Annotated in this window: 52 protein-coding genes, 1 tRNA gene, 1 pseudogene and 1 riboswitch (2 of these 55 running past the window's edge); of the genes and pseudogenes, 24 read left to right on the forward strand and 30 right to left on the reverse strand. The window is 72.6% G+C overall.

What is annotated here, in order from left to right:
- The 3 genes in view from ACFXDJ_RS02140 to ACFXDJ_RS02150 are tightly spaced (at most 46 nt apart) and all read right to left on the reverse strand, a layout consistent with a single transcriptional unit that may run on beyond the window.
- Nucleotides 1-160, reverse strand: partial view of an ATP-binding protein gene (locus ACFXDJ_RS02140; protein ID WP_384649790.1) — the 5' end (the start) only. It extends 266 nt beyond the left edge of the window; the window shows 160 of its 426 coding nt (coding positions 1-160); it begins with the start codon at nucleotides 158-160; the stop codon falls past the left edge of the window.
- 46 nt (nucleotides 161-206) lie between these two features.
- On the reverse strand, nucleotides 207-1934 hold the full coding sequence (locus ACFXDJ_RS02145; protein ID WP_384649841.1) for a SulP family inorganic anion transporter: 1728 nt from the start codon (nucleotides 1932-1934) through the stop codon (nucleotides 207-209).
- Nucleotides 1935-1936: 2 nt separating this feature from the next.
- A complete protein-coding gene (locus ACFXDJ_RS02150) occupies nucleotides 1937-2278 on the reverse strand; it encodes an ArsR/SmtB family transcription factor (RefSeq protein WP_384649792.1) in 342 nt (113 codons plus the stop codon).
- A gap of 326 nt (nucleotides 2279-2604) precedes the next feature.
- On the opposite strand from ACFXDJ_RS02150, the gene ACFXDJ_RS02155 reads away from it, so the two are divergent.
- Complete coding sequence (locus ACFXDJ_RS02155) at nucleotides 2605-3666, forward strand: sodium-dependent transporter (protein WP_384649794.1); 1062 nt, start codon at nucleotides 2605-2607, stop codon at nucleotides 3664-3666.
- On the opposite strand, the gene ACFXDJ_RS02160 is transcribed toward ACFXDJ_RS02155, so the two are convergent.
- Nucleotides 3632-4918 (reverse strand): histidine kinase dimerization/phospho-acceptor domain-containing protein, encoded by a 1287-nt coding sequence (locus ACFXDJ_RS02160; RefSeq protein WP_384847516.1) that lies wholly within the window; start codon nucleotides 4916-4918, stop codon nucleotides 3632-3634. The genes ACFXDJ_RS02155 and ACFXDJ_RS02160 overlap by 35 nt on opposite strands.
- Before the next feature lie 171 nt (nucleotides 4919-5089).
- Here ACFXDJ_RS02160 and ACFXDJ_RS02165 point away from each other — a divergent pair, with 171 nt between their 5' ends.
- The 6 genes from ACFXDJ_RS02165 (at nucleotide 5090) to ACFXDJ_RS02190 (ending at nucleotide 11751) form a co-directional block, all read left to right on the forward strand.
- Nucleotides 5090-5719: a hypothetical protein gene (locus tag ACFXDJ_RS02165; RefSeq protein WP_384649798.1), complete on the forward strand. Its 630-nt coding sequence runs from the start codon at nucleotides 5090-5092 to the stop codon at nucleotides 5717-5719.
- Nucleotides 5719-6435, forward strand: a complete 717-nt coding sequence (locus ACFXDJ_RS02170) for an ABC transporter ATP-binding protein (protein ID WP_384649843.1) — start codon at nucleotides 5719-5721, stop codon at nucleotides 6433-6435. The genes ACFXDJ_RS02165 and ACFXDJ_RS02170 overlap by 1 nt, the downstream gene beginning before the upstream one ends.
- Nucleotides 6432-7148, forward strand: a complete 717-nt coding sequence (locus ACFXDJ_RS02175) for an ABC transporter ATP-binding protein (RefSeq protein ID WP_384649800.1) — start codon at nucleotides 6432-6434, stop codon at nucleotides 7146-7148. Before ACFXDJ_RS02170 ends, ACFXDJ_RS02175 begins: the two co-directional genes overlap by 4 nt.
- Nucleotides 7145-9802 carry an FtsX-like permease family protein gene (locus tag ACFXDJ_RS02180; RefSeq protein ID WP_384649802.1) on the forward strand — a complete coding sequence of 886 codons (2658 nt, stop codon included), beginning with the start codon at nucleotides 7145-7147 and terminating at the stop codon, nucleotides 9800-9802. The genes ACFXDJ_RS02175 and ACFXDJ_RS02180 overlap by 4 nt, the downstream gene beginning before the upstream one ends.
- 23 nt (nucleotides 9803-9825) lie before the next feature.
- Nucleotides 9826-10563, forward strand: a complete 738-nt coding sequence (locus tag ACFXDJ_RS02185) for a response regulator transcription factor (RefSeq protein ID WP_384649845.1) — start codon at nucleotides 9826-9828, stop codon at nucleotides 10561-10563.
- Between the two features lie 249 nt (nucleotides 10564-10812).
- Nucleotides 10813-11751, forward strand: coding sequence for an alpha/beta hydrolase (locus ACFXDJ_RS02190; protein ID WP_384649804.1), 939 nt, complete (start codon nucleotides 10813-10815; stop codon nucleotides 11749-11751).
- Between the two features lie 158 nt (nucleotides 11752-11909).
- Here the strand turns inward: ACFXDJ_RS02190 and ACFXDJ_RS02195 are convergent, their stop codons facing one another.
- Nucleotides 11910-13256, reverse strand: coding sequence for a hypothetical protein (locus ACFXDJ_RS02195; protein ID WP_384649806.1), 1347 nt, complete (start codon nucleotides 13254-13256; stop codon nucleotides 11910-11912).
- Nucleotides 13257-13789: 533 nt separating this feature from the next.
- On the reverse strand, nucleotides 13790-14398 hold the full coding sequence (locus ACFXDJ_RS02200; RefSeq protein ID WP_384649808.1) for a TetR/AcrR family transcriptional regulator: 609 nt from the start codon (nucleotides 14396-14398) through the stop codon (nucleotides 13790-13792).
- Nucleotides 14399-14544: 146 nt separating this feature from the next.
- Here ACFXDJ_RS02200 and ACFXDJ_RS02205 point away from each other — a divergent pair, with 146 nt between their 5' ends.
- Nucleotides 14545-15690 (forward strand): FAD-dependent oxidoreductase, encoded by a 1146-nt coding sequence (locus ACFXDJ_RS02205; protein WP_384649810.1) that lies wholly within the window; start codon nucleotides 14545-14547, stop codon nucleotides 15688-15690.
- Between the two features lie 7 nt (nucleotides 15691-15697).
- Here the strand turns inward: ACFXDJ_RS02205 and ACFXDJ_RS02210 are convergent, their stop codons facing one another.
- Nucleotides 15698-16657, reverse strand: coding sequence for a GlxA family transcriptional regulator (locus ACFXDJ_RS02210; protein ID WP_384649812.1), 960 nt, complete (start codon nucleotides 16655-16657; stop codon nucleotides 15698-15700).
- Nucleotides 16658-16745: 88 nt separating this feature from the next.
- Between ACFXDJ_RS02210 and ACFXDJ_RS02215 the strand changes: the two genes are divergently transcribed.
- Complete coding sequence (locus tag ACFXDJ_RS02215; protein ID WP_384649815.1) at nucleotides 16746-17792, forward strand: nuclear transport factor 2 family protein; 1047 nt, start codon at nucleotides 16746-16748, stop codon at nucleotides 17790-17792.
- Nucleotides 17793-17838: 46 nt separating this feature from the next.
- Here the strand turns inward: ACFXDJ_RS02215 and ACFXDJ_RS02220 are convergent, their stop codons facing one another.
- Nucleotides 17839-19674 carry a glycoside hydrolase family 15 protein gene (locus tag ACFXDJ_RS02220; protein WP_384649817.1) on the reverse strand — a complete coding sequence of 612 codons (1836 nt, stop codon included), beginning with the start codon at nucleotides 19672-19674 and terminating at the stop codon, nucleotides 17839-17841.
- A 199-nt stretch (nucleotides 19675-19873) separates the two neighbouring features.
- Between ACFXDJ_RS02220 and ACFXDJ_RS02225 the strand changes: the two are divergent.
- Nucleotides 19874-20254 (forward strand): annotated as a pseudogene (locus ACFXDJ_RS02225) (LysR family transcriptional regulator); the annotation flags it as partial.
- Between the two features lie 59 nt (nucleotides 20255-20313).
- Here the strand turns inward: ACFXDJ_RS02225 and ACFXDJ_RS02230 are convergent.
- Nucleotides 20314-20390, reverse strand: a tRNA-Pro gene (locus tag ACFXDJ_RS02230).
- 119 nt (nucleotides 20391-20509) lie between these two features.
- Here ACFXDJ_RS02230 and ACFXDJ_RS02235 point away from each other — a divergent pair.
- Nucleotides 20510-21010, forward strand: a complete 501-nt coding sequence (locus tag ACFXDJ_RS02235; protein WP_384847519.1) for a DUF309 domain-containing protein — start codon at nucleotides 20510-20512, stop codon at nucleotides 21008-21010.
- Between the two features lie 14 nt (nucleotides 21011-21024).
- Here the strand turns inward: ACFXDJ_RS02235 and ACFXDJ_RS02240 are convergent, their stop codons facing one another.
- From ACFXDJ_RS02240 to ACFXDJ_RS02255, 4 genes are read right to left on the reverse strand one after another with little or no spacing between them, the layout of a single operon-like run.
- A complete protein-coding gene (locus ACFXDJ_RS02240) occupies nucleotides 21025-21414 on the reverse strand; it encodes a VOC family protein (protein ID WP_384649819.1) in 390 nt (129 codons plus the stop codon).
- A 4-nt stretch (nucleotides 21415-21418) separates the two neighbouring features.
- Nucleotides 21419-22063 carry a lactate utilization protein C gene (locus tag ACFXDJ_RS02245; RefSeq protein WP_384649821.1) on the reverse strand — a complete coding sequence of 215 codons (645 nt, stop codon included), beginning with the start codon at nucleotides 22061-22063 and terminating at the stop codon, nucleotides 21419-21421.
- Nucleotides 22060-23577 (reverse strand): lactate utilization protein B, encoded by a 1518-nt coding sequence (locus ACFXDJ_RS02250; RefSeq protein WP_384649823.1) that lies wholly within the window; start codon nucleotides 23575-23577, stop codon nucleotides 22060-22062. Before ACFXDJ_RS02250 ends, ACFXDJ_RS02245 begins: the two co-directional genes overlap by 4 nt.
- The gene (locus ACFXDJ_RS02255; protein ID WP_384649825.1) at nucleotides 23574-24329 is read right to left on the reverse strand and encodes a (Fe-S)-binding protein; all 756 of its coding nucleotides are present in this window, start codon (nucleotides 24327-24329) and stop codon (nucleotides 23574-23576) included. The genes ACFXDJ_RS02250 and ACFXDJ_RS02255 overlap by 4 nt, the downstream gene beginning before the upstream one ends.
- Before the next feature lie 18 nt (nucleotides 24330-24347).
- On the opposite strand from ACFXDJ_RS02255, the gene cobF reads away from it, so the two are divergent.
- Entirely contained in the window at nucleotides 24348-25100 is a 753-nt protein-coding gene (gene cobF / locus ACFXDJ_RS02260; RefSeq protein ID WP_384649827.1) for a precorrin-6A synthase (deacetylating), read from the forward strand.
- Between the two features lie 17 nt (nucleotides 25101-25117).
- Here the strand turns inward: cobF and ACFXDJ_RS02265 are convergent, their stop codons facing one another.
- The 4 genes from ACFXDJ_RS02265 to ACFXDJ_RS02280 form a co-directional block, all read right to left on the reverse strand.
- Nucleotides 25118-26272, reverse strand: coding sequence for an aminotransferase class V-fold PLP-dependent enzyme (locus ACFXDJ_RS02265; protein ID WP_384649829.1), 1155 nt, complete (start codon nucleotides 26270-26272; stop codon nucleotides 25118-25120).
- A gap of 134 nt (nucleotides 26273-26406) precedes the next feature.
- Nucleotides 26407-27069: a hemerythrin domain-containing protein gene (locus ACFXDJ_RS02270; RefSeq protein WP_384847522.1), complete on the reverse strand. Its 663-nt coding sequence runs from the start codon at nucleotides 27067-27069 to the stop codon at nucleotides 26407-26409.
- A 103-nt stretch (nucleotides 27070-27172) separates the two neighbouring features.
- Nucleotides 27173-27826 carry an anaerobic ribonucleoside-triphosphate reductase activating protein gene (locus tag ACFXDJ_RS02275; protein ID WP_384847525.1) on the reverse strand — a complete coding sequence of 218 codons (654 nt, stop codon included), beginning with the start codon at nucleotides 27824-27826 and terminating at the stop codon, nucleotides 27173-27175.
- Nucleotides 27823-29652, reverse strand: coding sequence for a ribonucleoside triphosphate reductase (locus tag ACFXDJ_RS02280; RefSeq protein ID WP_384649849.1), 1830 nt, complete (start codon nucleotides 29650-29652; stop codon nucleotides 27823-27825). The genes ACFXDJ_RS02275 and ACFXDJ_RS02280 overlap by 4 nt, the downstream gene beginning before the upstream one ends.
- Nucleotides 29630-29771: riboswitch (cobalamin riboswitch) on the reverse strand. It overlaps the preceding gene by 23 nt.
- Nucleotides 29772-30113: 342 nt before the next feature.
- Here ACFXDJ_RS02280 and ACFXDJ_RS02285 point away from each other — a divergent pair.
- Entirely contained in the window at nucleotides 30114-30578 is a 465-nt protein-coding gene (locus ACFXDJ_RS02285) for a hypothetical protein (RefSeq protein ID WP_384649833.1), read from the forward strand.
- An 18-nt stretch (nucleotides 30579-30596) separates the two neighbouring features.
- On the opposite strand, the gene ACFXDJ_RS02290 is transcribed toward ACFXDJ_RS02285, so the two are convergent.
- The 3 genes from ACFXDJ_RS02290 to ACFXDJ_RS02300 form a co-directional block, all read right to left on the reverse strand.
- Nucleotides 30597-31130 (reverse strand): GNAT family N-acetyltransferase, encoded by a 534-nt coding sequence (locus tag ACFXDJ_RS02290; RefSeq protein WP_384649835.1) that lies wholly within the window; start codon nucleotides 31128-31130, stop codon nucleotides 30597-30599.
- Nucleotides 31131-31294: 164 nt separating this feature from the next.
- Nucleotides 31295-33514 carry an NADP-dependent isocitrate dehydrogenase gene (locus ACFXDJ_RS02295; RefSeq protein WP_384649837.1) on the reverse strand — a complete coding sequence of 740 codons (2220 nt, stop codon included), beginning with the start codon at nucleotides 33512-33514 and terminating at the stop codon, nucleotides 31295-31297.
- Between the two features lie 246 nt (nucleotides 33515-33760).
- Nucleotides 33761-34114 carry a DUF805 domain-containing protein gene (locus ACFXDJ_RS02300; protein WP_384663726.1) on the reverse strand — a complete coding sequence of 118 codons (354 nt, stop codon included), beginning with the start codon at nucleotides 34112-34114 and terminating at the stop codon, nucleotides 33761-33763.
- Between the two features lie 244 nt (nucleotides 34115-34358).
- Here ACFXDJ_RS02300 and ACFXDJ_RS02305 point away from each other — a divergent pair, with 244 nt between their 5' ends.
- Complete coding sequence (locus ACFXDJ_RS02305; protein ID WP_384663724.1) at nucleotides 34359-35381, forward strand: NAD-dependent epimerase/dehydratase family protein; 1023 nt, start codon at nucleotides 34359-34361, stop codon at nucleotides 35379-35381.
- Between the two features lie 122 nt (nucleotides 35382-35503).
- On the opposite strand, the gene ACFXDJ_RS02310 is transcribed toward ACFXDJ_RS02305, so the two are convergent.
- A complete protein-coding gene (locus ACFXDJ_RS02310; RefSeq protein ID WP_384663723.1) occupies nucleotides 35504-36613 on the reverse strand; it encodes a sensor histidine kinase in 1110 nt (369 codons plus the stop codon).
- Nucleotides 36610-37395: a response regulator gene (locus tag ACFXDJ_RS02315; RefSeq protein ID WP_384663721.1), complete on the reverse strand. Its 786-nt coding sequence runs from the start codon at nucleotides 37393-37395 to the stop codon at nucleotides 36610-36612. The genes ACFXDJ_RS02310 and ACFXDJ_RS02315 overlap by 4 nt, the downstream gene beginning before the upstream one ends.
- A 138-nt stretch (nucleotides 37396-37533) precedes the next feature.
- Here ACFXDJ_RS02315 and ACFXDJ_RS02320 point away from each other — a divergent pair, with 138 nt between their 5' ends.
- Genes ACFXDJ_RS02320 through ACFXDJ_RS02330 form a run of 3 tightly spaced genes read left to right on the forward strand, consistent with a single transcriptional unit; the run spans nucleotide 37534 to nucleotide 39658 of the window.
- A complete protein-coding gene (locus tag ACFXDJ_RS02320) occupies nucleotides 37534-38289 on the forward strand; it encodes a glycosyltransferase family 2 protein (RefSeq protein WP_384847527.1) in 756 nt (251 codons plus the stop codon).
- Nucleotides 38286-38912 carry a DUF2064 domain-containing protein gene (locus ACFXDJ_RS02325; RefSeq protein WP_384649290.1) on the forward strand — a complete coding sequence of 209 codons (627 nt, stop codon included), beginning with the start codon at nucleotides 38286-38288 and terminating at the stop codon, nucleotides 38910-38912. The genes ACFXDJ_RS02320 and ACFXDJ_RS02325 overlap by 4 nt, the downstream gene beginning before the upstream one ends.
- On the forward strand, nucleotides 38909-39658 hold the full coding sequence (locus ACFXDJ_RS02330) for a class I SAM-dependent methyltransferase (RefSeq protein ID WP_384649288.1): 750 nt from the start codon (nucleotides 38909-38911) through the stop codon (nucleotides 39656-39658). Before ACFXDJ_RS02325 ends, ACFXDJ_RS02330 begins: the two co-directional genes overlap by 4 nt.
- A gap of 32 nt (nucleotides 39659-39690) precedes the next feature.
- Here the strand turns inward: ACFXDJ_RS02330 and ACFXDJ_RS02335 are convergent, their stop codons facing one another.
- Nucleotides 39691-40629, reverse strand: a complete 939-nt coding sequence (locus ACFXDJ_RS02335) for a class I SAM-dependent methyltransferase (RefSeq protein ID WP_384649286.1) — start codon at nucleotides 40627-40629, stop codon at nucleotides 39691-39693.
- A 48-nt stretch (nucleotides 40630-40677) separates the two neighbouring features.
- Between ACFXDJ_RS02335 and ACFXDJ_RS02340 the strand changes: the two genes are divergently transcribed.
- Nucleotides 40678-41250: an XRE family transcriptional regulator gene (locus ACFXDJ_RS02340; RefSeq protein WP_384649284.1), complete on the forward strand. Its 573-nt coding sequence runs from the start codon at nucleotides 40678-40680 to the stop codon at nucleotides 41248-41250.
- Here ACFXDJ_RS02340 and ACFXDJ_RS02345 read toward each other — a convergent pair.
- A complete protein-coding gene (locus ACFXDJ_RS02345; protein ID WP_384649296.1) occupies nucleotides 41247-41645 on the reverse strand; it encodes a hypothetical protein in 399 nt (132 codons plus the stop codon). The genes ACFXDJ_RS02340 and ACFXDJ_RS02345 overlap by 4 nt on opposite strands.
- A 5-nt stretch (nucleotides 41646-41650) precedes the next feature.
- Entirely contained in the window at nucleotides 41651-42892 is a 1242-nt protein-coding gene (locus tag ACFXDJ_RS02350) for a molybdopterin-dependent oxidoreductase (RefSeq protein WP_384649282.1), read from the reverse strand.
- Between the two features lie 114 nt (nucleotides 42893-43006).
- Here ACFXDJ_RS02350 and ACFXDJ_RS02355 point away from each other — a divergent pair, with 114 nt between their 5' ends.
- Nucleotides 43007-44491 carry a glycosyltransferase family 87 protein gene (locus ACFXDJ_RS02355; protein ID WP_384649280.1) on the forward strand — a complete coding sequence of 495 codons (1485 nt, stop codon included), beginning with the start codon at nucleotides 43007-43009 and terminating at the stop codon, nucleotides 44489-44491.
- Here the strand turns inward: ACFXDJ_RS02355 and ACFXDJ_RS02360 are convergent.
- Nucleotides 44439-45281 carry a chitosanase gene (locus ACFXDJ_RS02360; protein WP_384649278.1) on the reverse strand — a complete coding sequence of 281 codons (843 nt, stop codon included), beginning with the start codon at nucleotides 45279-45281 and terminating at the stop codon, nucleotides 44439-44441. The two genes, ACFXDJ_RS02355 and ACFXDJ_RS02360, sit on opposite strands and share 53 nt — an antisense overlap.
- Nucleotides 45282-45714: 433 nt before the next feature.
- On the opposite strand from ACFXDJ_RS02360, the gene ACFXDJ_RS02365 reads away from it, so the two are divergent.
- Nucleotides 45715-46716, forward strand: coding sequence for a class I SAM-dependent methyltransferase (locus ACFXDJ_RS02365; RefSeq protein WP_384649276.1), 1002 nt, complete (start codon nucleotides 45715-45717; stop codon nucleotides 46714-46716).
- A 57-nt stretch (nucleotides 46717-46773) separates the two neighbouring features.
- On the opposite strand, the gene ACFXDJ_RS02370 is transcribed toward ACFXDJ_RS02365, so the two are convergent.
- Both ACFXDJ_RS02370 and corA read right to left on the reverse strand, forming a co-directional pair.
- The gene (locus tag ACFXDJ_RS02370; RefSeq protein WP_384649274.1) at nucleotides 46774-47388 is read right to left on the reverse strand and encodes a GNAT family N-acetyltransferase; all 615 of its coding nucleotides are present in this window, start codon (nucleotides 47386-47388) and stop codon (nucleotides 46774-46776) included.
- 140 nt (nucleotides 47389-47528) lie between these two features.
- Nucleotides 47529-48611 (reverse strand): magnesium/cobalt transporter CorA, encoded by a 1083-nt coding sequence (gene corA, locus ACFXDJ_RS02375; protein WP_384649273.1) that lies wholly within the window; start codon nucleotides 48609-48611, stop codon nucleotides 47529-47531.
- A 125-nt stretch (nucleotides 48612-48736) separates the two neighbouring features.
- On the opposite strand from corA, the gene ACFXDJ_RS02380 reads away from it, so the two are divergent.
- Nucleotides 48737-49336: a hypothetical protein gene (locus ACFXDJ_RS02380; RefSeq protein WP_384649271.1), complete on the forward strand. Its 600-nt coding sequence runs from the start codon at nucleotides 48737-48739 to the stop codon at nucleotides 49334-49336.
- Between the two features lie 33 nt (nucleotides 49337-49369).
- Here ACFXDJ_RS02380 and ACFXDJ_RS02385 read toward each other — a convergent pair whose 3' ends face one another.
- The gene (locus tag ACFXDJ_RS02385; protein WP_384649269.1) at nucleotides 49370-49762 is read right to left on the reverse strand and encodes a molybdopterin-binding protein; all 393 of its coding nucleotides are present in this window, start codon (nucleotides 49760-49762) and stop codon (nucleotides 49370-49372) included.
- 132 nt (nucleotides 49763-49894) lie between these two features.
- Between ACFXDJ_RS02385 and ACFXDJ_RS02390 the strand changes: the two genes are divergently transcribed.
- Both ACFXDJ_RS02390 and ACFXDJ_RS02395 read left to right on the forward strand, forming a co-directional pair.
- Nucleotides 49895-50311, forward strand: a complete 417-nt coding sequence (locus ACFXDJ_RS02390) for a VOC family protein (protein ID WP_384649267.1) — start codon at nucleotides 49895-49897, stop codon at nucleotides 50309-50311.
- A 189-nt stretch (nucleotides 50312-50500) separates the two neighbouring features.
- A complete protein-coding gene (locus ACFXDJ_RS02395) occupies nucleotides 50501-52906 on the forward strand; it encodes an ATP-binding cassette domain-containing protein (protein ID WP_384649265.1) in 2406 nt (801 codons plus the stop codon).
- A gap of 59 nt (nucleotides 52907-52965) precedes the next feature.
- Here ACFXDJ_RS02395 and ACFXDJ_RS02400 read toward each other — a convergent pair whose 3' ends face one another.
- On the reverse strand, nucleotides 52966-53862 hold the full coding sequence (locus tag ACFXDJ_RS02400; protein WP_384649263.1) for a LysR family transcriptional regulator ArgP: 897 nt from the start codon (nucleotides 53860-53862) through the stop codon (nucleotides 52966-52968).
- Between the two features lie 70 nt (nucleotides 53863-53932).
- On the opposite strand from ACFXDJ_RS02400, the gene ACFXDJ_RS02405 reads away from it, so the two are divergent.
- Nucleotides 53933-54519 carry the 5' portion of a LysE/ArgO family amino acid transporter gene (locus ACFXDJ_RS02405; protein ID WP_384649261.1) on the forward strand. The gene runs 67 nt beyond the window's last position, so the window shows 587 of its 654 coding nt (coding positions 1-587); the start codon lies at nucleotides 53933-53935; the stop codon falls past the right edge of the window.

A 54519-nucleotide genomic window follows, 5' to 3' on the forward strand; every position in this document is an offset into this window, starting at 1 on the left:
CCAGGATCAGCAGCGCCGGGCCCACACTCGGATGGCGAAGCCCCACCCCGCACTCCACGAGGACCAGCTCGGCGGTCTCCCGGGCGATGCGCACGGCCGAGCCCATGGCCGGTACGTCCAGCACGTGCCGGTAGGGCATCGCCTCAAGCTGGACGCTCACCGGCCCGCCCCCTGAACAGAGGGGTCGGGGCGGACAGCGGGGACGGTCATCGTGCGGCCTTCCGGGTGCGGTGCGGTCGGTGGTGCGTACGGGGCAGCAGGCCCGCCTGCTCCAGGTGCTCGCGGGCCCCGGCGATCGCCTCCGGGGTGGTGGCGTACTCGCGGCCTTGCGGGCGCAGCAGCTCCAGCGCGCCGACCGCGTCCAGGGCCTGGCGCTGGCCGGGCCGGATACCGGAGGTCATCACGGCGATGCCGCGCCGGTTCAGCTTCTCCACCGCGTCCTTCAGGACGAGGGCGCCGGTGGCGTCCAGGGTGGTCACCCTCGCCATGCGCAGGATGACCACCTTCACCTCGGCGACCTCGGAGAGTTCGAGGAGGAAGCGGTGGGCTCCGGCGAAGAAGAGAGGGCCGTCCATGCGGTAGGCCACGATGTGCTCGGCCAGCAGGGCGTGTTCCTCGTCGCTGTGCTCGCCCGGCAGGTCCGGGCGGAAGTCGACCTGCTCCATCCGGGCCTGGCTCGCCACCGCCTTCAAGGCGAGGGCGCCCGCGACGACGAGGCCGATGATCACCGCGTACACGAGGTCGAGGATCAGGGTGGCTGCCGCTGTCAGGACGAGGACGACGGCATCGGAGCGGGTCGCCTTCGCCATGGCGCGCAGCGAGCCGACCTCCACCATCCGGATCGCCGTCGCCAACAGCACCCCGGCCAGGGCGGCGAGGGGGATCTTCGAGACGAGGGGTGCGGCCGCGAACACGATCACCGCGAGTACCGCGGCATGGGTGAGCGCGGCCAGCCGGGAGGAGGCTCCGGTGCGGACGTTGACCGCCGTGCGGGCGATCGCGGCGGTGGCGGGGACTCCGCCGAAGAGCGGGGCCGCGAGGTTGGCAACGCCCTGCCCGAACAGTTCCTTGTCCGGGTCGTGCTTCTGCCCCACCGTCATCCCGTCCGCCACGGTCGCGGACAGCAGGGACTCCAGCGCGGCGAGCGCCGCGACGGCGACCGCCGGGGCCAGCAGCGAGCCGAAGGCGGAGGGGTCGAGGAAGGCGAGCGAAGGGGCGGGGAGCCCGGAGGGCAGGTCACCGATCGGGGCCGCGGCGTCGAGGCGGAAGAGCTGCGCGATCACGGTCGCGGCGATGACCGCGACGATCGAGAACGGGATCGCCGGCTTCCACCGGGCCCCGGCCAGCATCACCGCCGCGACACCCACCGACAGGCCGATCGCCGTCCAGTTCGGGAAGGCCGCGAACTCCACGAGCGCCCGCCAGGCCACGAGCAGGACCTTCTCCCCCTCCGGCTTGTCGACCCCGAGCGCGTTGGGCATCTGCTGGAGGCCGATCACGCACGCGATCCCGAGGGTGAACCCCTCCACCACCGGCGCCGGTACATGGCGCATGTACCGGCCGGCCCGCAGCAGGGCGAGACCGATCAGGAGCACACCGGCCATCAGGCCGACGGTGAGGACGCCGCCGGGCCCGTACTGGGCGACGATCGGCACCAGGACCACCGTCATGGCACCGGTCGGGCCGGACACCTGGAGGTTCGACCCGCCCAACAGAGCGGCGAGCGCGCCCGCGACCACGGCGGTGGCCAGCCCCGCCTCCGCGCCCAACCCGGAGGAAACCCCGAACCCGAGCGCGAGGGGGAGCGCGACGATCGCCACCGTGAGCCCGGCCAGGAGGTCCCGGCGCGGGCTGCGGACCATGACCGCGTAGTCGGCCCGGGAGGGCAGCACCGAGCGCACCCGGGCGAGCACCGCCGTCAGCGCGGTGTTCACGTTCACGAGGCCGGGACCTCGGAATCGCGCAGTTCCTCCAGCAGCTCGCTCTGCCCGGTCAGGACCTCGGTAAGGATCCGCCGCGCCGCGCGCATCAGCTGCGCGACGTCCCCGCCCGCCAGCTCGTAGACCACGGTCGAGCCGTCTCGTACCGAGGTGACGATCCCCGAGCGGCGCAACACCGCGAGCTGCTGCGACAGCGCGGAGGGCTCGACCTCGATCGCGGCCAGCAGCTCCCGTACCGGCATCGGCCCGTCCTGCAGCAGCTCCAGAACCCTTATCCGTACGGGGTGCCCGAGCATCCGGAAGAACTCGGCCTTCGCCTGGTACAGCGGAACCGGCATGGCCTCGCACCCTTCTCACCACCCCGGGTTCCGGGGCGAACGGCTCGGTGCCGTGCCCGTGGCTGCCTACGGACACAACGCCCACAGCATCTATGAAATTGCAGACTTCTGCAATTCGATGATTCTGCGGTTCGCAGCCGGCTACGGATGTACGGTTCCTGCGTGGGCCTCGCCGCAACCCCCGTCGGCGAGGCCCCACATCACCACGGCGACCCGGGCCCGGACGGTGATCCCCGGGGATGCCAGCCTGAACACATCCTGAGCACGTCGCCCGGTCCGGCCCGGCAGGCCCTTCGCGGGACGGAGCACGTCCTACGCTCGCCGCCATGGAGACCGCTCCCCCACCCGGACCTGCCCTTTCCAGGCCGCTCGGGTTCCTGCGCAGACGACTCGGCTGGGCCTCCTGCGCCGCCTATGCCGCAGCCGTGGCCCTGCCGGCCCCGGGCCTGTGGCTGCGCCACGGCCACACGGCGGCCCTCGGCGAACAGCTGCGCACGGGCTTCAACGTCACCCAGTTCCTGCTCGCCGCCGTCCTGTTCGCGGCCGGATTACGGGCCTGCCCCCAGGCCCTGATCCGGATGCTGTGCCGGCCCCGGGTCCTGCTGGCCGGCCTGGCCCTCCACCTGGCCGCGCCCCTGCTGATCATCCCCGTCATCGCCGTGGTCCTGCGCGGCTCCCCCGACTCCGACGGCGGCAGTGGCATGGTCGCCGCGATGATCCTGACGCTCGCCATGCCGGTGGCCGCCGGAGCCACCGTGTGGACGAGCGGAGGCCGAGGTGACGAACCGGCCATACTGGGCCTGGTCCTCGCGTCCGCCCTGGTCAGCCCCTTCACCGTGCCGGTCACGATCAGCGCCCTGACCCCGTTGCTCAGCGCCGAGTACGCGCAGCCCCTGGCCGCCGCCGCGGACGGCACGGGCAGCGGATTCGCGCTCACCGGAGTCCTGCTGCCGTGCGCCGCCGGCATCGGCTGCCGCCTCCTGCTGCCCCGACGCGCGGAGCGCACCGTGCTGCCGGCGGCCGCGCTCACGGCCGCGCTCGCCGCTCTGCTGCTCACCTACGTCAACGCCAGCGGCGCACTGGGCCAGTTCTGGACCCACCCCCGGCCACTGCTTCTCCTCGCGGCGGCGGGGACCGCCACGGCCGTCTGCTTCCTGTCCTTCGGATGGGGCCGCTGGTGCGCCCGCGCCCTGCGTCTGGGTACACCCGCCGGTATGTCCGTCACACTGGCCTGCGGTATGAGCAACAGCAGCGCGGGCGCCGTCCTCATCACCACCGCGATGCCGGACCGGCCGCAGATCCTGCTGCCCGTCCTTGCCTTCAGCCTGCTGCAGAAGCTCGCCGCGAACCGGATCACCTACCCCCGTCCAGCGGCAGCAGCAGGGTGAAACGGGTAGGGGCGGTCCCGGACAGTGCGAGGCGGGCTCCGGCGGCTGCGGCCAACTCCCGTGCCAGGGCCAGCCCGATGCCCGACCCCTCCCCGATGCCGCGTTCGAAGATCACCCGGGACTCCAGGGCGGCGGTTCCCTCGTCGGCGACATCCACCGCGAGAGCCGTTCCCAGGTCGCGCAGGGTCACCGTGACGGTTCCCCCACCATGGCGGTGGGCGTTGTCGAACAGGACGTCGAGGATCTGGTCGGTGGTGCGGCCGGGTACCGGCAGCTTTCCCGGCTCCGGTTCCCAGAGCACGTCCAGCCGGCGGCCGTCCCGGGCGAGGACGCCGTGCCACCGGCGCTCGGCCGCCTCCAGCAGCTCGCCGACCTCCTGCGCCGGGGACGGCAGCGACATCGAGGCGTCCGACGTGGCCAGCCGCAGCAACTCGTCGATGGTGTGGTCGAGGTGTCGTGTCTTCTCCGCCGCCTCGGCGAGGGCGGCGCGTGCGTCGGCGCCGGGATCTGCCAGGGCGGCTTCCAGCCCCAGTTGCAGTCCGGTCAGCGGGGTGCGCAGTTGGTGGGAGGCGTTGGCGGTGAAGTGCCGTTGTTGTTCCAGGAGGCGTGCCAGGCGCTCGACCATCGCGTTGTGGGCGCGGGCCACCTCGTCGATCTCGGCGATCGTGCTGTGATCGGCGCGCGCCGTCAGGTCTCCGTCGGCGATGGCGAGTGAGGTACGGGCGAGGGCCTCCAGCGGGGAGCTGAGCACGGAAGCCTGTCTGCGGGCCACGATGACGGCCGCGCCGAGCGCCAGCAGGCAGAGGCCGAGCAGGGCGGCCCAGGCCCACAGCACCCTGTTCCACACGGTTCGGGCACTCGTGGAGGCGCGCACGGCCCCGATGACGCGCTCGCCGCTGGAGACGGGGACCGCGATGACGAGTTCGCCTCCGGCCCGCTTCCGGGCGACGCCGCCGGCCAGCGCCTCCCGGACGGCGTCGCCGCCGGTGGCCGGGCCCGCTCCGGAGCGCAGCCTGCCGGTGGCGTCGTAGACCCCCCGCTGCGTTTCGCCCCGCCCGCCGGGCAGTTCCACCGGGTCTCCGGCGGCGAAATCGGGCCCGACCCGTACGACGGTGGCCATGGCGTCCCGCTCCAGCTCGCCGTTCTCGTCGGCGACGAACGTGAAGCGGACCGCCACGGCCAGCGGCACGGCCAGCAGGAGGAGGGCCACAGCCGCGGCCACCAGGGCCACGCGGACCACGCGCGCTCTCATAGCGCCCATCATGGGGCCGCGCGGCCCCACCGCCGCGACCCCACGGCCGCGGCTTCGCGAGCCGACGGCGGGTTTTACCGTCCTCTCAGCGTGCGCGGGCCGGACGCTAACCGGCCCCCTCCTAGCGTCGTGGCCAGAGCAGTCCGACTTCCTGCGAAGGACGCGAGGATCATGCGACTCACCCACGCCCTGCCCCTCCCCCTGGTCGCCCTCGTGATGGCAGGCGCCGCCCTGACCGGCTGCGGCACCTCCGCCGAGTCCGCCGCTCCCCGGACGGCCGTCACGGTCACCGCCCCGGCCCCGGCCCCGGCCCCGGCCCCGGCCGAGTCGAACCCGGCAGGCGACATCCCCGACAACCAGGCCTACGTCGCCTACCGGTCCGACCGGGGAGGCTTCACCGTGAAGGTTCCCGAAGGGTGGTCCCGTACGGACTCGGCCGACGGCGGCGTCAGCTTCACGGACAAGCTGAACCGGATCGAGATCGCCGGCGGCCCCGCCACCGCCGCCCCCACACCCCAGAGCGTGAACGCGGCCGTCGTACCGGCGCTCCGCAGGCAGGTACCCGGCTTCACCGTGGGCGTGCTCTCCACGGTCTCCCGCCCCGCGGGCCCGGCCGTCCTGCTCACCTACCAGGGAGACGGTCCCGCCGACTCCGTGACCGGCAAGGCCGTCCGCGACTCCTTCGAGCGCTACGCCTTCTTCAAGAACGGACATGAGGCGGTCCTCACCCTGTCCGGGCCGGTCGGGGCGGACAACGTCGACCCCTGGCGGACCGTCACCGACTCGCTGCGGTGGCAGTGATGGACGCGGCCGGGACCCGGGCGGTATCCGGAGCCGGGACGGGAGCCGGAGCCGACGTGCTCACCGCGTGCGACCTGTACCGGTTCTACCGCGCGGGCGAGGAGGAGACCCTCGCACTGCGCGGGGTCTCCCTTCGGGTGCGGCGCGGGGAGACCGTCGCCGTCACCGGCCCCTCCGGCTCGGGCAAGTCCACGCTGCTGGCCTGCCTGGCCGGACTGGACGAACCGGACGGCGGAGTCGTGCACGTGGGCGGCGAGCGGATCAGCCACCGCCCCGAGGCAGAACGGGCGCGCGTCCGTGCCCGCCGGATCGGTGTCCTGTTCCAGTCCGGGAACCTCCTCCCCCACCTCGACCTCCGTGCCAACATCCGTCTCGCACGATCCGCGGCCCGCACACCCGGAAACCGCGGTTTCGACGCCTCCGCGCTCCTCGACCGGGTCGGCCTGCCCGGCAGGGGCCGGGCGCTTCCGCGCGAACTGGCCGGTGGTGAACTCGCCCGCGCCGGACTGGCCGTCGCCCTCGCCAACGACCCGGACCTCCTGCTCGCCGACGAGCCGACCGGCGAGCTCGACGGGACCACCGAGCAGCGGATCCTCGAACTGCTCCGCGAACGGGCGCACGCCGGCGCCGGAGTGCTGCTCGTCACCCACAGCACCGAAGTCGTCAGGACCGCCGACCGTGTCATCACCCTGCGCGACGGACGGAGTCGGCGGTGACCGGCCCCAGTCCCAACGTCCTCGTACGCTGCCAAGGCGCGGCCCGTACCTACGGCGCCGGGGCCGCGGCCGTCGTCGCGGTCCACGGCGCCACCTGCGAGGTCCGCACCGGTGACCGCATCGCGATCACCGGGCCCTCGGGCTCCGGCAAGTCCACCCTGCTGCACCTGCTGGCCGCCCTCGAAGAGCCCACCACCGGCCGGGTCACCTGGCCTGGGCTGGCCGGGGGGCCGGCACCGGACCAGGTGGGAGTCGTCTTCCAGGGACCCAGCCTGATCCCCGCCCTGAACGTCGTGGAGAACACCGCGCTGCCGCTGGTCCTGGCCGGTCACCGGGAGGAATCGGCACGGCGGCGCGCCCTTGACGCTCTCGCCCTCGTCGTCGCCACGGGCCTCGCGGACAAGCTGCCGGAAGAGCTGTCCGGGGGCCAGGCCCAGCGGGTGGCCGTCGCCCGGGTGCTGGCTGCCGCACCCCGGCTGATCCTCGCGGACGAACCCACCGGGCAACTCGACCGGGCCACCGGGCGGCACGTCGTCGATGTGCTCCTCGCCACCGCCGACGCACTCGGCGCCGCGCTCGTCGTCACCACCCACGACCCCACCGTCGCCCGGCGGCTGACGCAGCGGTGGTCCATGCGCGACGGCCGCCTGCGGACCGGTACCCACCCGCCCCGGGACGTACCGGCGGCTGCCCCCGAAGGGACCAGGCCATGATCACCTCGTGGGTGTCGGGGCTGCTGCGGCACCGTACCGGACGCCTCGGCGCCACCGCCGCGGGCATCGCCCTCGCCGTCGCGCTCGTCGCCGCCCTGGGCTCCTTCCTCACCGCCTCGAAGTCCACGATGACGGCCCGCGCCGTGCGTTCGGTCGCCGTCGCCTGGCAGGCCGAGGTCCAGCCGGGCGCCGACCCGGGCACGGTCCTGTCCGAGGTCCGCGCCGCCGCCGGCGTACGCGGTGCCGAACCCGTCGGCTTCGCGCGCAGCACCGGCTTCCAGGCCACCGGGGCGGGCAGCACCCAAAGCACCGGACCGGGTGTCGTCCTCGGCCTCCCCGACGGCTACCAACGGACCTTCCCGGGCGTCGTCCGCCCGCTGACCGGCGCGGCCACCGGGGTGCTCCTGGCCCAGCAGACCGCGGCCAACCTGCACGTGGCACCCGGAGACACCGTCACCATCGGCCTGCCGGGCACCGGGCCCGCCCCCGTCACCGTCGCGGGGATCGTGGACATCCCGCAGGCCGACTCCCTGTTCCAGAAGGTCGGCGCCCCGCCGCAGACCCAGCCCACCGCTCCGCCCGACAACGTCATCCTCCTGCCCGAGGCCGTCTTCGCCCGCCTGACCACACCGGTCGCCGCCGTGGACCCGTCCGCCGTCACCACCCAGATCCACATCGCCCGCGACGCACCCCTGCCCCACGACCCCGCTGCCGCCTACACCGCGGTCACCGCCGCCGCCCGCAACCTGGAGGCCCGCACCTCCGGCGGAGCCGTCGTCGGGAACAACCTCGGCGCCGCGCTCGACGCCGCCCGCAAGGACGCCCTCTACGCCCAGGTCCTCTTCCTGTTCCTCGGCGTCCCCGGGGCGATCCTCGCCGCCCTGCTGACCGCCGCGGTGGCAGGGGCGGGCGCCGACCGCAGGCGCCGGGAACAGGCCCTCCTGCGCACTCGCGGTCTACGGGCCGGCCAGATAGCCGCACTGGCCGGTGCGGAGGCCGCCACGGTCGGCGTCGGCGGGGGACTGCTCGGCGTGGGCATCGCCGCACTCGCCGGGCGGGCCGCCTTCGGCACCGCCTCGTTCGGTGCGAGCACCGCCTCCACGGTCGCCTGGTCCGCCTTCGCCCTGGTCCTGGGGCTCGTGGTGGCCGCAGCGGCGGTCGTGCTGCCCGCGCTGCGCGACCTGCGCCTGAGTACGGTCACCGGCGCCCGCCGCGAAGTCGGCCGCGCCCGGTCCCCCCGATGGATGCGCTACGGCGTGGACCTCGTCCTCCTCACCGTCTCCCTGCTGGTGTTCAAGGCCGCGAGCGGCAACCAGTACGCCCTCGTACTGGCCCCCGAGGGCGTACCCAGCATCTCGGTGTCCTACTGGGCGTTCCTGGGCCCCGCCCTGCTGTGGCTCGGCGGCGCGCTGCTGCTGTGGCGCCTCGCCTACCTGGCCCTGGCCCACGGCAGGCCGCTCCTGGCCCGCCTCGCCCGCCCCTTGACCGGCACGCTCGCCGGAACCACGGCGGCGAGCATGTCGCGCGGGCGCCGGCCACTCGCCCGCGCGATCGTTCTGCTCGCGCTCGCCCTGTCCTTCGCCGCCTCCACCGCCGTCTTCAACTCCACCTACCGCCAGCAGGCGGAAGTCGACGCCCGGCTCTCCAACGGCGCCGACGTCACCGTCACCCAGTCCCCCGGCGCCCACGTCGGCCCCGGCGCCGCCGCGGCACTGAACGTGGCCGGCGTACGACACGTAGAACCCCTCCAACACCGCTTCGCGTACGTCGGGGCCGACCTCCAGGACCTGTACGGCGTACGGCCCGCCACGATCGGCGCCGCCACCTCGCTCCAGGACGCCTACTTCGCCGGCGGCACCGCCCGCTCCCTGATGGCCCGCCTTGCCGCGCGCCCCGATGCCCTCCTGGTCAGTGAGGAGACCGTCAAGGACTTCCGCCTCGCCCCGGGAGACACCGTCAACCTTCGACTCCAGGACAGCCGCACCCATGCGCTGCGGACCGTGCCCTTCCACTACGCGGGCATCGTCAAGGAGTTCCCCACCGCGCCCAAGGACAGCTTCCTCGTCGCCAACGCCGACTACGTGGCGCGCAGCACGGGCAACGACGCCGTAGGCGCCTTCCTCATCGACACCGGCGGCGCGCACCAGGCCGACACCGCGGCCGTACTCCGCCGACAGCTGGGCACCACCGCCACGGTCAGCGACCTCACCCAGACCCGCTCCACCGTGGGCTCCAGCCTCACCGCCGTGGATCTGGCCGGACTCACCCGGATCGAACTGGGCTTCGCCGTCCTGCTGGCGGCCGCGTCCGGCGGAATCGTCCTGGCCCTCGGCCTGGCGGAACGGCGGCGCACCTTCGCCATCGCCACCGTGCTCGGCGCCACCCGCCGCCAACTGCGCGGACTCGTCCTCACCGAAGCGGCAGCGCTGACGGCCGGAGGGCTCGCCGGCGGCGCGCTCATCGGCTGGTCCCTGTCCCGGATGCTCGTCACGGTCCTCACCGGCGTCTTCGACCCGCCGCCGGCCTCCATCGCCGTCCCCTGGGCCTACCTCGTCCTCACCACCGCTGCCACCGTCGCAGCCCTCACGGGCGCCGCCCTCAACGCCGCCCGGCGCTCCTCCCGGCCGCCGGTCGAGGAACTGCGTGAACTGTGACGCGTACGCCTACGCTGCTGACCATGCCCGCGCGCCAGGACCGCAGCCCCGCCCCCGTCCTCCTCGTCATCGAGGACGACGACACCATCGGACGGCACCTCTACACCGGGATGCGGGCCCAGGGATACGCCACCACCTGGTGCCGCACCGGCAACGGGGGCCTCGCCGCCGCCCGCGCCACACCCCCGGACGTAGTCCTGCTCGACCTCGGCCTGCCCGACGCCGACGGCATCGACATCGCCCGTGAACTGCGCAGCCGCCACCCCGGGCTGCTGCTCGTCATCCTGACGGCCCGCACCGACGAGATCGACGTCATCGCCGGGCTCGACGCGGGGGCCGACGACTACCTCGTCAAACCGTTCACCCTGTCCGTACTGCTGGCCCGGCTCCGCGCCCACCTGCGCCGCCTCCCGACCGGTCACGACGACCGGGAGACGCCGTACCGGATCGGGAACCTCACCCTGGACTCCCAGGCCCGCAGATGCCTGCTCGGCGACACTGAAGTCGCCTTGCGCCCAAAGGAGTTCGACCTGCTCGCCGTACTGGCCCGGCACGCGGGAACCGCCGTGTCGCGCGAGGACCTCATGGCGCAGGTGTGGGACGAGAACTGGTTCGGTCCGACCAAGACCCTTGACGTCACCCTCGCAGCACTCCGGCGCCGCCTCCAGCAGGCCGCCACCGACGCGCGACCGCCCGTCGCACCTCCCCACATCACCACCCTGCGCGGCTACGGATACCGCCTCGAAGGGGCCCACGGCTGACCGGATCCGCGCCGACGTTCCAAAGGGCCCGCGCTCCGGGGCCGCTGGTGCCGGGGCTGCAACCATCAGCGAGCCCGCTCAGCGCGCGCCTCCTCCTGCTGCCCGGCCGGAGGGTGTGTCCTTGACGCGAGAGCTGTTCGTTCGTTTCGGCAACGGGGTCCCGCTCCGCCGAGATCGCCGTGGCGTCGGGCCGACTCCAGCCGATCGGGACACGGAACCTGCCGAAGTCGCCCCCGGAAGGCCTTCACCATGCCCCTGGACCCGCCCATCGCCGACCTCCTCAAGGGTGTCAACGCCACTCCGAGGGGGCGCATCGCCGATGCCGATCCCGTGGTGCTGCGGGAAGGGGAGCGCCTTTCGAACGCGATGGTGGCGCCGAAGACACCGGTCGAAGTCGGGTCGGTGGTGGACGACACGCTTCCGGGACCCGCCGGTCCCGTTCCGGTGCGGGTCTACCGGCCCGCCGACGACAGACCCGCCCCGACGGTCGTCTTCTTCCACGGTGGCGGATGGATGGTGGGAGACCTCGACACCCACGACCACGTCACCCGCCGGCTCTGCCACGACCTCGGAGCCGTCGTGGTCGCCGTGCACTACCGGCGGCTCCCCGAGAACCCGTTCCCAGCGGCATTCGACGACTGCCTCGCCGCAGCGCGCTGGGTGGCCGACCACATCGGTGACCACGGCGGCCGGCGCGACCGGCTGGCCGTCGCGGGCGACAGCGCCGGCGCGGCCCTGGCGGCCTCCGTAGCCCTCGCCTTCCGCGACGAGGGGCAGCAGCTCGCCGGCCAACTCCTCGTCTACCCCGCGACGGACCGCAGCGGCCGGGAATACCCCTCCTACGAGGAGAACGCGGAAGGCTACCTGCTCACGCGCGAGGACCTCCGCGACCTCACCGACCTCCTCCTCGGCGGCGCCCGCGCGGCGGGCGAGGACTTCCGGGCCTCGCCCCTGCGCGCGGCGAGCCACGCGGGCGTCGCCCCCGCCGTCATCGGCACCGCCGCGTACGACCCGCTCCGCGACGAGGGGCTGGCCTATGCCAACGCGCTGAAGGACGCCGGGGTCGACGTCTTCGTCCGCAACTACGCCGGGCTGGTCCACGGCTTCTTGAACATGTTCGCCGTCTCTCCGGCCGCGGAGACGGCGGTCGCCGAAATGATCAAAGAATTCAAAGCGCGCCTCCGATAGGCCGCCTCCTCTGGCACGCACCCGATCAACCGGACTGGTGGGCCGGCACGGCCACCGTCACAGGGCTGCTTCCACCTGGCTGAAGCCCATGCACCGATGCGGTCGGATCAGTAGACCCGTCCGGTCCGGATGCGGCCGCAGTCCGTCGTCCCGGTCGGTCAGCCGAGCGAGCTGAGGAGCGCGTCGAGCGCGTCCACCTCGGCGGCCTTGTCGGGGTTGTGGGCGCGCACCGCCTTCAGTACCCGGTCGATCTCGCCGTCGAGGAAGCTCCATGCCTTTTCACTCTTGGGCTCAAGGGTGGACTGGCCGTCGTCCCACGCGGTCTCCAGGTCGCGCACCCGGCTGGTCGCGGCTCGCTGATCACCCGAGTTGACCTTCGCCAGGGTGTCGGCGGTGATGGTGCGGAACTTCGCGATCTCCGCCGGCGGGAACGGCGACGTCGCCTCCTGCGGCGTGAGGTCGGTGGTCACCGGCGCAGGGCCGTCCGCTTCACCGGCCGCTGTCGCGTGTGGCTGCTGGTTCGCCCAGACGAGAAGCGCTGCGGCTGCGACCGCCACGACGGCGTAGTAGACGAGCATGCCCCGCTCGCGCGCCGCGTTCAGCGCCGGCGGGGTGCCGGTCAGCTCCTGGGCCTCGATGACATCGCTCCGGCTGAACGTGAGGTACACGACCGTGGCGAGGATGGCGGCCAGGAAGATCACGCTGGTCACCGCGGTGCCGAGGCCCAGGCCGCCGTCGGCGCCGGGGGATCCGAACCAGTCGCCGAGGTTGGCTCCGAGCGGGCGCGTGAGGATGTAGGCCAGCCAGAAGGAGAGCACGGCGTTGGCGCCGATGCGCCAGCCCACGACGATCGCGACGATCAGCCCGAGCGGCAGGAGCACCGAGACGCCCGCGGTCCAGCCGGTCAGCTCCAGGGTCCAGTCGCCGGTGGCGGTGCCGAGAGCGAAGGTGACCAGGACCGCGAGCCAGTAGAAGAGCTCGCGGGGACGGGTGGTGATGCTGTGGACCGACAGGGTCCGCTCTCGCACGTACCAGATTCCGAAGACCACGGCGAGGACGCCGGCGAACACGCTGCTGCTCAGGGCGAGGGGCACTCCCTGGCTGTCAGTGAGGATATCGGTGTAGAGGGTGCCGGTGACGCTCACCACCACGACGGTGAGCCAGTACACGAACGGGATGTAGCGTTCGGCGCGGAGCTGCCAGGCCAGGACGGCTGCCAGAGCACCCGTGAAGATCAATGCGGTGTTGGTCAGGCCGACCCCGAGGTTCATGTTGATCCAGTCGGCGAAGCTCTCGCCGACCGTGGTGCACAGGATCTTGATGATCCAGAACCAGATCGTCACCTCGGGAACCTTGTTCAGCATCTGCCTGGCAGGGGTCCGCCCCCTCTCGGAGGAGCGGCGGCGGGAGTCCGCCCCGGCCGGCTGCCCGCCGACGCGCTGCTGGTCTCCCAGCCGGGCGCCCGCCCCTGGAGCCACAGGACTTTCAGACGTTTCATAGGTCATGCCGCCCGACTGTGCCATCAGGAACCTGAACGCATCCTGACCGTCAAACCCACACCCCCCACCTTGACTGCTACGGCGCCCGCCGACCGGCTGTGGCGGGCCGATCGGCGGGCGCTGCCGCGAGCCGCATCGCGGTGGGTTCAGCCACTGGCGGCCACTTCGACGGTCTGCGCTCCGATCCGCTCGGACATCGCGTAGATCCCGCCGCCGGCGACCGGAGGTGGCACGCCGCAGGACGCGCAGGTCGCCGGTGCCGTCCAGCGCGGCCAGGAGCAGCAGGCGCCTCGGCCATCAGGCGACGCCGTACCCGCGGTGCGAGCGCCGGGAAACGCTGGACCAGCAGGTCCTCGGCCGCGGCGTCGCTCAGGGGACCCACGTCGTGGACGGGCAGTCCGCTGTGGTCGAAGAACCCTTCCGCTCCCTCCCGGGCCGTGCACAGCATCCCGGCGCCGCGGCCTGCCAGCCGGCGCGCGACCTCGCCCAGGGCCACCGCAAGCGCGTCTCCCGGCCCACGCGTGATGGCGGGCCGGGGGTCAGGGTCGGGCGACGGTGGCCGTCCAGCCCTGGTCCAGCAGGAGACAGGCCTGGTCGATGGCGGCGACGGGATCGGGGCAGGAGCCGGCGAACGCGAGGCTTTCCAGGATGAACCGGGCGTAGGCGGCGCAGATGAGGTCGTCGTGCGGCCGGCCGGTCTGGTCGGCGAGGGCGCGGGCCAGGGCGTGTTCGTGGCGCATCCACATCGTGCGGGAGTACTCGCGCAGGGCCGGGGTCTCGCGGATGAGCCGCTGGAAGTCGGCGAAGCGGGGATCGCGCGCGTGGGCCGAGTCGACGAAGCCGGTGAGGTGGGCGCGCAGCGCGTCGGGGACCGTCTGGCCCGGTGGCCGGTCGGTGACCGCGCGGACCAGCGCAGCCTCGTTGCGGGCGTCCTCGTCGAAGACCAGGGCCTCTTTGCCTTGGGGGAAGTAGTTGAACAGGGTCGACACCGACACGTCGGCGCCCTCGGCGACCTCGCGGACGCCCACCTGCTCGTAGCCGCGTTCCAGGAAGAGCCGCAGCGCCGTGTCGGCGATCGCCTGGCGGGTGGCGGCCTTCTTTCGTTCGCGCAGCCCACCCGTTCCCGCACGGTCGATCGTCTCTGCCATGGCCACAACCCTACCCGGCGCTTTGAGATCGGTCGATAATTTGAATCGTTGTATTTTTGTAGTCGGTGCAATAATCTGAGCGGCGCCTGACGGGTCCGCGACACCGGGGCCGCAGACCGAGATCGGGCACCGGAGAAGGGATCACCATGAACTCCGTAGCACCCTCCCAGGCCAGGATCGGCATCATCGGCGCCGGACCCGGCGGGCTGACGTGCGCACGCATCCTTCAACGGCGCGGCATCGCGGTCAGCGTCTACGACCGCGACCCGGGCCCCGACGCCCGCAACCAGGGCGGCACCCTGGACCTGCACGCAGACAACGGCCAGATCGCCCTGCGCGAGGCCGGCCTGCTCGACGAGTTCTTCGAACTGGCCCGCCCCGAAGGGCAGGAGATGCGCCAGATGGACCCGACCGGCACGATGACCTCCCACACGGTCCCGGCGGCCGACGAGCTCTTCAAGCCGGAAATCGACCGCGGCCAGCTACGCGGCCTGCTGCTCGACTCCCTGCGACCGGGAACCGTGCGCTGGGGACACGCCCTCGACACGATCAGCGGGCCCGCCGACGGGCCGAGGCGGCTGCACTTCACCGACGGCACGACCATCGAGGCCGATTTGGTCATCGGCGCCGACGGCGCCTTCTCCCGGGTCCGGCCGGCCGTGTCCCCCGCCGCCCCCAAGTACACCGGAGTGAGCTTCCTGGAGGCGCGATTCACCGACGTCGAGAACCGCCACCCGGACATTGCCGAACTGGTCGGCCCCGGCAGCGCCCATGCAGCCGACGGCGACCGCGGCCTGTTCGCCCAGCGCAACAGCGACGACCACATCCGCGTCTACCTCATCCAGCGCACCCCGGTCGACTGGATCAGCCGCAGCGGCCTGACCGCCGACGACACCGACGCCATCCGCGCCCTGCTCCTCGACGAGTACGCCCAGTGGTCGCCCCGCATGCGCCGGATGATCACCGACAACGACGGCCCCTACGTCGACCGCCCGATCTTCGCCCTCCCCGTCCCGCACACCTGGGAACACAACCCGACCGTGACCCTGCTCGGCGACGCCGCCCACCTCATGCCCCCGCTCGGCGTCGGCGTCAACCTCGCCATGCTCGACGCCTGCGAACTCGCCCTCGCCCTGGCCGACTCCGCCACCATTGACGACGCCGTCCGCACCTACGAGAAGACCATGCTCCCCCGTTCCACCGGGACGGCCGAGATCCTCGAAGGCGGCGCCGAGCACCTGCTGTCCGCCGGCATGCCCGACTCCGGCGACGACGCCCCCTCCCGCCCGTGACTGGAAATCAAGCCTTGCCCGGCGAGGCCGAGTTGAATGTCTCGCGATACGCGCGGGGCGGTACTCCGACGTGGGCTTTGAACAGGGTCCGGAAGTTGGCCGGTGTGCCCAGGCCGCAGCGCCGGGCGACCGCCTCCACCGTCAGGTCGCTCGATTCCAGGAGCTCCCGTGCGAGGCGGAGCCTTGCGTCGAGCAGCCAACGCATGGGCGGTCGGCCGGTGTCGGCGTGGAAGCGGCGGATGAGGGTGCGGCGCGACATCCCGGCGCGGCTCGCCAACCGGTCTACGGTGAGCGGCTCGTGCAGGTTGCGCAGGGCCCACTCGTACACCGGCGCCGGTCCGTCGTCCGGGTCGGGGGTCACCGGCAGGTCCATGAACGGCGCCTGGCCGCCTCCGCGTTGAGGCGCCGTGACCAGCAGACGCGCCCGCTGGTTCGCCAGTCGGGCGCCGTGATCGCGGCGGATGAGGTGCAGGCACAGGTCGAGGCCGGCGGTGACGCCGCCGGAGGTCAGCACCTGGCCTTCGTCGAGGTACAGAGCCTCCGGCCGCACGGTCACCTGTGGGTACTGCTTCGCCAGTGTTGCCGCGAACTGCCAGTGCGTGGTGGCCCGTCGGCCGTCGAGCAGGCCGGCGGCAGCAAGGGCGAACGCGCCCAGGCAGATGGACGCCATGCGGCTGCCCCGAGCCGCCGCCCCCGCGAGCGCGGCGCTGACCGCGCCGGAAGGCGTGCCGGGATCCAGGTATCCCGGGACCATCACGGTGTCCGCCGTATCCAGGGCGTCCAGCCCGTCGGCCACGGACAAGGCGGGGCCGCCGTGCATCGCGACGAGCCCGGGCCGTTCCGCACACACCGTCAGCGCGTAGGGCCCGTCCGGCCAGCTCCCGAAGACCTGCAACGGGATCCCGATGTCGAGTGCGAGGACGTTCTCAAGAGCCAGCACGACCACGTGGTGCTTTCCGTCTGGCATCCCACCTCCCGAGCGATGGCACGATCCTATCGCTGGATGGCATTCACGCCACTGACTCCTTCACCGAGATCGCGCCTACGGTCGCCTCATGACCACTGACGCACCCCCGCCCGTCTTCGAGCAGCTCCGCCTCCCCGACACGGGCCTCACCCGGGACGCCTACACCTACGTGGCCGGGGCCACGGCGGACTTCGTCCTCCATCACAGCGTGCGCAGCTACGTGTTCGCCCGGGCCCACGCCCAGAACCAGGGCTTGAACGCCAGCACCGACTACGACGACGAACTGCTGTTCCTCAGCTGCGTCCTGCACGACATCGGGGTCAGCGAGGAGGGCAACGGCGACCAGCGGTTCGAAGTCGACGGCGCCGACACCGCAGCCTCGTTCCTCCGCGAACGCGGCGTCGAGGAACGGCGCGTCGCCATCGTCTGGGACGCCATCGCCCTGCACACCTCGGACGGCATCGCCGCCCGGAAGGGCACGGAGGTGGCGCTGGCGCAGGCCGGCATCGGCACCGACATCCTCGGAATCCGGCGCGAGGACCTTCCGCCCGGCCTCGCCGACGAGGTGCACGCCCTGCTCCCCCGCATGGACCTGGCCTACGCGCTCAGCGACGCGATCGTCACCCAGGCCCTGACCAAGCCCCACAAGGCTTCCCCGCTGACCTTCCCCGGCACCCTGCTCCGCCACCACCTGCCCTACGGCGCCCACCCCGACTGGTACGACCTGATCGCCACGGCGGGCTGGGGCGACAAGCCCGTCGGCGCAGCGGCCCGGCGCCGCGCCGAGACGCCCGAGCAGGTGGGGGTCATGTTCACGGAGTACCTGGAGGCGGGTGACATCGAGGGCCTGGTGTCGCTGTACGAGCCGAACGCCCACTTCGTCCCCACCCCTGGAACCCACCTGGTGGGCACCGCGCCCATCCGGAAGGGCCTGCAACAGCTGATCGACACGGGTGCCCGTCTCAAGCTCGAACTGCGCGACATCCGGCAGGTGGACGACATCGCCCTGGTATCGAACACCGCCACCCTCACCGGTGTCGGCCCCGAGCCGGTCGTTTCCACCACCACGGAGGTCCTCCGGCGCCGGCCGGACGGCGGCTGGGCCCACGTGGTGGACGACCCTTTCTTCAGCTAGGGCGGTCACCCAGAGCGGTCACCGCCATCCCGGCGGTGATGGTGCGTCAGCCCAGCGCGCGGTCGAGGTTGAAGGCGGCGCTGATCAGCGAGAGGTGGGTGAAGGCCTGGGGAAAGTTGCCCAGTTGTTCGCCCGTCGGGCCGATCTCCTCCGCGAACAGGCCGAGGTGGTTGCCGTAGGTGAGCATCTTCTCGAAGGCGAGCCGGGCCTCCTCCAGCCGGCCCGCGCGGGCGAGCGCCTCCACGTACCAGAAGGAGCAGATCGAGAAGGTGCCCTCCGGGCCGTGGAGGCCGTCCGGGCTGGCGGTCGGGTCGTAGCGGTAGACCAGCGAGTCGGAGACCAGGTCCGAGGTGAGCGCGTCCAGGGTGGAGAGCCACTTGGGGTCGGTGGGCGAGATGAACTTGGCCATCGGCATCATCAGCAGCGAGGCGTCCAGCACGTCGCCGTCCAGTCCCTGGACGAACGCCCCCCGCTCGGCGGACCAGCCGCGCCGCATGATCTGCCGGTAGATCGCGTCCCGGGACTCCCGCCAGCGGGGCAGGTCCGCCGGCAGACCGCGGCGGTTCGCCATGCGCATCGCGCGCTCCAGCGCCACCCAGCACATCAGCCGCGAGTACACGAAGTTCCGCCGGCCGCCCCTGGTCTCCCACACCCCCTCGTCGGGCTGGTCCCAGTGCTCGCACAGCCAGTCCACCACGGCACCGACCTCGTCCCAGCGGTCACTGCTGATCGGCTGCCCCCACTTGTCGTAGAGGTAGATCGAGTCGATCAGCGCACCGTAGATGTCCAGCTGGAGCTGGCCGGTGGCGGCGTTGCCCACCCGCACCGGTGCGGAGCCTAGGTATCCCTCCAGGTGCGCAAGCTCGTATTCGGGCAGCTCGGTACGCCCGTCGATGCCGTACATGATCTGCAACGGGCCGCCCTCCCCCGTGCCCCGCAGGATGCCCCGCTCGGAGATGAACCCCATGAACGCCTCGGCCTCCGAGGTGAACCCCAGGCGCAGCATCGCGTAGACGCAGAAGGCGGCGTCACGGACCCAGACGTAGCGGTAGTCCCAGTTGCGCTCGCCGCCGATCTGCTCGGGCAGGCTGGTGGTGGGTGCGGCGACGATCGCACCGGTCGGCGCGTAGGTGAGGAGCTTCAGCACCAGCGCGGAGCGGTTCACCGTCTCCCGCCACCGCCCGTGGTAGCGGGAGCCGGCCAGCCAGTGGCGCCAGAACCGGACGGTCGCGTCGGCCTGCTCCTGCGCCTCGGCGCGCGGGCACGCCCGGGGCGGGGTGTCGTCGCCGATCTGATCGAGGGCGAAGACGTTGGACTCGCCTTCGAGCAGCTTGAAGTGCGACCAGACGTCCAGACCGTCGGTTTCCAGGGGTGCGGTGGAGGTCAGCGCGAGCGTCAGTGACGGGGAGCGGAACACCGCCGTGCGGCCTTCGAGGTGCGTGGTGTGCGCTTCGGCGCCGTAGCCGAAGCGTGGGGCGATCCGCGCCCTGAACGGGAGGGTTCCGCGGACGCAGAGCACCCGCCGGATCAGCCGGTGCCGGGCCGCCTCGCGCGAGTCGTCCACGACGGGCATGAAGTCCTGGATCTCCGCCACCCCGTCCGCGGCGAAGAACCGCGTGATCAGCACGTTCGTGTCGGGGAAGTAGAACTGCCTGGTGCGGGTCGGGACCTCTGCGGCCAACTGGAACGACCCGCCCCGGTCGGCGTCGAGGATGGCCCCGAAGACGCTGGGCGCATCGAAGCGCGGGCAGCAGTACCAGTCGATGGTGCCGTCCGTGCCGACCAGGGCCGTCGTACGAAGATCGCCGATCAGTCCGTGCTCGGAGATCGGGATGTAACGACGGCCGTCCGCCTGCTCGAAACCACTCGTGCCGAACGCCATACCGGCCTCCCTGCCGCTGCGGCCCGGGCCTGGAGATGACACCTCGCTCCCCATGCTAGACGAGTCCCGGTGTCGCGCCGAAAGCTGGAGCTCCGGTACAAGAGCTCGACGCTCTGGCGGGGAGCACGACGCTGAGAGAGCCGGCCGCGAGCATCTCCTCGGAGCGGCTCCACAGGCGCCGGGCGCCGGACGGGTCGACGGCGCAGCGGGCCACGCCTTGCAGCGGGACACCGCGGCGGTCGAGGACCTCGGCCTCGTTGCAGTCGGCGAAGGCGTACGGCTGACCGCGGCCGGACGGGTCGTGATGCGCCGCGCGACGGTCGTGCTCGATGAGATCGGTGCCGCCGCCCGCGAGCTGTCCGGCCTGCCGGAACCGGGCATCAGCCGCGAAGGCGCCACTCCGGTGCGCGCCCTGTGTCTGGCGGTGCCGTCGGCGCATCCGCTGGCGCGCGGGGAGTTCGTGGATGTGGCCGACCTGCGCGGACAGCAGCGGATCGCCGGTCCGGCGTCCGGACCGGACCGGCTGATGGGGGTGTGGCCAGGCCTGGACGAGCGCCCCGAGATCGCACGCACGGCCCGGGCATGCAAAAGGCCGTCCTCTCATGTGTGAGAGAACGGCCTCCGACCTGCGTTTCCGCATGGTCGGGACGACAGGATTTGAACCTGCGACCCCTTGACCCCCAGTCAAGTGCGCTACCAAGCTGCGCCACGTCCCGATGTGCTTCCGACTGGGCTTCCCATTTGGGCTTTCCCCGTCCCGGCGGCACATGCAGAACATTACCCCACGACGAGGGGTGTGCATGCACCGGTAATCGGCGGGAGGGAGGATGAGGGGGTGAACGCTAGGGATCGGGACGGTGAGGGGCGGGCGCGCAGTGCGCGGCCCAGGGATGGACTGGGGCGTCCGCTGCCCTACGGGGCTCAAGGAGTCGAGCGGCAGCCCGAGGGGGTCGTGCGGGCGCCCGGCGAAACCCTCGCGGAAGCGCAGCGGCTGCTGGACGCCGGGATGCCGTTCCACGCGCACGAGGTGTTCGAGGACGCCTGGAAGTCCGGGCCCGAGGCCGAGGCGGCGCTGTGGCGCGGGCTCGCGCAGCTGGCGGTCGGGCTGACGCACTCGGCGCGGGGCAACGCGGTGGGCGGGGCGCGGCTGCTGCGGCGCGGAGCGGATGTCCTGGCCGGACGGGAAGAGGCGGCCGGGGCGGAGCCGTCGTACGGGATGGACCTGGCGGGACTCGTGCGCTGGGCCCGGGCGCTGGCGGAACGGGTGGAGGCCGGCGCGGCCGTCGACGCGGCGGCCGAGGCGCCCCGGCTCTCCGGTCGCGGGGGCCTCGGCTAGACGGCCTGCACCGGTCAGGCCGGCTGGAGGAGGTCCCAGCGGTTGCCGTAGAGGTCCTGGAAGACCACGACGGAGCCGTACGGCTCGTGGCGCGGCTCTTCCAGGAAGCGGACGCCTTCGGCCGTCATGCGGGCGTGGTCGGCGGCGAAGTCGTCGGTGTAGAGGAAGAAGCCGACGCGGCCGCCCGTCTGGTCGCCGACCCGGGAGCGCTGTGCGTCGTCCTTGGCGCGGGCCAGCAGGAGGGCCGACTCCTTGGCCCCCGGCGGGCGGACCACCACCCAACGAGAACCGTCCGGCCGTTCGGTGTCCTCGGCCAGTTCGAAGCCGAGGGCGCGGGTGTAGAAGTCGATGGCCTCGTCGTAGTCGCGGACCACGAGGGCGGTGAGGGCGATGTGGGTGGGCATGCCCTCATTGTGCGCCGAGGAGGACCACTTCCAGGGTGCGGGGGCCGTGGACGCCCTCCACCCGGTCGAGTTCGATGTCGCTGGTGGCCGAGGGGCCGGAGATCCAGGTCAGCGGGCGGGTCGGGTCGAGGAGGGGCAGGGCTCGCGGGACCGAGTCCACCACCTGGTCCGGGACCCGGACCACGCAGATGTGGTGGTCGGGGATCAGCGTGATCCGGCGCCGGCCCTGGTCGGGGCCGCCGTCGAGGACGATCGTGCCGGTCTCGGCGATGGCCAGGGCGCAGCCGGTCACCACGCTGTCCACGCCCTCCAGTTCGCGTGCGGTGGACGCGGCCCGGTCGTGGATCCGGGTGGGGTCCGCCGCCGAGAGCCAGTACGGGGGCAGCTCCGGCGGGACGAGTACGCTCCGGGCGCCCCGCTCGGCCAGCAGCCGCGCCAGGAGCACCGCGAGGCCGTCCTCGTCCACCCGGTGCACCTTCGCGCGGTACTCGGTCAGGTTCGCGGCGAGCAGGTCCACGTTCTCGGCCGGGGTGCGCGTCCCGTGGACCAGGAGGTAGTCCCGGGAGATCTCCGGCTCCGGGGCCGACCCGGGGCCGGGCTGCGGCACGGCCCGGCGGATGCGGGCCAGGATGCGGTCCTTGCCGCTCATGATTCCCCTCCCTGTTTCCCGACCTGTCCCCGTCCCGCTTCCCGTCCCTCTTCGCGCGCCGCCCACCAGTCGCGGAACGGCTGCTCCGGGAGCTCCGGGAGCTCCCGGCTGTCGGTCCAGGCCCGGCCGGGCCCCGGCAGCCGGCGCGGGCGCAGCCGCCGGGTGCGGCTCAGCAGCCGCTCGCCCGCGCGCAGCGCGCCCGGGTGGTCGAGGAGGAGCCGGGCGGCCCGCATCGCGGCCCGTTCGGCGGCGTGCCCCCGCGCCGGGCGGATACGGACGCGGATGCCCTCGCGGGTCACCGGACCGCCCTGGGCGACCCGTTCGCGGAGGTGGACGAGGACCTCCGGGATGTCGATGGCGACCGGGCAGACCTCGTAGCAGGCCCCGCACAAGGTGGAGGCGTAGGGCAAGGAGGCGTCGATCTCGCTCGCGGTGCCCCGGAGTTGGGGGCTGAGGATGGCGCCGATGGGGCCGGGGTAGACGGAGCCGTAGGCGTGGCCACCGGCGCGCTCGTAGACCGGGCAGACGTTCAGGCAGGCGGAACAGCGGATGCAGCGCAGGGCCTGGCGGCCCACCTCGTCGGCGAGGGTGTCGGTGCGGCCGTTGTCGAGGAGGACGAGGTGGAAGACCGCGGGTCCGTCGCCCTCCGTGGCGCCCGTCCACATGGTCGTGTACGGGTTCATCCGCTCGGCCGTCGAGGAGCGCGGCAGGGTCTGGAGGAAGACCTCCAGGTCGCGGAAGGTCGGCACGACCTTCTCGATGCCGACCACCGAGATCAGGGTCTCGGGCAGGGTCAGGCACATCCGGCCGTTGCCCTCGGACTCCAGGACGACCATGGTTCCGGTCTCGGCGACCATGAAGTTGGCGCCGGATACGGCGACTTTGGCGCGCAGGAACTTCTCGCGCAGGTGGAGGCGGGCCGCTTCGGCGAGTTCGCGCGGGTCGTCACCCATCCCTTCCGGCGCGGGCCGTCCCCAACTGCCCATCTCCGAGGCGAAGACGTCGCGGATCTCGGCCCTGTTGCGGTGGATGGCGGGGACCAGGATGTGGGAGGGTCGGTCGTGGCCGAGCTGCACGATGAGCTCGGCGAGGTCGGTCTCGTACGCGGCGATCCCGGCCGCCTCCAGGGCCTCGTTGAGGCCGATCTCCTGGGTGGCCATGGACTTGACCTTGACCACCTCGCGCTCGCCGGTCGCCAGGACCAGTTCCGTGACGATCCGGTTGGCCTCCTCCGCGTCCGCCGCCCAGTGGACGGCGCCGCCCGCGGCGGTGACGGAGGCCTCCAACTCCAGCAGGTAGCGGTCGAGGTGACGGAGCGTGTGGTCCTTGATCTCCTTGCCGGCGGCGCGCAGCGCGTCCCAGTCCGCCAGCTCGGCGACGGCGCGGGCGCGCTTGTCGCGGATGGTGTGGGTGGCGTGCCGGAGGTTGGCGCGCAGGACCGGGTCCCCGACCGCCTCCCGCGCCGCCGCGGGGAACGCGGGAAAGGCCGGCATGCCGAGGTCCGTGCGCGTCATCTCGGGGTGTCCTCCTCGGTCGCGGCCAGGATTTCGGCCAGGTGCAGGGCCCGCATCGGGGCGCCGGCCCGCCGCAGGATGCCGTCCAGGTGGGCGAGGCAGGAGTTGTCGGCCCCGCACAGCACCTCGGCGCCCGTGGCCACCGCGCTGCCGGTCTTGTCGGCCCCCATGGCGGCCGATACGTCCGGGTTCTTGACGGCGAAGGTCCCGCCGAAGCCGCAGCACTCCTCGGCGCCGGGCAGTTCGCGCAGTTCGAGCCCGCGCACCGCCTCCAGCAGCCGCCGGGGCCGGTCCCCCAGCCCGAGGCCCCGTAGGCCGTGGCAGGACGGGTGGTAGGTGACCGTGTGCGGGAAGTACGCGCCCACGTCCGTCACCCCGAGGACGTCCACCAGGAACTCGGTGAGCTCGTACACCCGCGGCAGGAGGTCTTCGGCCAGCCCGGCCAGCCCGGGCCCCCGCCCCTCCACCTCGGCGGCGCGCCCGATCCGGGGGTAGTGGGCGCGGATCATGGCGGCGCAGGAGCCCGAGGGGGTGACGACGTACTCGTACCCGGCGAAGGCCTCGGCGGTGCGCCGGAGCAGCGGTTCGGCCTCGCGCCGGTAGCCGGTGTTGTACTGCGGCTGCCCGCAGCAGCTCTGCGCCGCCGGGAAGTCCACGCTCACCCCGAGCCGCTCCAGGAGGCGGACCACGGCGATGCCGGTGCGCGGGTAAACGGCGTCGTTGACGCAGGTGACGAACAAGGCGACGCGCATGACGGGCAGAATAGCCCGGTGAAGAAGTTCTCAGTGATCGGCATAGGCGCGGGCGACCCGGACCACCTGACACTCCAGGCGGTCAAGGCGATCGGCGCGGCGGACGCGTTCCTCATCCTGGAGAAGGGCGAGGAGAAGGCGGATCTGACCGGGCTGCGGCGCGCGATGCTCGAAGAGCACGCCCGCCCCGGCCACCGACTGGTGGAGGGCCGCGACCCCGACCGGGACCGGACCCCCGCCGACTACACCCCCACCGTGGACGGCTGGCGCAGCGCGCGGGCCGAGCTCTTCGAGCGGTTCATCGCCGAGGACCTTGCGGAGGGCGAGACCGGGGCGTTCCTGGTGTGGGGCGATCCCTCGCTCTACGACTCCACCCTCGCGATCCTCGACGAGGTGCTGGAGAAGGGGCGGGTCGCCTTCGAGCACGAGGTCGTGCCCGGCATCAGCAGCATCTCCTCGCTGCTGGCCCGGCACCGCACCAACCTCAACCGGGTGGGCCGGCCGGTCCAGATCACCACCGGACGGCGGCTCGCCGAGGGCTGGCCGGCCGATGTGGACGACGTGGTGGTGATGCTGGACGCCCGGCACGCCTTCACGGCCCACCTCGACCAGGACCTCTACATCTACTGGGGCGCCTACGTGGGCACCCCCGACGAGATCCTGGTCTCGGGGAAGCTGGCCGAGGTGGCCGGCAGGATCGAGGAGCTGCGCGCCGAGGCCCGCGCCCGCAAGGGCTGGATCATGGACACGTACCTGCTCCGGCGCGGCTGACCGGGCCCTGGGCCAGGCTAGGCCAGGTAGGCGGGCAGGACCTCGGCGAGCCGTTCGTACTCCTCGGCCCGGTTGTAGACCTGCCCGCACACCCGGATCCCGCCGCCGCCCGCCCACGGCCAGATCAGCACCCGGATTCCGGCCTCCGCCGCGATCCGCTCGCGCAGGACGGTGGCGTCCTCGCGGGTCTCGGCCGTTCCGGCGGGCAGCCGCAGGGCGCGCATGGGCAGGCCCTCGGTGTGCGGGAGCGCGGTGAGTCCGGGGATGGCGGCGAGCAGCGCGGCGCCGTGGGCGGCCAGCGCGCTGTTGTGGGCCCGTACCTTGGCGGCGTCGAGCCGCTCCAGGAGGTCCAGTCCCTCCGGGGCGGCGAGCCAGCCGGTGTAGTCGACGGTGGCGCGGTACTCGACCGAGCGCGGGAAGCCGTGGTGGTCCTCCCAGGACGGTACGAGGGCGCGGACCCGGTCGCGGTGGCCCGGGGCCACGGCGAGGATCGCGGTGCCCGACGGGGCGTAGCCCCACTTGTGGAGGTTGCCGAACCAGAAGTCGGCGCCGCCGCCGAGCGGGTCGGCGAGCGCGCCGGGCGCGTGCGCGCCGTCCACGACGGTGGTGACGCCCCGGGCCCTGAGGTCGGCGAGCAGCCGGGGCGAGGCGATGACCCGGGCGGTGGGAGAGCTGATGTGGTCGAGCAGCGCCACCTTCGTGCGCGGCGTCAGCCCGGCCAGCACGGATTCCCGTACGGCGTCCTCGTCGGGGAGGAACGGGTCCAGGGTGACGGTGGTGACCCGGGCGCGGCGGGCGGCGGCCTCGACCACGGTGCCGTAGCCGTGGTCGGTCACCAGGATCTCGTCGCCCTCGGCGAGCTCGATGGCGTCGAGGGCGAGGTTGGCGCCTTCGGTGGCGTTGGAGATGAAGGCGAGCCCGTCCGGGTCCGCGGCGCCGAGGCGGGCCGCGATCCGGGCGCGGGCGGCGCCGAGGCGGTCGGAGGCGCCGATGAAGAAGGCGTCGGGGTCGGCGTGCGCCTCGGCCGTCAGGGCGGCCTGGACCTCCCGCACGGGGTGGGGCACCGCGCCGAAGGAGCCGTGGTTGAGGTGGGCGACGGCGGGGTCGAGCCCGAACAGGGCCCGGCCGCCGGCGAACTCCGCGGGGCGTATCGACTCGGTGGGCGCGGTCACGTCGACCTCCGTGAGGGGGTGGTGGGGTGGGAGCGGGGGCGCTGATGTTCCAGTGGATCATCCCCCGGCGCCGCCCGCCCCGGAACCCCTCAAAGAGACGACCTAGCCCATCAGGGCCTCACGGCCTCAGGCCCTCAGGGCTTGCCGTCCGGCCGGAGCCGCAGCTCCCGCCGGCGGAAGTTCCGCTCGCCGACCGCGCGCCAGATCACCCGGGGCGGGAGCGGCATCTCGCCGATGATCATCTCCCGCTCCTGCGCGTCCGCGTCCTTGAGGATCATCCCGAGGACGGTGAACAGCTTGCTCTTCGGCACCGCCGTCCGCGCCGCTTCACCGACCATCGCCCATTCCTCGGGCGAGACCACCCCGGCGACCAGCGGCAGCACCTCGCGCTCCTCCTCGTCGAAGTGCGCGTCGACCGACCGCGACACCTCTTCGAGTACGGCGACCAGCTCGGCGCCGTCCCGCTCGTTGACCACGGCCGACCACCGGTCCAGGAGCGCGGCGGCCCGGGCGAGGCGCTCCGCCAGGCCCTCGTGCTGGTCCTCCATCCGGCGCCACAGATCCCCCTGCCCGGGAAGCCGTTCGGTCAGCTTCGGCCACAGCAGCGCGTCTTCGCCCGCGTGGTGGTGGTGCAGGGTCTCCAGCAGCAGCGACAGCCGCTCCGCGACCCGTTTGACCTGCGCGCGGCCCCCCTCGGGCGCCGTGCGCACCCGGTCCGCCGCCTCGTGGAACTCCCGCCGGAACATCCGGTGGACCACGACCATGTCGTGCGTGAACGGCCTTCCCTGACTCTCCATCTCCGATGACCCCCCGGTCTTGACGGACACGTCCGCCACCAGCGTGACGCACCCCGGCCCGCAGGCGCCAGGGCGCACGGCAGCGCGCGGGCGGATCGGGACACTAGGACTTCGGCGGGCGCATCTCCTGGCGGAGTGTGGCCCGCGCACCCAGTCCGGCGAGCCAGTCGTCCAGGTCCGCCATCGCGGGCGGGTCCAGGAGGGACGGGTCCACCGTGGTGCGGAGCTGGTGGGGCACGCCCGAACTCAGGAGGAGTCGCAGACTGCGCTCCGCCGAGGCGGCCGCGTGGCCGACTCCGGTGACCCGCTCGTAACGGCCGGGCGGGGCCTTGACGTCGAAGCCGACCCAGTCCAGCAGGCCCCCGTCCAGCAGCCGGGCGAGACGCCGGGGGAAGGCTCCGCCGGTGTGCAGGCCGACCTGGAGGCCCAGGGCGCGTGCCTCTCGTACGGCCTGCGCGAGACCGCGCTGGAGCAGCGGCTCCCCGCCGGAGAAGACGATCCCGTCGAGCAGCCCCGTACGGCGGGCGAGGTGGCCGAGCACCTCGTCCCAGGAGACGGCGGCCGGGGCACGGGCGGGCAGCAGGCCGGGGTTGTGGCAGTAGCCGCAGCGCCAGGGGCAGCCCTGGCAGAAGACGGTGGTCACGAGCCGGCCCGGCCAGTCGCAGGTGGACAGGCGGGACCAGCCGCCGATCCGGATGACCTCGGCGGAGGCGGCCGGGCCCGGCGGCACGGCGGGGGCCGGGGGTCCGGAGGTCACGCCGCCGCCTTGAAGGGGACGCGCTCGGCGTGTTCGCCCTTCTTGCCGATGTTGAAGGAGGACACCGGGCGGTGGTAGCCCATGACCCGGGTCCAGACCTCGCACGCCGCGCCGCAGCTGGGGCACTCGGGCCGCTCCCCCGCCAGGTAGCCGTGGTCGGCGCAGATGGAGAAGGTCGGGGTGACCGTCAGGTACGGGAGCCGGAAGGTCTCCAGCGAGCGCCGTACGAGTGCGCGGCAGGCCTCGGCCGTCGGGATCCGCTCGGGGGTGTACAGGTGCAGGACGGTGCCGCCCGTGTACTTGCCCTGGAGTTCGTCCTGGCGCTCCAGCGCCTCGAAGGGGTCGTCGGTCCATCCGACGGGCAGCTGCGAGGAGTTGGTGTAGTACGGGTTGGCGTCGGTGCCGGCCTGGAGGATCCCGGGGAAGCGGGCCCGGTCCTCCTTCGCGAAGCGGTAGGTGGTGCCCTCGGCCGGGGTGGCCTCCAGGTTGTAGAGGTGGCCGGTGCTCTCCTGGAACTCGACCATCCGGGCCCGGACCCGGTCCAGCAGCCGGACCGCGAGGGCGTAGCCCTCGGGCGCGGTGATGTCGTAGGCGTCCGCGCTGAAGTTGCGGATCATCTCGTTGACGCCGTTGACGCCGATGGTGGAGAAGTGGTTGCGCAAGGTGCCCAAGTACCGCTTGGTGTAAGGGAAGAGGCCGCCGTCGATCAGCTCCTGGACGGTGGCCCGCTTGAGTTCGAGGCTGTCCTTGGCGAGATCGCACAGCCGGTCCACCGCGGCCAGCAGTCCCGGCTCGTCACCGGCGTACGCGTACCCGAGCCGGGCGCAGTTGAGGGTGACGACCCCGAGCGAACCGGTCTGCTCGGCGCTGCCGAAGAGGCCGTTGCCGCGCTTGAGCAGCTCCGTCAGATCGAGCTGGAGGCGGCAGCACATGGAGCGGATCATGTTCGGTTCGAGTGCGGAGTTGATGAAGTTCTGGAAGTACGGGAGCCCGTACTTGGCCGTCATCGCGAAGAGCCGCTCGGCGTTCTCGCTCTCCCAGGGGAAGTCCCGGGTGATGTTGTAGGTCGGGATGGGGAAGGTGAACACCCGTCCGGTGGCGTCCCCTTCGGTCATCACCTCGATGTACGCCCGGTTGATCAGGTCCATCTCGGCCTGGAGCTCGCCGTAGGTGAAGCCGGCTTCCTCGCCCGCGACGACCGGGATCTGATCGCGCAGGTCCTCGGGGCAGGTCCAGTCGAAGGTGAGGTTGGTGAAGGGGGTCTGGGTGCCCCAGCGCGAGGGCACGTTGAGATTGTGGACCAGCTCCTGGATGCACTGCCTGACCTGCGGGTACGTCATCGCGTCGAGGCGGACGTAGGGGGCGAGGTAAGTATCGAAGGAGGAGAAGGCCTGGGCGCCCGCCCATTCGTTCTGCAGGGTGCCCAGGAAGTTCACGATCTGGCCCACGGCCGAGGACAGGTGCCGGGGCGGGGCGGAGTCGATCTGGCCGGGGACCCCGCCCAAGCCCTCGGCCAGCAGGGTGCGCAGGGACCAGCCCGCGCAGTAGCCGGAGAGAATGTCCAGGTCGTGGATGTGGAAGTCGCCCTCCCGGTGGGCGCGGGCCACGTCGGCCGGGTAGACCTGCTCCAGCCAGTAGTTCGCGGTGATCTTGCCCGCCGCGTTGAGGATGAGGCCGCCGAGCGAATAGCCCTGGTTGGCATTGGCGTTCACCCGCCAGTCCCGGCGGTCCAGGTACTCGGTCACGGTCTCTACGGCATCGACGACAGCAGTCACGGCAGCCCTCCCACGAGGCTCGGCACGGAAGTACGGATCACATGCCGGCAGGGGTCGGACTCGTCCACACGGGGTGGACACAACCGTTGCGGGGCAGTCCCGGATTCACACCGGATTCCCTGTGACTCGGTCGGGGCGAACCCCGCCGAACCGGCAGGGCCAACACTACATATGGATGCGAGCAGGACCTGCAACCACTACATATTGGGTGACGAAGGTCCCGGGGCAGAGGCCTTCCGGCCCTCGGGCCGCGGGCCTCCCTAGTCCGCCGCCTCGGCCGCGGACGACCGTTGCCCGGACGCCGAGGGCGGCTCTTCACCTAGGAGTGGACAAAGGCGCGTTGCCTGTACAACTGCTGTGATCATCGGGCGCCACGGGCCTTTCAGCGGAATAGGGAATTCCCCTGGCCTTCCGGCGAAAGTGGCGCATAATCGTCTTCATGCGGCTTGAACAAGCCTCTTGCCGCGTATGGTCACGCATGCATGGGGGGCATCGTGCCGATGAGTGATTCCATGGGCGATTCCGTGAGCGATTCCGTGGGAGCCGGCATATTTCCGGCCACGTCCGTCGAGTTTTCCCGCCTGCTCACCACCGTACGGCGGTGCAGGGTGCTCACCGTCACCGGACGGTTCCGGGAGCCCCGGAGCCTGCTGGTGCGGGAGATCGGGGAGCGGCTCGCGTCCAACTTCTACGACGGCGTGGCCGTCGTCGGCATGGACCACCGCTTCGGGGTCCGCGACCTGACGGCCGCGCTGGGCTGCGTACCGGGCATGCCGTTCCTGCCGTACGGCACGGTGAACGCGGCGTCGTGGCTGGCCGAGCGCGACATGCTGCTCGTCCTCGACGGCTCCGACCACCTCGCGCCCGAGACCCTGGCCTGGCTGCGCGACCTGCTCACCGCGGCCCCCGGCCTGCGGATCCTGTCGGCCGGACGCCATCCGCTGGGGTTCCCGCAGGAACGGGTGCACCGGCTGTGAACTCCGCGCCCCGACCGGCTACTCGGCCCGCCAGTCCTCGGCCAGCAGCCCCATCACCACCTCGTCCGTGAACTCCCCGCACACCCAGGCCGCCCGGCGCAGGGTCCCCTCCAGGACGAATCCGTTCGCGCTCGCGGCCCGGATCATGGGGAGGTTGTCGGCCAGGGTGTCCACCTGGAGCCGCTGCAGCCCGCGCACGGAGAACCCGTAGCGGCACAGCAGTCGCACGACGTCCTCGCCCAGGCCCCGGCCACGGCTGCCGGGGCGCAGCGAGATGCCGAGGTGGGCGGAGCGGTTGTGCGCGTCGATGGCCCAGAGCAGGGCCTCGCCCGCCAGTTCGCCGGTGGCCCGCTCCACTACGGAGAAGCAGGCCACGGCGTCGGAGGGCTCGCGGGGTTCGTACGGGGAGTGCCCGCTCGCCGCCCCGACCGGCCGCCAGGGCCGCGTGTCGGCGCGCGAGCGCGTGGCCACGTCCTCGTAGAGCTCGGCGTGGAGCACGGCCACGTCGTCGGTGTGCCGGGCGCGCAGTCCGGCCAGTTCTCCTTGAATCATGCGGCCTTACTAGCCTGCGCCGGGCCGCGGCCACAACCGGGTTTCCGCCCCGGGGCCCGCCCCGGACACGGCTCCACCCCGGACACGGCTCCGCCCCGGTCGGCGGCTGCCGGCCGGGGCGGACCCGTTGAAGCGGTGTTTCCAGTGTGTCCCTACCGGCAGACCTAGCCGAGGATCGCGAGCGCCTGGTTCAGCGTCGCGGACGGCCGCATGATCGCCGAGGCCTTGGCGGCGTCGGGCTGGTAGTAACCGCCGATGTCGGCCGGGGAGCCCTGCACCGCGATGAGCTCGGCGACGATGGTCTCCTCCTGCTCGCCCAGGGTCTTGGCGAGCGCCTCGAAGGAGGCGGCGAGCTCGGCGTCGGCGGTCTGCTTCGCCAGCTCCTGCGCCCAGTACAGGGCGAGGTAGAAGTGGCTGCCGCGGTTGTCGATGCCGCCCAGCTTGCGGCTCGGCGACTTGTCCTCGTTGAGGAAGGTGCCGGTCGCGCGGTCCAGGGTGTCCGCGAGGACCTGGGCGCGGGCGTTGCCGGTGGTGGTGGCGAGGTGCTCGAAGGAGACGGCCAGCGCGAGGAACTCGCCGAGCGAGTCCCAGCGGAGGTAGTTCTCCTTGACGAGCTGCTGCACGTGCTTCGGGGCGGAGCCGCCGGCGCCCGTCTCGAAGAGGCCGCCGCCGTTCATGAGCGGGACGACCGACAGCATCTTGGCGCTGGTGCCCAGCTCCAGGATCGGGAAGAGGTCGGTCAGGTAGTCGCGCAGCACGTTGCCGGTCACCGAGATGGTGTCCTCGCCGCGGCGGATGCGCTCCAGGGAGTACGCGGTGGCCTCGACCGGCGAGAGGATCTCGATGGTCAGACCGTCGGTGTCGTGGTCGGCGAGGTACGTCTTGACCTTGGCGATCAGCTGCGCGTCGTGCGCGCGGCCCTCGTCGAGCCAGAAGACGGCCGGGACGCCGGTGGCGCGGGCGCGGGTGACGGCGAGCTTGACCCAGTCCTGGATCGGCGCGTCCTTGGTCTGGCAGGCGCGGAAGATGTCACCGGCGGCGACCTCCTGCTCCAGGACCGTGGCACCCGAGGCGTCGACGACGCGGACGGTGCCCGCGGCGGCCAGCTCGAAGGTCTTGTCGTGGCTGCCGTACTCCTCGGCCTTCTGGGCCATGAGGCCGACGTTCGGCACCGAGCCCATCGTGGACGGGTCGTACGCGCCGTGCGCACGGCAGTCGTCGATGACGACCTGGTAGACACCGGCGTAGCTGCTGTCCGGGAGGACGGCGAGCGTGTCGGCCTCGGCGCCGTCCGGGCCCCACATGTGGCCGGAGGTGCGGATCATGGCCGGCATCGAGGCGTCGACGATGACGTCGGACGGAACGTGCAGGTTGGTGATGCCCTTGTCCGAGTCGACCATCGCGAGGGCCGGGCCCTCGGCGATCTCGGCGTCGAAGGAGGCCTTGATCGCGTCGGCGTCGGGCAGCGCGCCCAGGCCGTTCAGGATGGTGCCGAGGCCGTCGTTCGGGGACAGGCCGGCGGCGGCCAGGGTCTCGCCGTAGCGGGCGAAGGTCTTCGGGAAGAAGGCGCGGACCACGTGGCCGAAGATGATCGGGTCGGAGACCTTCATCATCGTGGCCTTGAGGTGCACGGAGAACAGGACGTCCTCGGCCTTGGCGCGCTCGATCTGGGTGTTGAGGAAGGTGCGCAGCTCGTCGACGTGCAGGACGGAGGCGTCGACGACCTCGCCGGCGAGCACCGGTACGGAGTCGCGCAGCACGGTGACGGAGCCGTCGGCGGCGACGTGCTCGATGCGGAGCGTGCCGGCCTCGGCGATCACGGCGGACTTCTCGGTGGAGCGGAAGTCGTCGGCGCCCATGGTGGCGACGTTCGTCTTCGACTCGGAGCTCCAGGCACCCATGCGGTGCGGGTGCGCCTTGGCGTAGTTCTTGACCGAGGCAGGGGCGCGGCGGTCGGAGTTGCCCTCGCGCAGGACCGGGTTGACGGCGCTGCCCTTGATCTTGTCGTAACGGGCGCGGTTCTCGCGCTCCTCGTCGCTCTTCGGGTCGTCCGGGTAGTCCGGGAGCGCGTAGCCCTGGCCCTGGAGCTCGGCGACCGCGGCCTTGAGCTGCGGGATCGAGGCCGAGACGTTGGGCAGCTTGATGATGTTGGCGCCCGGGGTCTTCGCCAGTTCGCCGAGCTCGGCGAGGGCGTCCGCGATGCGCTGGCCCTCTTCCAGGTACTCGGGGAAGCTGGCGATGATCCGGCCTGCCAGGGAGATGTCACGGGTCTCGACATTCACACCGGCCGTCGACGCGTATGCCTGGATCACAGGCAGGAACGAATACGTCGCGAGGGCCGGGGCCTCGTCAGTGTGCGTGTAGATGATGGTCGAGTCAGTCACCGGATGCTCCGCTCCACAGTCTGCGTCTCTCGTCTGCAACATTGCTCGACATCAAGATATCTCGTGATCGGGCCGGTCTGGACAGCCCCCCGCTCCAAGCCGCGAGGAGACACGTGTCACGTTCCGTGACAGGAGCGCGGGAGGGCGCCGCGGTACGGCCCCGGGGGGCCCGGGAACGGCGGAAGCGCCGCCACCGGCTGTTTTCAGCCAGGTGCGGCGCTTCGGCACTACCGGTCACGGACCTGCTCAGGCGTGGACGGCCTTCGGGCTCGGGCCGTACTGGTTCGGGGTCGGCTGGCCCTCGGTGGCCGCGAGGACGATCAGCCAGATGCCGCCGATGATCGGCACGAGGACGATGAAGTACCACCAGCCGGACTTGCCGATGTCGTGCAGCCGGCGGACCATGACCGCGATGCAGGGGACGAGGACGGCGAGGGCGTAGAGCCCGTAGATCACCATGTTGGCGCCGACGACCGAGTCGATGATCGAGACGACGATGGCGACGGCGAGGTTGCAGAGGAAGAACATCCAGAACTCCTGGCGGCGCGCGCGGCCGGAGAAGTCGGCGTACTTCTTCAGAACATCGGTGTAGTAGTGCATGAGTCCCCCCAAGAGACCTGTTCTCGGCCCGTCCTGATGAAGCAAGCCGGGGCAGAACTTATGCCCCGCTTACGGCGCGGTCAAGCCACTTCGCAGCGCCCGGGAACAAACCCAGTGGAAACACCCACACCTCTCGACCCACCGTTCCCTGATGTCACCGAAGGTGACGAAATGACCTGACGGAAGTCTTACGGCAGCGCGTGGGAACCCCCGACTCGCCCTGTAAGTCCGTAGCGTCCACGCCATGCGCCTACTCGTCACAGGAGGAGCCGGGTTCATCGGCTCGCACATCGTTACCGCACTGCGTCTTCACGGCCACGATCCGGTCGTTCTGGACCTCGTGCCCCCGGCGGCCGACGTGGAGTTCGTACGGGCGGACGTGCGCGACCCGGAGGCGGTCCGCGCGACCCTGCCCGGGGTGGACGCCGTCTGCCACCAGGCCGCGATGGTCGGCCTCGGCAAGGACTTCGCGGACGCCCCCGCGTACGTCTCCCACAACGACCTCGGCACGGCCGTCCTGCTGGCCGCGATGGCCGAGACGGGGGTGCGGGACCTGGTCCTCGCCGGCTCTATGGTGGTCTACGGGGAGGGCCGCTACGAATGCCCCCGCCACGGGGTCGTCCGGCCGGGCCCGCGCCGCGTGGCGGACCTGGCCGCCGGGCGCTTCGAACCCCATTGCCCCGTCTGCGAATCGGAACTGACGCCCGGTCTGGTGGGCGAGGACGCCCCGACCGACCCGCGCAACGTGTACGCGACGACGAAACTGACGCAGGAACACCTGGCGGCCTCGTGGGCCCGGTGCGTGGACGGCCGCGCGGTGTCGCTGCGCTACCACAACGTGTACGGCCCGGGGATGCCGCGCGACACCCCGTACGCGGGGGTGGCCTCCTTCTTCCGCTCCTCGCTGGCCCGGGGCGAGGCGCCCCAGGTGTACGAGGACGGCCGCCAGCGGCGGGACTTCGTCCACGTCGGGGACATCGCCGAGGCCAACGCCCTGGCCCTGGAGGCCCCGACCCCGCTCGGCGCGTGCACCCCGTACAACGCGGGCAGCGGCACCCCCCACACGGTCGGCGAGATGGCCACCGCCCTCGCCCTGGCCCACGGCGGCCCCCTCCCGGTGATCACCGGCGAGTTCCGCCTCGGCGACGTCCGCCACATCACGGCCGACTCCCGGCGCCTGCGCACGGACCTGGGCTGGCGCCCCCGGATCGACTTCACGACGGGCATGACGGAATTCGCCCACGCCGCGCAACGGGCGGCCGGCTGAGCGGGGGGGCCGGGCGCCGGACCACTCCGGCCTCGGCGGGCAAAAGCCAGCCTCGCCGGCGTTTGAGGCGCAGGGGTCCGGGGGCGGCGCCCCCGGCAGCCGGCCCGCACGGGCCCACGGCCTCAGGCCGGCACCGGCAGCGTCACCTCGAACCGGCAGCCGCCCGGGACGTTGTGGACCATCGCGTGGCCCGCGTGCGCCTCGACGATCCCGCGCACGATCGCCAGCCCGAGCCCGGCCCCCGCCGGAGGGGTCCGCGCCGAGGTGCCCCGCCACCCCGTGTCGAAGACCCTCGGCAGGTCCTCCGCCGGGATCCCGCCGCAGCCGTCGGTGACGGACACGACCACGGAGCCCGCCCGCCGCGAGGCCGCGATGGCCACCGTTCCGTCCGCCGGCGTGTGCCGGATCGCGTTGATCAGCAGATTGGCCAGGACCCTCGTCATCTCCTTGCCGTCCACCTCCACCGGCACCCGGTCAACGGCTCCGCCGTCCAGCCGCACCCCGTGCTCCCGCGCCAGCGGGTCCACCCCGGACAGCGCGTCGCCCACCAGGTCGTACACGGACATCCGGCTCGGGCTCAGCGCCAGCGCCCCCGCGTGGATGCGGGAGAGTTCGAACAGGTCCCCGACCATGGAGTTCAGCCGGTCCACCTCGGTCCGGATCTGCCGGTGATAGCGCGCCGGGTCTTCGGCCATGCCGTCCTCCAGCGCTTCCGACATGGCCCGCAGTCCGGCCAGCGGTGTCCGCAGATCGTGGGAGATCCAGGCCACCAGCTCCCGCCGCGAGGTCTCCAGCGCCCGCTCCCGCTCCCGAGACGCCGCCAGCTTCTCGCTCGTGGCCGCCAACTCCCGGGACAGCGAAGCCAGTTCCGCCGTGCCCGGCCCCGGCGGCGCCGCGAAGCTGCCGCCGTCGCCGAAGTCCCGGGCGGCCAGCGACAGTTCGCGGCTGCGGGCCACCACCCACCGGCCGAGCAACAGCGCCACCGCCAGCGAGACCACCGCCGCCATCGCCACCACCAGGGTGACCACCCCGAGGTCGTGCCCGGAGAGGAACATCGCCTGGGCCACGGCGAGCGTCCCGGCCAGCATGGCCGTCACCGTCACCGCGGCGATCACCGTCAGGGACACCGCCACCGAGCGGTGCCGCACCAGCCTCAGGACGAGCGCGCCGAGCGCCCCCGCGCACACGGCGCCGCCGAACGCGAACAGCGCGATGAGCAGTATGTCCTTCATACCGGCTCCCCCGCCGGTTCGAAGCGGTAGCCGACGCCCCACACGGTCTGGATCAGCCGCGGCTGCCCGGGGTCGTCCTCGACCTTGGCGCGCAGACGGCGTACGTGCACGGTCACCGTCGACAGGTCCCCGAAGTCCCACCCCCACACATCGCGCATCAGCTCCTCCCGCCCGTGCGCCTGCCCGGGATGCCGGAGGAAGTGCGCCAGGAGATCGAACTCGCGGACGGTGAGGGCGAGTTCACGGCCGTCCTTGGCGGCCCGGTGGGTGGCCGGATCCAGGGTGATCCCGGCGCCCGTCAGCCGGTCCTCCCGTACGCCGCCCAGCGCGCCCCCCGCCGCCGCGGACCCGGAAGCCCCGGCGGCACGGGCCGCTCCGCCGCGCCGCAGCACGGACGCGACCCGCAGCACCAGTTCGCGCGGACTGAACGGCTTCGTCACGTAGTCGTCGGCGCCCGTCTCCAGCCCGGCGATGCGGTCGTCCTCGTCGCCCCGGGCGGTCAGCATGATCACCGGCACCGGGCCCGTGGCGCGCAGCCTTCGGCACACCTCCAGCCCGTCCAGCCCCGGCAGCATGAGGTCCAGTACGACCAGGTCCGGCCAGGCCCGCGCGGCGCAGGCGAGGGCGGCCGGACCGTCGGCTGCGGTCTCCACCGCGAAACCGGCGCGCCGCAGATAGCCCGTGACCACCTCGGCCACGGTCGGGTCGTCGTCGACGACGAGGATCCGGCCGGAGGAGCCGGAGGCGCTGGAGGTGCCGGATGAGCCAGAGGCTGATTCCATACCGCTGCCGTTCATACCGCCCAGCCTCCCACCCCGCCGCCCGGCGCGGCACCGCGGAGGGGGGCCGCAGGGGGGACGTCCGCGTTTCGTAAGGACTCCACGGCCCTTTTGCGGGGCTGTGGTTCCTACGGTGAAACCGTGAGCGAAACCGTGACGGTAGACGTCGTACTTCCCTGTCTGAACGAGGCCGAGGCCCTGCCCTGGGTCCTGGCCCGCATCCCGGCGGGCTGGCGGGCCCTGGTCGTGGACAACGGCTCCACGGACGGCTCCGCCGACCTCGCGCGGTCGCTCGGCGCGACCGTGGTGGAGGAGTCCCGGCGCGGTTTCGGCGCCGCCTGCCACGCCGGGCTGCTCGCCGCCGAGGCCGACGTCGTCTGCTTCTGCGACTGCGACGCCTCCCTGGATCCCGGGCTGCTGGCCGGTTTCGTGGCCTCGGTCGCCGCCGGCGAGACCGATCTGGTGCTCGGCCGCCGCCGCCCGCAGGGCCGTGGCGCCTGGCCGGCGCACGCGCGGGCCGGGAACCTGGCGCTGGCCCGGCTGCTGCGCCGGCGGACCGGGCTGCGGCTGCGCGACCTCGGCCCGATGCGGGCCGCGCGCCGGGAAGGGCTGCTGGGTCTGGACCTGTCGGACCGGCGCTCCGGCTACCCGCTCCAGATGGTGGTCCGGGCGGCCGACGCGGGCTGGCGGATCCGGGAGGTGGACGTGCCGTACCTGCCCAGGTCGGGGAAGTCGAAGGTGACCGGCACCTGGCGGGGCACCTGGCAGGCGGTGCGCGACATGAGCCGGGTGCTGGCGGAACCCCCGGCCCGGCCCACGGCGGAGTCCCCCGCCGGATCCCCTACCGGATCCCCTGCCGGGCCCACCGCCGGATCCCCTGCCGGAGGCGCCCGATGAACCCCACCACCGGCCCTGCTCGGACCACGCTGCTGGTGATCGCGAAGGAGCCCGTGCCCGGCCGGGTCAAGACGCGGCTCACCCCGCCGTTCACCCCCGCCGAGGCGGCGGAACTGGCCGAGGCCGCCCTCGCCGACACCCTCGCCGCCGTGGCCCGCACCCCCGCGGCCCGCCGGGTCCTGGTCCTGGAAGGCCGGCCCGGACCGTGGCTGCCGCCCGGCTTCGAGGTGATCCCGCAGCAGCCCGGCACCCTGGACCTGCGGCTCGCCGCCGCCTTCGCGGCGTGCACCGGACCGGCCCTGCTGATCGGCATGGACACCCCGCAGGTCACTCCGGAGCTGCTGGAGGTGGACTGGTCCGCGTACGACGCGTGGTTCGGTCCGGCCGTCGACGGCGGGTTCTGGGCGCTCGGGCTCGCCGTTCCCGACCCCGCGCTGCTGCGCGGGGTACCGATGTCGGTGCCCGAGACGGGCGCCGTCCAGTACGAGCGGCTGCGCGCGGCCGGGCTGCGGATCGGGCGGCTGCCGGTGCTGCGGGACGTGGACACCGCCGAGGACGCCCGGCTGGTCGCCGCCGAAGCGCCGGAAGGCGCGTTCGCGGCGCGGCTGGCGGTGCGGCGATGAGCACGCTCGCCTCCGTTACGGGGCCCGGCGCGGCCGCCCCGCCCACGGCGGCCGGGGCCACCGCCGCCCCGCCTACGGCCGCCTCCGCGGTCGCGGCCTGGTCCGCCGACCCCTACACCGTGGCCCTGCGCAGCGGCCGGGGCCCGCTCTACCTGCGGCGGGGCGACGGGTGGCTGCTCCCGCTGGACGTGGAGCGCTGGTGCGAGGCGCCCGACCGGGCCGACCGGACGGTGCTGCGGCGCTGCCGGGGCGCCGTCATCGACATCGGCTGCGGCCCGGGCCGACTGGTGTCCGCGCTGGCCGCCCGGGGACACCGGGCGCTGGGCATCGACGTCAGCCCGGAGGCGGTGGCCCGTACCGCCCGCTCGGGCGGCACGGCACTGCACCGGTCGGTCTTCGACTCCCTGCCGGGCGAGGGGCGTTGGGACACGGCGCTGCTGATCGACGGCAACATCGGCATCGGCGGCGATCCGGTGGCGCTGCTGCGGCGGATGGCCGAGGTGCTGGCCGCGGCGGGCTCCCTGATCGTGGAGTGCGCCGAGGCGGAGGCGGCGGTCGACGTGGACGAGCGCTGCGAGGTCCGCGTGGCCGACGGCCGCGGCGGCCTCGGCGCGCCGTTCCCCTGGGCCCGCGTCGGCCCGGCGGCCCTGACCCGGCACGCCGCGGCCGCGGGCTGGACCCCGGGCGGGCACTGGACGACGGCGGGCCGGGCCTTCACCGTGCTCACCCGGCCACAGCACTCGTAGAGCCTGCCCGGTCCGGTGGGGCCCCGCTTCGTTCACGGCCTGCGGGCCACCCACACCGTGCGCTGCGCGCTGACGCGGAGGTCGGTGCGGTGCGGGAGGGCGTCCGGGCCCTCGCCGTCGAGGAGCGTGCCGAAGGTGGCCAGGTCCTCCGCGTCGAGGCGGTCGGCGAGGTGGTCGCGGACGCGGCTCAGGGTGCTCCGCGCGTAGCGGCCGGCGGCGGCCGGCAGCGGGTCGGTCAGCTCCACGGTGAACAGCCGCTCGGCTTCGACGGCGAATCCGGCCCCGGTCAACAGGGCTCCCCAGTCGGAGCCGAGGTGCGGCATGTCCTCGGCCTTGGCCGCATCGAGGAGGGCATGGGCCCGCTCCTCCAGGCCGGGGCGCCCGGTGCCGAGGTCCTCGGGGAGGAAGCGCGGGAAGGTGTCGAACTCGGCCACCGCGAGGAGGCCTCCGGGGCGCAGCGCGGCGTGGATCTCGGCGAGGGCCCGGCCGGGGTCCGCCATGTGGTGCAGGGAGGTGGAGGCCCACACCAGGTCGGCGGGGCCGACGGCCGGCCAGGCCGCGTCCAGGTCGGCGCGCACGGGGTGGACTCGGTCGGCGAGGCCGAGGGCGCGAGCCTTCTTCCCGAGGTGCTCCAGCATGGCGGCCGAGATGTCGAGGGTGGTCGCCTCGGCCGCTTCGAAGCGCCGGAGGAGGGCGAAGGTGCCGGTACCGGTGCCGCTGCCCACGTCGAGGATCCGGCGGACGGGCGGGTCCCCGGCGGTGAGGCCGTGGATCAGGGCAGTGGCTCCGGTGAGGTAGTCGTGCAGTACCTCGGCGTCGAGGTCGAGCATCTCGGCGAGGGCCGACTCTTCGGCGGGGCCGTGCCCGTGGCCGTGCCCGTGCTCGTGGCCGTGGCCGTGGCTCTGGTGGTGGTCCCCGTGCTGCCGGTGCTGCCGGTGCTGCTGGTGCTGGTGGTGCTGGTCCGCGTTCATGTCTTCAACCCTACGAGCGGTTTGCGCGAATCGCATACCATCTTGCGTATGACGCAAGACAGTGAAATCGACGCCCTCGTCCGCAAGCGGATCCGGGGCCTGCGCCTGGCCAAGGGCTGGTCGCTCGATGACCTGGCCGCCCGCTGCTACCTCAGCCCGTCCACCCTCAGCCGCATCGAGACCGGCCACCGCCGGATCAGCCTCGACCAGCTGAGCCCCATCGCCCGCGCCCTGGGCGCCACCCTCGATCAGCTGGTGGAGTCCGCCACCGACGAGGACGTGGTGATCAGGCCCCACCGCGACGAGACCCGGGGGGTGACCAGCTGGCTGCTGAGCCGCGAAGCCGGTCCGCACGGCACGACCGTGGCCAAGATGCGGCTCACCAAGCCGGCGCCCCCGCGGGAGACCGAGCCGCTGCGCGTCCATCCCGGCAAGGACTGGTTCACCGTGCTGTCGGGCACCGTCGAACTGCTGCTGGGCGACCGGAACATCCGGGTCGAGGCCGGCGAGGCGGCGGAGTTCTCCACGATGGTCCCGCACGCCTTCGGTGCGATCGGCGGGCCCGCCGAGATCCTGTGCATCCTCGACCACGACGGGCAGCGCACCCACCTGCACCCCTAGGGGGTGTCCCGTGCCCGCCCGCGCCGGCCCGCCAGCGCCACCGCCACGGCGGCCAAGGCCACCGCGCCGAGCACGATCAGCAGGTTCCGCCCGTACGGCAGCGGCAGCGCCGACGGGTTCGGCGGCGTTCCCGGTCGCAGCAGCAGGGGCAGGGTGACCAGTACGAGCACGCCCGCCGTCAGCAGGGCCCCCCGTACGACGCCCCGCGCGGGCACGGCCGCGACCGCGAGCCCGGCCGCCAGGACCAGCGGCGCGATGATCCCGTCGTGCAGGACGAGCGCGCCGCCCAGCCACACCATGACGTCGAGGGGGTCGGGCAGGACCGACAGCAGCCGGCCGCCGATCGCGATCAGCAGCAGCCCGCACCCGCCCAGGATCCAGCGCGTCCATCGCATGGCGTTCACAGCACCTCCAGCAGGGTGACCCATTTGGTCTGCAGGACGCCGGGGCGGTTCGGCGCGATGATGCGCGCCGGGTAGCCGTGGTCGACGGTCAGGACCTGCCCGTTCAGTTCCAGCGCGAGCAGGGTCAGCGGGTCCTCGGCGTAGTCGCGGCCCATCTCCATCACCCGGTACGAGCCCGACGTCTCCAGCGAAGTGACCCGCAGCCCGGCTCCGGGGCGGGCCCCCGCACGGGCCAGGAGGTCGCTGATCCGGACCCCGCTCCAGCTCGCCTCCACGCTCCATCCCTCCACGCACGCGATCGGCAGTCGCGACTGCGTCCTTGGCAGGGAGCGGAGTTGATCGAGCGTCAGGCTGTACGGGGTGGGCCCGCGCACCTCCAGCCGCCAGTCCCGTACCGCCCGGTCCGTGACCCCGGCGGCCGCGGCCGTCCGGTTGACCGGGAGCCCCTGCGGTCCGTGGTCGGGATGCCGGGGCGCGAGCAGGTCGAGGGCCTTGAGCGGGGTGAAGGCCTGGCCGACGGTGGTGAGGGTGACGGCGCCGACGGCCGCGCCGACGCCGAGCATCAGGGAGCGGCGGTCGGGGCCGTCCTGCGCGGGCAGTTCGAGCGTGCCGGGTGAGCGGCGGCTCCAATGCGCTTTGATCTCGGGGGCTTTGACGGCGATGTGCAGGAGCAGTGCGCCCGTCACCACCCAGGCCAGCGCGAAGTGCGTCTGGATGAAGCCGAAGGGCCAGGGGTACCACTCGGCGATGTTGATGAGACCGGTGAACACCTCCAGCACGGCGGAGGCCACGAGGACCGCCACCGAGAGCCGCTCCAGCGCGTGCAGGACTCCGCGCACCGGCGGCCACGCGAACAGCCGGGGGTAGACCGTCCACAGTTTCACCAGCAGCAGCACGATCGCGGCGAGCCCGCTCGCGATGTGCAGGCCCTGGCTGAACCGGTAGCCCCAGACCGGCCGGCCGGGCAGCAGATCGGCGGCCCAGCCGGGCGGGTGCTGGAGGTAGTGGCTGATCAGGCCGGTGGCGAAGCAGACGAGGAAGGCCACCCCGAGCCAGCGGCCGATGGAGGTGGCGGTGCGGGCGTCGTGGAGGCGGCCGGAGAAGGAGGGCGGCCGGACCGGTGGGAGCGAAGGCCGGCCGCGCACCTTGGCCGCGGCGGGCGGCTCGGCGGTGGGGCGTGGCCCGGGCGCGGGGCGTGGCTCTGGAGTGGCGGGCGGCTCGGGGGTGGGCGGTGTCATGCCCTCCATCAGAGCGCCGCCGGGCCCCGCGCGGGCGGTTCGACACCTTACGAAACGCGGACACCGGGCCCGGTCACACGCCTGGCGGCGGTCCGCGCTGCCAGGCTGATCCGTATGAACCGCCCCCGCGCGAACCACCATCGCGCCCGTGTCGCCCTCACCGTGCTGCTGCTCGCGTCACTGACCGCCGTGCTCGTGCCGGCCGTCCGGGACGAGGGCTACTTCTCCGACCCGGCCGGGCTCACCTGGTGGTACGCGGCCGCCTGGACCCTGTTCGCCGCGGCCGCCTGGTCGCTGCGCGGTGTGCCGGGCCGCCTCGTGGTCCCGCTCGTGCTGGCGGGTGCGGTGGCCGTCTGCGCCACGGGGCTGGCCGGGCCGCCGCTGACCAGCACCGACTCCTTCCGCTACGCCTGGGACGGGCGGGTGCAGGCCGCGGGGATCTCCCCGTACGACCACGCCCCGGCCGATCCGGCGCTCCGCGCGCTGCGCGACGACTGGCTCTTCCCCCGGGGCGGGGCCACCTGCGCCGGGCACCAGGACCGGGTGGCCATCGAGCCGGGGGTGTGCACCCGGATCAACCGGCCTTCCGTGCACACCATTTACCCGCCCGTCGCCGAGGGCTACTTCGGGCTCGTGCACGTCCTCTCGCCACCGGGCGTGCGTCACAAGGCCCTTCAGGTGGGCGGGGCCCTGCTGGCGCTCGCCGTCACCGGTGCGCTGCTGCTGATCCAGCGCCGCCGGGGCGCGCCGCTCCGTAACGTCGCGTACTGGGCCTGGTGTCCGGCGGTGGCGGTGGAGGCGGTGAACAACGCGCACGTGGACGTGCTCGCCGTACTGCTGTCGGTGGCGGCGCTGGGGGTGGTCGTGCGCCGACGGGCCCTCGGCGGGGCCCTGTTCGGGCTGGCGGTCGCGGCGAAGCTGCTGCCCGCCGTGCTGCTGCCGGGCGCGCTGGCCGGCGTACGGCGGTGGCGGGACGCCGCGGCGCTGCTGGTTCCGGCGGCCGCGGTGGTGGCGCTGACGTACCTGCCGTACGTGCTGGTCTCGCGCTCGTCGGTCTTCGGGTACCTGGGCGGCTACGCGCACGAGGAGGGGTACGAGGATCCCGGCGCGGGCGGCCGGTACGCGCTGCTGCGGCTCGTGCTCCCGGACGCCTGGGCGGTCCCGGCGGTGGCGGTCGGCATCCTGGCCGTGGTGGCGTACGTATGGCGGCGCGGCGATCCCCGGCAGCCCTGGAGCGGGGCCCTGCTGGTGACGGGCACGGCGTTCCTGCTGATGACTCCGGGGTACTCCTGGTACGCGCTGCTGCTCATCGCGCTGGTGGCGCTGGACGGGCGCGCGGAGTGGCTCGGGGTGGCGGTCGCGGGCGCGGCCGCGTACGTCTCGGTGCGTGCGCTCGGCGGGCAGACGATCCCGGTGGCGTACGGGCTGGCGGGCGCGGCGGTACTGGCGGGATGGGCGGTACGGCGGCGGGTCGAGCGGCGGCGGGCGGCGGCCCGGGAAGGGGAGGGGGTCCGCCCCGGGCCGCCGCCTGGATCGGCCGGAGCCGTCAGCCGATGTGGTACGAGTCCCCGTAAACCTTCCAGTCCAGCGGGGTGTTGAGGTTGAAGTTGCCCTTCTTGACCCACACCCGCTGCGCCGTGTCCACGCGGCTGGTGTCGCTGTGCGCCTCCTCCTGCTTCATCGCCCAGACGCGGGCGTCGAGGAAGGCGTTGAGCCAGGTGGTCTCGTTGCCGCCCTGGGACGGAGGCTTGGCCTTGGAGAGGGCGCGCTTGCGGATGTTGCGGAAGCTGGTGGAATCGGTTCCGTCGCCGTGCATGACGATGGCGTCGTAGTAGGTGAACTGTCCGAGCACGCCCACCCCGTCGGCCTTGCCCTGGCTGACGGCGGGGTTGAAGTAGACCCGGTCGCGCTCGTGGTCCTGGGCCTTCTTGAAGTCGGAGTCGACGGCCGCCTTCGCCCAGTCCTTGGTGAAGTTGGGGTCGAGGCCGGCGTGCGAGTCGCTGCCGTCGACCTTCTTCAGGGCGGGGAGGTACTTGGCGAGGACGTTGCCCGGCTTGATGTCCGTGTAGTACTGGACGAGCTCGAGCATGTCGTGCGTGCCGGAACAGAAGCCGATGATGCCGCCGGTGTAGCCGCGGCCGTCGCCTATGTCCTCGATGTACTTGTACTGGGCCTTCCAGTTGAGCGAGGAATTCTCCGCACTGGAGACGATTTGCATGGCGATGTCCTTCTTCACCGGATCGTCCAGTCCGACGGCGGCGGCCGCCGACACCCGCGCGGCCGGAGCCGCGGCGGGGGCGGCGGTCGCGTGGGCGGTGACGGGTACGGCGAGGAGTGCGGTGCCGAGCAGGGCACTGACGGCCAGTCGCTTGCGGTGGGGGGTGAACACGGTACCTCCATGAGGGAGTTGATGCTCCGGCGACCTTCGTTAGGAAACTTTACTACCAGAACTCGCGCCGACTCAACCCCCCGGAACCGGCCGTTCTGCGACCGTTCCGCAGCCGTCCCTCGACCGTTCCCCTGCCGTTCCGGGGTTGGAGCATTCACCAGTCCGGCGCCCGCGAAGGGCTCGAATTCCGTATCCGGCACCAATTCCCCGGGGCCGCCGTTCCTTGGTTGACTGGTCGCACACCACGGATTCCGGCCTGGCGCTTGCGGCTCTCTCGCCGGGGACCGTGTGTGAGGGGGAGTCCCCGCGCACCGATCAGCGGTGTTCGGCGCGCGGGCCCCTGGCATATGAGAGGCAAGACGAGGCATCCTTACGCATATGCGGTCCACTTCGGCCGCTGGAACCTCATATGCCGCAAGGGATGGAGTGGCCGATGGCCGTCCTCGTGATCGGAGAAGCGCCCACCGCTGCCATGGAGGCGGCCGGGCTGCGGATCCGCCCGTGCCGGCCCGGCGCCGATGACCCCCTCCCCGCCACCCTCACCGGCATCGACGCGCTGATCCTCTCCCCCACCGCCACCCCCGCCGCGCTCCCCCTCGTCGGCCCGGCGCTGGCCGCCGAGGTCCCCGTACTCGCGCTCGGGGAGGGCGCCCGGCTCCTCGCGGAGGCCGCGGGCTCCGGCGGTACCGGGTGCGGGGCCACCGACCCGCTGCTCGGCGGCGCGGCCGCGCCGCACGGATTCCGCGTCGGCGCCAGCGCGTGGGGGCTTCCGGTCCCGGACGAGGCCGACGTCGAGGTCCTGCGCCGGTTCGCCGAACTGGTCGCCGGACGGGCCGAAACCACCGCCACCCGGACCTTCTTCACACCCCGGGCGGCCGCCTGGGAGGAGCGCTTCGCCTACCAGACCCCCGCGTACGAGGCCGCCGTCGCCCGGATGCGGCTGCGGCCCGGGCAGAGCGCGCTCGATCTGGGCTGTGGCAGCGGCCGCGCCCTGCCCGCGCTACGGGCCCTGGTCGGAGCCGCCGGCACGGTGATCGGCGTCGACCTCACGCACGCCATGCTCACGGCGGCCGCCCGCGCGGGCCGCGGCGGGCCGGACGGGGGCCCGGCCGGGGGGCTGCTGCTGGCCGACTGCGCGCGGCTCCCGCTGCCCGCCGGCGCCGTGCACGGCATCTTCGCCGCCGGGCTCCTGGACCACCTGCCGCATCCGGGCACCGCGCTGCGCGAATGGGCCCGCGTCACCGCGCCCGGCGGGGAGCTGCTGCTCTTCCACCCTTCCGGCCGGGCGGAACGCGCCGCCCGCCACAGCCGCGCCGTCAGCCCCGACGACCCCCTGGCCGAGCCGAACCTCCGCCCGGCCCTCGAAGCGGCGGGCTGGCACCTGGCCACGTACGAGGACGCCGCCACCCACTTCCTGGCCCGCGCGGAGCGGTAGGGGGGCGGGACGGGGCGCGGCTCCGGCTCAGGCGGAGGCTCTGGCTCAGGCGGAGGCTCAGGCAGAGGCGGAAGCGCGCCCGGCCGCCACGCGGCTCTGCAACGCACGCTTGACGTCCGGCCATTCCGGGCGCGTGATGCTGTACACCGCGGTATCGCGGACCCAGCCGTCCCGCATGATCATGTGGTGCCGGAGCACGCCCTCGTGCGTGGCGCCCAGACCGGCGATCGCGGCCCGCGACTTGGCGTTGCGCACGTCCGTCATCAGCTCGACCCGGTTCATCTCCATCGCCTCGAAGGCGTGGGTCAGCATCAGCAGCTTCGCCTCGGTGTTCGCACCCGTGCGCTGCCGGGACTCCGCGAGGAAGGTCCAGCCGATCTCCAGCCGCCGGTACTTCGTGTTGATCACCATCAGCCGGGTCGAGCCGAGGACCCGTCCCGTCTCCGCGTCCACCGTGGCGTACGGGATCTGCGTGCCCTCCGCGCGCGCCGCCATCGCGTCCTCGATGAACCCCCGCACCTCGTCCGGGTGCGGGACGATCGTCACCGGGATCTCCCAGAGGCTGCCGTCACGGACCGCCTCGCACAGCCCGTCGTGGTGCCGGAGCTCCAGCGGCTCCATCCGTACCCGCTGTCCGGCCAACACCGCGCTCGCCACTGCCTGCTGATCCATGTCCCCGCCCACCTGCCCGTTCCCCACGTTCCGCGCTTTCCCCGTGTGTTCGCCTGCTCGGGTGGACCCTACCCGGCGGCGGGAATCGGCTCCCGGGATGTTCACTGGTCGGGACTCCCGCACGGCGGCGCACCCTTCGCTCAGAGCCAGCCGTTGCGCCGGAAGCCCCGGTGGATGACGAAGCAGGCGACGGCCATCACGCCGAGCACGACCGGGTACCCGTAAGTCCAGTGCAGTTCGGGCATGTTGTCGAAGTTCATGCCGTAGACCCCGCACACCATCGTCGGGACGGCGACGATGGCCGCCCAGGCGGTGATCTTGCGCATGTCCTCGTTCTGGGCGACGGTCACCTGCGCCAGGTGTGCCTGGAGGATGGAGTCGAGGAGGGCGTCGTAGGCGCTGATCTGGTCGGTGGCGCGGGTCAAGTGGTCGGCGACGTCGCGGAAGTACGTGCGCATCTCCGGCGGGATGACCGGTATCGGCTGCGTGCTCAGCTGCTGGAGCGGGCGGCTCAACGGGGCCACCGCGCGGCGCAGTTCCAGGAGTTCGCGCTTGAGCTGGTAGATCCGGCCCGCGTCGCCGCGGCCGTCGTACTCGCTGAACACCATGGTCTCGACGGCTTCTATGTCGTTCTGCACCGCGTCCGTGACGGCCACGTACTCGTCGACCACGTGGTCGGCCATCGCGTGCAGGACGGCGACCGGCCCCTTGGCCAGCTGGTCGGGGGCGGCCTCCAGCTCCTCGCGGACCGGCCCGAGGGTGCCGCGGCCGCCGTGCCGGATGGTGATGACGAAGTCCTGGCCGGCGAAGGCCATGAGCTCGCCGGTCTCCACGACCTCGCTCGTCGCGGTGAGTTCCTCGTGCTCCACGTAGCTCACGGTCTTGAAGACGGCGAAGAGCGTGTCGTCGTAGCGCTCGATCTTGGGGCGCTGGTGCGCGTGGACCGCGTCCTCGACGGCGAGCGGGTGCAAGCCGAACAGCTCGGCGAGGCCTGCGAGTTCGGTCTGCGACGGCTCGTGCAGGCCGATCCAGACGAACCCCTCGCCCGTCTTGCGGACCCGGCGCAGCGCCTCGCCGGCGTCGGCGGTGCCGTCCTGGCGCTCACCGTTCCGGTAGACGATGCAGTTGACCACGGCGCTGCCGAGCGGGGAGCGGGCCGGGTGGCTGAGGTCGACGGCGCGGCGGTAGCCGCGGCGCACGACCCGGCGCAGGTTGCTGAACATGGACAACGTGGTACTCCCCTTCGGCGGATCGCCGCCCAGTCTGCCACCGGCTCCGCCGTGCCCCGCGCCCGGGCACCTGCGGAGACTTTCGTGCGGCCTTCGGGCGCGGCCCCTATGCTGCCGCGGTGACCACACCCCCCGGCAGACGGCCCGGGCGACGGCCCGCGCGCCTTCGCCTCTCCACCCTGACGAGTCTCCTGCTGATGGCCCTGATCGTCGTACCCAGCTGCGGATTCCTCGGGTGGAAGTACTGGCAGCTGGAGCACCCGGGCGATTTCACCGCCGACCCCCGCCCGTGCGAACTGCTGTCCCCGCAGACCGTGCACCGGCTGACGCCCACCTCGTACGGCGGTCGTCTCGAAAGCGGTTCGTGCAGCTGGGCCGCGCCGCGCGCGGAGGGCCCGAACCGGTCCGGGATCTTCCTCCGGCCCTCCCGGGTCACCGAGAGCCTCGCCGTCAAGAACCTGCGCGAGGAGCGCGACGACCTGCTGGGCTGGGAGGAGACCACCCCGGCGGTGGTCACGGGCGTGGGCGACGAGGCGTTCATCCGCTTCCGTACGCCCGATCCCGCGCGCCCGGCGACCGCGCAGGTCTGCTTCCGCCTGAGCAACCTGGTGGTCACCCTGACCTACACCCGCGCCGACTCCGACCGCGAGGCCGCCCGCGCCGGAGCCGTCGACGCGGCGCGCGAGGCCGCCGAGCGGCTCAGGGCCTCCGTACGCTGAGCCGCCTCGACAGGGCGGCCCGGGAAACCTCCCTCAGGCGCGGTCGATGAACACGCTGGTCGACTTCACCCGCGCCGTCGCCCGCGCCCCGACCTCCAGCCCGAGCTCTTCCACCGCTTCGCGCGTCAGCAGCGACACGATGCGGTGCGGGCCGGCCTGGATCTCCACCTGTGCGTCGACCGTGCCGAGCTTCACCCCGGTCACGATGCCGGGGAAGGCGTTGCGCGCCGAGGTGTACGGGGCCTCGTCGCCGTCGGCCCCCTCCTGCGCGGCCTCCACGCAGAACGCGGCCAGGTCCGGCCCGTCCACCATGCGCCGCGTGCCCTCGCGGCGCGTCGGGAAGCGCTCCGCGTCCGCCCACCGCCGGGCCGTGTCAACGCTGACGCCGAGCAGCCGGGCCGCCTGGCCGATCGTGTAGGACTCCATACCGGCAGCCTATGCCCTGCCCTCGGGGTTATCGCAGGCCAAGGGCCCGAGGTCGTGTCGTCCGAGCCGGCCGGGACAACCGGTCAGGAATGGAGAAGCCATCCCCGGCCCGCCGCCCGTAGCGTCGGATGCATGGAAATCAACCTCTCGCAGTGCTTCATCGCCGTCGACGACCACGACAAGGCGCTCGGCTTCTACCGTGACGCCCTCGGCCTGGAGGTGCTCAAGGACATCGGGTACGGGGGGATGCGCTGGGTGACCGTGGGCTCCCCCGCACAGCCGGGCGTGGAGATCGTCCTCGAACCGCCGCTCGCCGACCCCAACGCCTCGGCCGCCGACCGGGAGGCCATGGCGGAACTCCTGGCCAAGGGCCTCCTGCGCGGCGTGATCTTCTCGACCGACGACGTCGACGCCACCTTCGAGCACATCCGCGCCACCGGCGCCGAGGTGCTCCAGGAGCCGGTCGACCAGCCGTACGGAGTCCGCGACTGCGCCTTCCGCGACCCGGCCGGCAACATGATCCGCTTCAGCCGGCCCCGCGGGCAGTGAGCAGGGCAACGAGCTCCGCTCCCGCGAACTGACAGACCACGACCGCCGGTTGGCCCGACACCTCGCCCTCACACACCAGCGGGACGGTGTCGGTCGTACGGGCGTTGCGCCGCCCCGGCCGACACCGTCTATCGGGTAAACAGAGGAATGCTGCCGCGCACGCGGCCCCGTCGAGCTGATGGAGAAACGATGAGCAAGGCCAAGAAGACAGACAGTCAGACGGACAGCCGGTCGGACAGCCACGGTCTGATCCGCGTGCACGGTGCACGCGTGAACAACCTCAAGGACATCAGCGTCGAGATCCCGAAGCGCCGGCTGACGGTGTTCACCGGGGTCTCCGGCTCGGGCAAGAGCTCGCTGGTCTTCGGCACGATCGCCGCGGAGTCGCAGCGGCTGATCAACGAGACCTACAGCGCCTTCGTGCAGGGGTTCATGCCCACGCTCGCGCGGCCCGAGGTCGACGTACTCGAAGGGCTCACCACCGCGATCTCCGTCGATCAGCAGCGGATGGGCGGCGACCCCCGTTCCACGGTCGGCACCGCCACCGACGCCAACGCGATGCTGCGCATCCTCTTCAGCCGGCTCGGGAAGCCGCACATCGGCTCGCCCCAGGCGTTCTCCTTCAACGTCGCCTCGGTCCAGGCGAGCGGTGCGTTCAAGGTCGACCGCGGCACCGACAAGACGAAGACCGTCAAGCGGACCTTCAGTCGCACCGGCGGCATGTGTACGCGCTGCGAGGGCCGGGGCTCGGTCTCCGACATCGACCTCACGCAGCTCTACGACGACTCCAAGTCGCTCGCCGAGGGTGCGTTCACCATCCCGGGCTGGAAGTCCGACAGCTTCTTCACCGTGCGGGTCTACGCCGAGTCGGGCCTCCTCGATCCGAACAAGCCGATCAGCAAGTACACCAAGAGGGAGATGCAGGACTTCCTGTACCGGGAGCCGACCAAGGTGAAGGTCGACGGGGTGAACCTCACCTTCGAGGGGCTGATCCCCAAGATCCAGAAGTCCTTCCTCTCCAAGGACAAGGAGGCGATGCAGCCGCACATCCGGGCGTTCGTGGAGCGGGCGGTCACCTTCACCACCTGCCCCGACTGCGACGGCACCCGGCTGAGCGAGGGGGCCCGGTCCTCGAAGATCAAGAAGATCAGCATCGCCGACGCCTGCGCGATGCAGATCAGCGACCTGGCCGCATGGGTACGGGGCCTCGACGAGCCTTCGGTCGCACCGCTGCTCGACGCGCTGCGCCGGACCCTCGACTCGTTCGTGGAGATCGGCCTCGGCTACCTCTCGCTCGACCGGGCGTCGGGCACGCTCTCGGGCGGCGAGTCCCAGCGCGTCAAGATGATCCGCCACCTCGGCTCCTCGCTCACCGACGTGACCTACGTCTTCGACGAACCCACCATCGGGCTGCACCCCCATGACATCCAGCGGATGAACGGCCTGCTGCTGAGGCTGCGGGACAAGGGCAACACGGTGCTCGTGGTGGAGCACAAGCCGGAGACGATCGTCATCGCCGACCACGTGGTCGACCTCGGCCCGGGCGCCGGCTCGGCCGGCGGCACCGTCTGCTTCGAGGGCACCGTGGAAGGGCTGCGGACCGGCGGCACCGTCACCGGCCGCCACTTCGACGACCGGGCCGCCGTCAAGGAGTCGGTCCGCAAGCCCACCGGCACGCTGGAGATCCGCGGCGCCACGGCGCACAACCTCCAGAACATCGACGTGGACATCCCGCTCGGTGTCCTCGCCGTGGTCACGGGCGTCGCCGGCTCCGGCAAGAGCTCGCTCGTGCACGGCTCGTTGCCCAGCCGGTCGGGGGCGCCCGGCGCGGAAGTGATCTCGGTGGACCAGGGCGCGATCCGCGGTTCGCGGCGGAGCAACCCGGCCACGTACACGGGACTGCTCGACCCGATCCGCAAGGCGTTCGCCAAGGCCAACGGGGTCAAGCCGGCCCTGTTCAGCGCCAACTCCGAGGGCGCCTGCCCCAACTGCAACGGCATCGGGGTCGTCTACACCGACCTGGCGATGATGGCCGGCGTGGCCACCCCCTGCGAGGAGTGCGAGGGCAAGCGCTTCGACGCCTCGGTCCTGCACCACCACCTCGGCGGCCGCGACATCAGCGAGGTACTGGCGATGTCGGTGGCCGAGGCCGAGGAGTTCTTCGGCGCGGGAGAGGCGGCGACCCCGGCTGCACACCGCATCCTCGTCCGGCTCGTCGACGTGGGACTCGGATACCTCACCCTCGGCCAGCCGCTCACCACGCTGTCCGGCGGCGAGCGGCAGCGGCTCAAGCTGGCCACGCACATGTCCGAGAAGGGCGGGGTGTACGTCCTCGACGAGCCGACCGCAGGCCTCCACCTCGCCGACGTCGAGCAACTGCTCGGCCTGCTCGACCGGCTCGTCGACTCCGGGAAGTCGGTCATCGTCGTCGAACACCACCAGGCGGTGATGGCGCACGCCGACTGGATCATCGACCTCGGCCCCGGCGCCGGGCACGACGGCGGCCGGATCGTCTTCGAAGGCACCCCGGCCGACCTCGTCGCCGCCCGCTCCACCCTCACCGGCGAGCACCTGGCCGCCTACGTGGGCGCCTGAGGCGCGGCGGATCGGGGCACTTCGCCAGGCCTGAGCTCTACAGGAATCCAGGAGACGGCCTAACGAAGTGCCCCCGCCGCCGCCCGCGCGATCACCGAAGCCACCGTCGACAGCGCGGGCGAATCGAGCTTCCACTGCTGCCAGTGCAGCGGTACGTCGAGGTGGCGCCCCGGCGCGATGACCACCAGCCGCCCCTCCTCCACCAACGGCCCCGCCTGCGCCTCCGGCACCATCGCCCAGCCCAGCCCGGCGACCGCCGCGTCGCAGAACCCCTCGGACGTCGGCACGTAGTGCCGGACCTCCGAGGCCCCGGCCCCCTCGTCCCCCGTCAGCATCCGCACGAAGCGGTCCTGGATCAGGTCCCGCCGGTCGAAGACGACCACCGGGGCCACCCGCAGGTCCCGGTCCACCCGCCCCTTCAGATGCCGGGCCGCGAACTCCGGGCTGGCCACCGGCAGGTACCGCGCGAGCCCCAGCCTGCGCACCGTGCACCCCGCCACCGCCTCCGGCTGCGAGGTCACCGCCGCCATCACGCGACCGTCCCGTAGCAGCGCGGTCGCGTGCCCCTCGTCCTCGCGGTGCAGCTCGAAGCAGACGGGCGGATCCTGCGGCACCCGGGTCAGCGCGGGCAGGAACCACGTGGCCAGCGAGTCCGCGTTGACCGCGATCGGCAGCCGCACCGGCCCCAGGCCCCGCGCCATTCCGAGCTCGGCCCGCGCGTCCCGCTCCAGCCGGGCCAACTGCCGCGCGAAGCGGACGACGACCTCCCCGGACTCGGTCGCGCGTACCGGTTTGGTCCGCATCAGCAGCACCCGCCCGGTCCGCTGCTCCAGCGCCTTGACGCGCTGGCTGACGGCGGACGGGGTCACGTGCAGGGCGGCGGCCGCCGCGTCGAAGGTGCCCTCGTCGATGACCGCGAGCAGCGTCCGCACCTGGTCCACAGGCAGCTCATCCATCACAGCGGCTAATGCTACGTAAGAATCATTAGCTGTACTACGCACGCCACACCCGCCTACGGTCGAAGACATGACACACGGCATCATCCCGGCGGGCCTGGCCGGCTTCGGAACCGGACTTTCCCTCATCGTCGCCATCGGCGCCCAGAACGCCTTCGTCCTGCGCCAGGGCGTACGCCGCCACTCGGTCCTCGCCGTGGTCGCCATCTGCGCCCTCTCCGACGCGGCCCTCATCGCCCTCGGCGTGACCGGCGTCGGCGCCTTCGTCACCGCCTGGCCGCCCGCGCTCACCCTGGTCGGACTCGTCGGCGGGGCCTTCCTGATCTCCTACGGGGTCCTCGCCGCCCGCCGGATGCTGCGCCCCACCCCCGGCGCGGCCCTCAATTCCGAGGGAGTCGGCTCCGGTTCCGGCCCCGCGGCCGCCCCCGGTTCCGGCACCACCCGGGCCGCCGTGCTGACCTGCCTGGCCATGACCTGGCTCAACCCCCACGTCTACCTCGACACCGTGCTGCTGCTCGGTTCCCTCGCCGCCGACCGGGGCGACCTTCGCTGGGCGTTCGGCATCGGGGCTGGTCTGGCGAGCCTGGTCTGGTTCGGCGCCCTCGGCTACGGTGCCCGGCTGCTCAGCGGCCTGTTCGCGCGGCCCTCGGCCTGGCG

The sequence above is a fragment of the Streptomyces sp. NPDC059443 genome, from assembly GCF_042750105.1.
In the GTDB taxonomy this organism is placed as follows: Bacteria; Actinomycetota; Actinomycetes; order Streptomycetales; family Streptomycetaceae; genus Streptomyces.

Bases quoted from the DNA above. Each gene is read 5' to 3' on its own strand.
- ACFXDJ_RS02195 (WP_384649806.1), bottom strand. From the start codon at position 13,256: ATGACCTATGAAACGTCTGAAAGTCCTGTGGCTCCAGGGGCGGGCGCC.
- ACFXDJ_RS02385 (WP_384649269.1), bottom strand. From the start codon at position 49,762: ATGGAGTCCTACACGATCGGCCAGGCGGCCCGGCTGCTCGGCGTCAGC.
- ACFXDJ_RS02220 (WP_384649817.1), bottom strand. From the start codon at position 19,674: ATGGCGTTCGGCACGAGTGGTTTCGAGCAGGCGGACGGCCGTCGTTAC.
- ACFXDJ_RS02150 (WP_384649792.1), bottom strand. From the start codon at position 2,278: ATGCCGGTTCCGCTGTACCAGGCGAAGGCCGAGTTCTTCCGGATGCTC.
- ACFXDJ_RS02300 (WP_384663726.1), bottom strand. From the start codon at position 34,114: ATGCACTACTACACCGATGTTCTGAAGAAGTACGCCGACTTCTCCGGC.
- ACFXDJ_RS02245 (WP_384649821.1), bottom strand. From the start codon at position 22,063: ATGAGCGGCAAGGACCGCATCCTGGCCCGCATCCGCCGGGCCGTGCCG.
- ACFXDJ_RS02395 (WP_384649265.1), top strand. From the start codon at position 50,501: ATGAGCAAGGCCAAGAAGACAGACAGTCAGACGGACAGCCGGTCGGAC.
- ACFXDJ_RS02310 (WP_384663723.1), bottom strand. From the start codon at position 36,613: ATGAAGGACATACTGCTCATCGCGCTGTTCGCGTTCGGCGGCGCCGTG.
- ACFXDJ_RS02305 (WP_384663724.1), top strand. From the start codon at position 34,359: ATGCGCCTACTCGTCACAGGAGGAGCCGGGTTCATCGGCTCGCACATC.
- ACFXDJ_RS02370 (WP_384649274.1), bottom strand. From the start codon at position 47,388: ATGGATCAGCAGGCAGTGGCGAGCGCGGTGTTGGCCGGACAGCGGGTA.
- ACFXDJ_RS02160 (WP_384847516.1), bottom strand. From the start codon at position 4,918: ATGAGAGCGCGCGTGGTCCGCGTGGCCCTGGTGGCCGCGGCTGTGGCC.
- ACFXDJ_RS02215 (WP_384649815.1), top strand. From the start codon at position 16,746: ATGACCACTGACGCACCCCCGCCCGTCTTCGAGCAGCTCCGCCTCCCC.
- ACFXDJ_RS02240 (WP_384649819.1), bottom strand. From the start codon at position 21,414: ATGCCCACCCACATCGCCCTCACCGCCCTCGTGGTCCGCGACTACGAC.
- ACFXDJ_RS02365 (WP_384649276.1), top strand. From the start codon at position 45,715: ATGGCCGTCCTCGTGATCGGAGAAGCGCCCACCGCTGCCATGGAGGCG.
- ACFXDJ_RS02250 (WP_384649823.1), bottom strand. From the start codon at position 23,577: ATGACGCGCACGGACCTCGGCATGCCGGCCTTTCCCGCGTTCCCCGCG.
- ACFXDJ_RS02285 (WP_384649833.1), top strand. From the start codon at position 30,114: ATGGGCGATTCCGTGAGCGATTCCGTGGGAGCCGGCATATTTCCGGCC.
- ACFXDJ_RS02205 (WP_384649810.1), top strand. From the start codon at position 14,545: ATGAACTCCGTAGCACCCTCCCAGGCCAGGATCGGCATCATCGGCGCC.
- ACFXDJ_RS02355 (WP_384649280.1), top strand. From the start codon at position 43,007: ATGAACCGCCCCCGCGCGAACCACCATCGCGCCCGTGTCGCCCTCACC.
- corA (WP_384649273.1), bottom strand. From the start codon at position 48,611: ATGTTCAGCAACCTGCGCCGGGTCGTGCGCCGCGGCTACCGCCGCGCC.
- ACFXDJ_RS02335 (WP_384649286.1), bottom strand. From the start codon at position 40,629: ATGAACGCGGACCAGCACCACCAGCACCAGCAGCACCGGCAGCACCGG.
- ACFXDJ_RS02170 (WP_384649843.1), top strand. From the start codon at position 5,719: ATGGACGCGGCCGGGACCCGGGCGGTATCCGGAGCCGGGACGGGAGCC.
- ACFXDJ_RS02390 (WP_384649267.1), top strand. From the start codon at position 49,895: ATGGAAATCAACCTCTCGCAGTGCTTCATCGCCGTCGACGACCACGAC.
- ACFXDJ_RS02330 (WP_384649288.1), top strand. From the start codon at position 38,909: ATGAGCACGCTCGCCTCCGTTACGGGGCCCGGCGCGGCCGCCCCGCCC.
- ACFXDJ_RS02325 (WP_384649290.1), top strand. From the start codon at position 38,286: ATGAACCCCACCACCGGCCCTGCTCGGACCACGCTGCTGGTGATCGCG.
- ACFXDJ_RS02200 (WP_384649808.1), bottom strand. From the start codon at position 14,398: ATGGCAGAGACGATCGACCGTGCGGGAACGGGTGGGCTGCGCGAACGA.
- ACFXDJ_RS02155 (WP_384649794.1), top strand. From the start codon at position 2,605: ATGGAGACCGCTCCCCCACCCGGACCTGCCCTTTCCAGGCCGCTCGGG.
- ACFXDJ_RS02315 (WP_384663721.1), bottom strand. From the start codon at position 37,395: ATGGAATCAGCCTCTGGCTCATCCGGCACCTCCAGCGCCTCCGGCTCC.
- ACFXDJ_RS02210 (WP_384649812.1), bottom strand. From the start codon at position 16,657: ATGCCAGACGGAAAGCACCACGTGGTCGTGCTGGCTCTTGAGAACGTC.
- ACFXDJ_RS02255 (WP_384649825.1), bottom strand. From the start codon at position 24,329: ATGCGCGTCGCCTTGTTCGTCACCTGCGTCAACGACGCCGTTTACCCG.
- ACFXDJ_RS02185 (WP_384649845.1), top strand. From the start codon at position 9,826: ATGCCCGCGCGCCAGGACCGCAGCCCCGCCCCCGTCCTCCTCGTCATC.
- ACFXDJ_RS02400 (WP_384649263.1), bottom strand. From the start codon at position 53,862: ATGGATGAGCTGCCTGTGGACCAGGTGCGGACGCTGCTCGCGGTCATC.
- ACFXDJ_RS02345 (WP_384649296.1), bottom strand. From the start codon at position 41,645: ATGCGATGGACGCGCTGGATCCTGGGCGGGTGCGGGCTGCTGCTGATC.
- ACFXDJ_RS02340 (WP_384649284.1), top strand. From the start codon at position 40,678: ATGACGCAAGACAGTGAAATCGACGCCCTCGTCCGCAAGCGGATCCGG.
- ACFXDJ_RS02270 (WP_384847522.1), bottom strand. From the start codon at position 27,069: ATGGAGAGTCAGGGAAGGCCGTTCACGCACGACATGGTCGTGGTCCAC.
- ACFXDJ_RS02190 (WP_384649804.1), top strand. From the start codon at position 10,813: ATGCCCCTGGACCCGCCCATCGCCGACCTCCTCAAGGGTGTCAACGCC.
- ACFXDJ_RS02165 (WP_384649798.1), top strand. From the start codon at position 5,090: ATGCGACTCACCCACGCCCTGCCCCTCCCCCTGGTCGCCCTCGTGATG.
- ACFXDJ_RS02180 (WP_384649802.1), top strand. From the start codon at position 7,145: ATGATCACCTCGTGGGTGTCGGGGCTGCTGCGGCACCGTACCGGACGC.
- ACFXDJ_RS02290 (WP_384649835.1), bottom strand. From the start codon at position 31,130: ATGATTCAAGGAGAACTGGCCGGACTGCGCGCCCGGCACACCGACGAC.
- ACFXDJ_RS02350 (WP_384649282.1), bottom strand. From the start codon at position 42,892: ATGACACCGCCCACCCCCGAGCCGCCCGCCACTCCAGAGCCACGCCCC.